Source organism: Streptacidiphilus carbonis, from assembly GCF_000787775.1.
Classification (GTDB): domain Bacteria; phylum Actinomycetota; class Actinomycetes; order Streptomycetales; family Streptomycetaceae; genus Streptacidiphilus; species Streptacidiphilus carbonis.
The window spans coordinates 1-53630 of sequence record NZ_BBPM01000052.1 but is presented as its reverse complement, the minus strand read 5'-3'; the positions used below and the strand labels follow the sequence as shown (position 1 = coordinate 53630).

Annotated in this window: 8 protein-coding genes and 1 pseudogene; all 9 read left to right on the top strand. The window is 73.8% G+C overall.

Translation table 11 applies throughout. From position 1 onward, the window contains the following. Window positions 1-241: 241 nt before the first annotated feature. A pseudogene (locus tag TR46_RS43795) lies at window positions 242-18388 on the top strand (type I polyketide synthase); the annotation flags it as partial. A gap of 41 nt (window positions 18389-18429) precedes the next feature. Further along, complete coding sequence (locus tag TR46_RS45165; RefSeq protein WP_201776461.1) at window positions 18430-23349, top strand: type I polyketide synthase; 4920 nt, start codon at window positions 18430-18432, stop codon at window positions 23347-23349. 40 nt (window positions 23350-23389) lie between these two features. Continuing rightward, window positions 23390-29962 carry a type I polyketide synthase gene (locus TR46_RS45160; RefSeq protein ID WP_052433192.1) on the top strand — a complete coding sequence of 2191 codons (6573 nt, stop codon included), beginning with the start codon at window positions 23390-23392 and terminating at the stop codon, window positions 29960-29962. Between the two features lie 28 nt (window positions 29963-29990). Next, entirely contained in the window at window positions 29991-30857 is an 867-nt protein-coding gene (locus TR46_RS29700; RefSeq protein WP_042407424.1) for a 3-hydroxyacyl-CoA dehydrogenase family protein, read from the top strand. Further along, window positions 30854-31144: a methoxymalonate biosynthesis protein gene (locus TR46_RS29695; RefSeq protein WP_042407422.1), complete on the top strand. Its 291-nt coding sequence runs from the start codon at window positions 30854-30856 to the stop codon at window positions 31142-31144. The genes TR46_RS29700 and TR46_RS29695 overlap by 4 nt, the downstream gene beginning before the upstream one ends. Further along, window positions 31137-32282: an acyl-CoA dehydrogenase family protein gene (locus TR46_RS29690; RefSeq protein WP_084719049.1), complete on the top strand. Its 1146-nt coding sequence runs from the start codon at window positions 31137-31139 to the stop codon at window positions 32280-32282. The genes TR46_RS29695 and TR46_RS29690 overlap by 8 nt, the downstream gene beginning before the upstream one ends. Before the next feature lie 71 nt (window positions 32283-32353). Continuing rightward, window positions 32354-33466, top strand: coding sequence for an HAD-IIIC family phosphatase (locus TR46_RS29685; RefSeq protein WP_042407416.1), 1113 nt, complete (start codon window positions 32354-32356; stop codon window positions 33464-33466). A gap of 48 nt (window positions 33467-33514) precedes the next feature. Beyond that, window positions 33515-49384 (top strand): type I polyketide synthase, encoded by a 15870-nt coding sequence (locus TR46_RS44650; protein ID WP_439654399.1) that lies wholly within the window; start codon window positions 33515-33517, stop codon window positions 49382-49384. Window positions 49385-49401: 17 nt separating this feature from the next. Beyond that, window positions 49402-53630: type I polyketide synthase (locus TR46_RS29675; protein ID WP_042407413.1), on the top strand; the 4229-nt coding region annotated here is incomplete at its 3' end.

The window sequence follows — 53630 nt, the reverse complement described above, 5'->3', positions numbered from 1 at the left end:
CCCGGTGGCCACCGGGACGCTGCGCCGCGACGACGGTGGGCCGGCCCGTTTGCTGGCCTCCCTGGCCGAGGTCCACGTGCACGGCGTTCCCGTCGACTGGCCGTCGGTTCTGCCGACGGGAGCCCGGGTCGACCTGCCCACCTACGCCTTCCAGCACCAGCGCTACTGGCCGTCGTCGCTTGCCGGAGGCGTGGGGAATCTGCGGTCGGCCGGCCTGAACTCGGTCGGGCATCCGCTACTCGGCGCCGCAGTGGAACTCGCCGACGGTGATGGGCTGGTGCTGACCGGGCAGCTGTCGCTGGCAGCGCAGCCCTGGCTGGGCGATCACCTGGTCGGTGGGACCGCGTACTTCCCCGGGACCGGCTACGTGGAACTGGCGGCCGTCGCCGGACACCTGGTCGGCTGCACCCGGATCGACGAACTGACCCTGAGTGCCCCGCTGTTGCTGCTCTCCGACGAGGAGGTGCAGATCCAGGTCACCGTGGGTGACCCGGACCAGGACGGTCTGCGCCAGGTGGAGATCTTCGCCCGGCCGGCGGACCTCGGGGGCGAATGGACCCGGCACGCGACCGGACGGGTCGGCGTGGTGACACCGGCCGATGCGGACGCCGACGACTTCGCAGTCTGGCCGCCGGCGGGCGCCGATCCGGTCCCGCTCGACGGCCTGTACGAAACGCTGGCGGCGGCCGGGCAGGGCATCGGCCCGACCTTTCAGGGAGTCGACGCGGTCTGGCGACGCGGCGACGACATCTTCGCGGAGGTGGCGCTGCCCGAGCAGGCGGCAGGCAGCGCGGCGGTCTTCGGGTTGCACCCGGCCGTTCTGGACGCCGCGCTGCAGGCGGTCCGGCTGACGCCGTCAGCCGAAGCGGGCCTGCGGATGCCCTACCTGTGGTCGGATGTGTCGCTGTACGCGGCGGGTGCGACGAGGCTGCGGGCCCGGCTGCGGCAGGACCCGAACGGCGCGGTTTCGCTGCTGGCGGTCGACGGTGCCGGGGCGCCGGTCGTCTCCGTCGGAGCGCTGGAACTGTGTCCGGTGGCGGCCGAGTCGGCACAGACGGCCGGAAACGCGCTGCGGGACGCGCTGTTCGGCGTGGAGTGGGTCCCGGTTCCGGTGTCGGCGGCACCAGTCGGGCGCTGGGGCGTGGTCGGCACCGACTCCCTGGGCCTGGCCGCAGGGCTGGCCGGGGCCGGGGTGGAACTCACCCTCTACCCGGACCTGGCATCGCTCACGGCGGCGGCCGAGTCCGGTGACCTCATGCCCGAAGCGGTGCTGGTCGGGATCGAGAGCGGGATGTCCGCCGACGGTGACCAGGCGTCGGCGGCCCGGCGGCTCACGGTCGAGGCACTGGAGGCGGCGCAGCACTGGCTGGCCTCGGAGCCGCTGCTCGACGGCCGTCTGGTCCTCGTCACCCGTGGGGCGGTCGCGGCGCTGCCGGGCGAGGACGTGGTCGACCTCGGGGCGGCGGCGGTCTGGGGGCTGCTGCGGTCGGCGCAGTCGGAGAATCCCGGCCGGTTCGTCCTGGTCGATCTGCCCGCAGGCGAGGACGCCGACGGGACATCGGAGCCGTCGGTCTCGGTCGGGGTGCTGGCCGGTGCGCTGGGCTCGGCGGAACCGGAACTGGCGATCCGGGAGCAGCGGGCTCACGGACGTCGCCTGGTCCGTGCGGCTGCCGTCCCGCCGTCGACCGAGCCCGACACAGCCGTGCGGATCCCCGGGACGGTGCTGATCACCGGCGGTACCGGAACCCTTGCAGGGCTGACGGCTCGTCATCTCGTGGCCTCCGGCCGGGCCCGGCAGCTGCTGCTGGTCAGCCGCTCCGGTCCGGCCGCGGCCGGGGCAGCCGTCCTGGCCGCCGAACTCGCCGAGACCGGCGCCGAGGTGCGGATCGCTGCGGCCGACGCCGCTGATCGCGACGCTATGGCCGGCCTGCTGGCCGGGCTCCCCGGGACGTGCCCGCTGACCGGCGTCGTCCACACCGCCGGGATCGTCGACGACGGCGTGATCGGATCGCTCACCCCCGAGCGCATCGAGGGGGTGATGCGGCCGAAGACCGATCCCGCCTGGATCCTGCATCAGTTGACCGAGGGTCAGGACCTGGACCTGTTCGTGCTGTTCTCCTCGGCCGCCGCCACCTTCGGTGGGCCCGGCCAGGGCAACTACACGGCCGGTAACGCCTTCCTGGACGGGCTGGCCGCCCACCGCCGGGCGCTCGGGCTGCCCGGCCTGTCACTGGCCTGGGGTTCGTGGGTCGCCGGGGCCGGAATCGGCCGGAACCTGAGCAAGGGCCTGCTGGCCCGCGCCACCGGCAGCGGCACCGCCGAATTGGGGGCCGAGGAGGGCCTGCTCCTGCTCGACCGGGCGTTGGGCCGGGAGGAGGCGCTGCTGGTCCCGTTCCGGCTGGACGTCGCGGCTCTGCGGACCGCGGCTGCCCGGGGCGGGGTGCTGCCGCCACTGTTGCAGGCACTGGCCGGACCGGTCCGTCCGGGCGTCGCGTCGGCCGCGAACACCGGCGGCGGGTCGAGTGCTCTGCATCAGCAACTGGCCCGGGTGTCGGCGGCCGACCGCGACCGCATGCTCACCCAGCTGGTCCGCACCCATGTCGCCGCCGTGCTGGGGCACGCCTCCCCGGACGTGATCGATCCGGACCGGCCCTTCGTCGAGCTCGGATTCGACTCGCTCACCGCAGTCGAACTGCGCAACCGCCTGAACGCGGCCACCGGCCTGCGGCTGGCCACCACCCTCGTCTTCGACTACCCCACCCCGGGCGCACTGGCCGGTCACCTCGGCGACCAGTTGGTCGGCGTCGGTGCGGCGGCCGCCTTGACCCCGGTGACCGCGGTGACCGGCGATCCGATCGCCATCGTCGGCATGGGCTGCCGGTTCCCCGGCGGCGTGGACACACCCGACGACCTGTGGCGGATGCTCAGCACCGGCGCGGACCAGATCTCCCGGTTCCCCGTCGACCGGGGCTGGGACACCGCCGCCATCTTCGACCCGGACCCGGAGAATCCCGGCACCTCCTACACCGACGAGGGCGGATTCGTGGACGGCGCGGGCGAGTTCGACCCGGCGTTCTTCCGGATCAGCCCGCGCGAGGCCATCGCCATGGACCCGCAGCAGCGGCTGCTGCTGGAGACCTCCTGGGAGGCGCTGGAACACGCCGGCATCGATCCGACCTCGCTTCGCGGCTCGATGACCGGCGTCTACGTCGGCGCCGCCGCGTCCGGGTACTCGGCCCTGGGCGTGACCGGCGACGGTGCCGAGGGGCACCTGCTCACCGGGAACGTCCCCAGCGTGATCTCGGGCCGGGTCTGCTACACCCTCGGGCTGGAGGGCCCGGCGGTGACGGTCGACACGGCCTGCTCCTCGTCCCTGGTCGCGCTGCACCTGGCCGCAGCCGCGCTGCGGACCGGGGAGTGCACGCTGGCGCTGGCCGGCGGTGTGATGATCATGGTCGACGCGGCCGAGTTCCTCAGCTTCGCCCAGCAGCGGGCCCTCGCCGCCGACGGCCGGTCCAAGGCGTTCTCCGCCGGCGCCGACGGGATGGGGCTCGGAGAGGGCTCCGGGATGGTGGTTCTGGAACGCCTCTCCGACGCCCGCCGGAACGGCCACCCGGTCCTGGCCGTGCTGGCCGGCAGCGCGATCAACCAGGACGGCGCCTCCAACGGGCTGACCGCGCCGAACGGTCCCTCGCAGCAGCGGGTGATCCGGGCGGCGCTGGCAAGCGCCGGACTCTCCGCCGCCGATGTGGACGCCGTCGAGGCGCACGGCACCGGTACGACGCTGGGCGACCCGATCGAGGCGCAGGCCCTGCTGGCCACCTACGGCCAGGACCGGCCCGAGGGTCGTCCGCTGTGGCTGGGTTCGGTGAAGTCCAACATCGGTCACGCCCAGCAGGCCGCCGGCGTGGCCGGGGTGATGAAGATGGTCCTCGCCCTGCAGCACAGCGAGCTGCCGGTCACCCTGCACGCCGCAGAGCCGTCCGCGCACATCGACTGGACCATGGGCGACGTCCGGCTGCTCACCGAGCCGGTGCCCTGGCCGGCGAACGGCCGACCGCGCCGGGCCGGCATCTCCTCCTTCGGCATCAGCGGCACCAACGCCCACCTGATCCTCCAGGACCCGCCGGTGGACACCGCCGTCCCGGCTGTGTCCCTCGCCCCGTCCTCGTCCCCGACGACGGCGTGGCCCGTCTCCGCGCAGACCCGGGACGGCCTGGCCGCGCAGGCCGAGCGCCTGATCGCGCGGGTCAGCGCCGACCCGGAGCTGGACCCGGCCGACGTCGGCTGGTCCCTGGCCGCCACCCGGACCACGTTCGAGCACCGCGCCGTCGTCCTCGGGGCGACCCGTGACGACCTGCTGAGCGGCCTGTCCGCGGTGGCGGCCGGCCAGCCGGCCGCCGGCCAGGTCACCGGCGTGGCCGCCGCTGCCGGTCCGACCGTCTTCGTCTTCCCCGGCCAGGGCTCGCAGTGGGCCGGCATGGGACGCGAACTCGCCCTCACCGACCCGGTCTTCGCCGCTCGACTGGCTGAGTGCGAGCAGGCGCTGCGTCCCTACGTCACCTGGTCCCTGACCGAGGTTCTGGACGGCGCGGAGGGCGCGCCCGGGCTGGACCGAGTCGACATCGTGCAGCCGGTGCTGTGGGCGGTGATGGTGTCCCTGGCCGCGGTCTGGCAGGCCGCCGGGGTGCGGCCGGACGCGGTGGTCGGCCACAGCCAGGGCGAGATCGCCGCCGCCGTGGTCGCCGGAATCCTCGGCCTGGACGACGCCGCGAAGGTGGTGGCACTGCGCAGCCAGGCGCTGACCGTGCTCTCCGGTCGCGGCGGCATGCTCTCGGTCGCCGAGCCCGTGGACCTGGTCGAGGCCCGGTTGGTCCAGTACGGCGACCGGATCGCGGTCGCGGCCGTCAACGGCCCGGAGGCGACCGTCGTCTCGGGCGACCACGATGCGCTGCGGGAGTTGCTGGCCGCCTGCGAGCGCGACGGTGTCCGGGCCCGGATGCTGCCGGTCGACTACGCCTCGCACGGCCCGCAGGTGGACGACATACGGGACGAGGTGCTGCGGCTGCTGGACGGGATCAGCCCGCAGCCGGCCACCCTGCCGATGATGTCCGCACTGACCGGCGAGCAGTTGGCCGGACCCGAGGCCGACGCGGAGTACTGGTACGCGAGTCTGCGCGGGTCCGTCCGCTTCGACCGCGCGATCAGGGAGCTGCGTCAGGGCGGGTACGGGGTCTTCATCGAGGTGTCGGCCCACCCGGTTCTCACCGCGGCCGTCGGCGCGACCTTGGAGGCCGCCGAAGCCGACGGCGGAGCCCGGCCCGGATCGACACCGGTCGTCGCCGGGACGCTGCGCCGTGACGACGGCGGCACCGACCGGATGCTGGCCTCGCTGGCCGAGGTCCACGTTCGCGGTGTCGCCGTCGACTGGCCCGCGGTGCTGGCCGGCGGGAACCGGGTCGACCTGCCCACCTATGCGTTCCAACACCAGCGGTTCTGGCCGCTGCCGCAGGCGGCGGGAGCAGGGGATCTGCGCGCGGCCGGACTGAGCTCGGTCGGCCATCCGCTGCTCGGCGCGGCGGTCGAACTGGCCGACGGCGACGGCCTGGTGATCACCGGACGGCTCTCGGCGCGGACCCAGCCGTGGCTGGCCGATCACGTTCTGGGCGGGACGGCGTTCTTCCCCGGAACGGGCTATGTGGAGCTGGCGGTGGTGGCCGGACACCTGGTCGGCTGCACCACGATCGACGAGCTGACCCTGGCCGCCCCGCTGATCCTGCTCCCGGACACGGAGATGCAGGTCCAGGTCACGGTGGGCGGCCCGGACCAGGACGGCCTGCGAGAGTTGGAGATCTTCGCCCGGTTGCAGGACGCCGGCACCGGGTGGATCCGGCATGCCGCCGGGCGGGTGGGCCCCACCGATCCGGCGGCAGCTCCGGATCCGGCCGATTTCGCGGTCTGGCCGCCGGAAGGCGCCACCCCGCTGGGAGTTGACGGTCTCTATGAATCGCTGGCGGCGGCCGGACAGGGTTTCGGCCCCGCGTTCCAGGGCCTGAACGCCGCCTGGCAGCGCGGCGGCGACGTCTTCGCCGAGGTGGCGCTGCCGGACCGGGCCGACACCGGTGCGGCGGCCTTCGGTCTGCACCCGGCCCTGCTCGACGCCGTACTACAGGCGGTCTGGCTGACGGCGTCGGCCGACGCGGGGCCGCGGATGCCGTTCGTCTGGTCGGATGTGTCGCTGTATGCGGCGGGTGCCACGAGGCTGCGAGCCCGGCTGCGGCAGGACGCGAGCGGGGCGGTGTCGCTGCTGGCGGTCGACGGCGCCGGGTCGGCCGTCGTCTCCGTCGGGTCGCTGGTGCTGCGGCCGGTGGCGGCTCACCCTTCGGGAGCCGAACAGGTGGTGCGGGACGCGCTGTTCGCTGTGGAGTGGGTACCGGTCCCGAGCGCGAAACCGACGGCTGCTGCCGGGCGTTGCGCCGTCGTCGGCAGCGACACCCTCGGCTTGGTCGAGGGTCTGACCGCTGCCGGAGCGGAGCCGGCTGCCTACCCGGACCTGCCCGCGCTGGCCGACACCGGTGATCCGGTACCCGAGGTGCTGCTGGTCGCTGTCGATACCGGCGAAGTCGGTGAGCGCGACGGCTTCAACCAGGGGCAGGCGGCCCGGCGGCTCACCAACGAGGTGCTGCTCCTGGTGCAGCAGTGGATGACGCTGGAGTCACTCGCCGACAGCCGGTTGGTGGTCGTCACCCGTGGAGCGGTCGCGGCGCGGGCAGGTGAAGGTGTGACCGACCTGGGGGCCGCGGCGGTCTGGGGTCTGCTGCGCTCCGCGCAGTCGGAGAACCCCGGCCGCCTGGTACTGGTCGACCTGCCCACCCACGAATCCCCGGACCCGATGGGTGTGCTGACCGGGGCGTTCGGCTCCGCGGAACCGGAGTTGGCCGTTCGGGACCAGCGTCTGCACGGACGTCGCCTGGTCCGCCCGGCCGATCCGACCGAAGGTGACGATGCAGCCGTCCGGGACCCCGGTGCGGTGCTGATCACCGGTGGCACCGGCACACTGGCCGGATTGACGGCCCGTCATCTTGTGGTCACCGGCCGGGCCCGGCTGCTGCTGCTGGTCAGCCGCTCGGGTCCGGCTGCCGACGGGGTCGCCGTCCTGGCCGCCGAACTCGCCGAAGCCGGCGCCGATGTGCGGATATCGGCGGCCGATGCCGCCGACCGCGACGCCGTCGGCGGACTGCTGGCGGGGCTCCCCGGGACATGCCCGCTGACCGGCGTCGTCCACACCGCGGGGATCGTCGACGACGGCGTGATCGGGTCGCTGACCCCGGGGCAGGTCGACGCGGTGATGCGACCCAAGACCGATGCGGCCTGGATCCTGCACGAGCTGACCAAGGGTCAAGAGCTGGACCTGTTCGTCATGTTCTCGTCCGCCGCGGCGACCTTCGGTGGCGGCGGCCAGGGCAACTATGCGGCCGGTAACGCCTTCCTGGACGGCTTGGCCGGCCACCGCAGGGCGCTGGGCCTGCCCGGCCTCTCGCTGGCCTGGGGAGCCTGGGTCGCCGGGGCCGGGATCGGCCGGAACCTGAGCCAGGGCCTGCTGGCCCGGGCCACCGGCAGCGGCACCGCCGAACTGGGCGCAGAAGAGGGCCTGGCCGTGTTCGACGCGGCCCTCGGCCGCGACGAGGCCCTGCTGGTTCCGTTCCGGCTGGACGTCGCCGGGCTCCGGGTGGCGGCCGCCCGCGGCGCAGCGCTGCCGCTGCTGCTGCACGGGCTGGCCGGTCCGATCCGTACCGGGGTCGCCTCGGCGGTCAACGCCGGTGCCGGGTCGGGAGCGTTGCGGCAGCAGCTGGCCCGGGTGCCGGTGGCCGAACGCGACCGGATGCTGGTCCAGTTGGTCCGCACCCATGTCGCGGCGGCGCTCGGGCACGCGTCGCCGGATCAGATCGAACCCGGCCGGGCCTTCAGCGATCTGGGCTTCGACTCACTCACCGCGGTCGACCTGCGCAACCGGCTGAACGAGGCCACTGGGCTGCGGCTGCCGGCCACCCTGGTCTTCGACTATCCGACGACAGCCGTCCTGGCCGGACACCTCGCGGCGGAGCTGCTCGGCGTGCTGGTCCAGGACGTGTCCGCGCCGGCGGTCAGCGCGGCGGAGGCGGGAGAGCCGATCGCCATCGTGGGGATGGGCTGCCGCTTCCCCGGCGGCATCCACGACCCCGAAGGACTGTGGGAGTTGCTCTCCGCAGGCCGCGACGCGATCACCCACCTGCCGGACGACCGCGGCTGGAACCTGGAGGCCCTCTACGACCCCGATCCGGACAAGGCCGGTACGTCCTACGCCCGTTCGGGCGGATTCGTGCACGACGCCGCCGAGTTCGACCCCGGCTTCTTCGGGATCAGCCCGCGCGAGGCCCGAGCCATGGACCCGCAGCAGCGACTGCTCCTGGAGATCTCCTGGGAGGTCCTGGAGCGGGCCGGAATCGACCCGGTCAGCCTGCGGGGATCGCAGACCGGGGTCTTCGCCGGCGGATCGTCCTGGGGCTACGGGGCGTCCGGTGGCGGTGGCTCCGAGGGGCACCTGATGACCGGGGCCTCGACCAGCGTGATCTCGGGACGGGTCTCCTACACCCTGGGCCTGGAGGGCCCGGCGGTCACTGTCGACACCGCCTGCTCCTCGGCGCTGGTCGCCCTGCACCTGGCTGCCTCCGCCCTGAGGTCGGGGGAGTGCTCGCTGGCCCTTGCGGGTGGCGTCACCGTCATGGCGACACCGGGGGCGCTGGTCGGCTTCTCCCGGCAGCGCGGCCTTGCCGAGGACGGGCGCTGCAAGGCGTTCTCGGCTTCGGCGGACGGCATGGGCATGGCCGAGGGCGCCGGGCTGATCCTGCTGGAGCGGCTGTCGGACGCCCGCCGCAACGGACACCCGGTGCTGGCGGTGGTCCGTGGCAGCGCGGTGAACCAGGACGGCGCGTCGAACGGGCTGACGGCGCCGAACGGTCCGTCCCAGCAACGGGTGATCCGGGCCGCGCTGGCCAACGCCGAATTGTCGGCCGCGGACATCGACGTGGTGGAGGCGCACGGAACCGGCACGACGCTGGGTGACCCGATCGAGGCACAGGCACTGCTGGCGACCTACGGTCAGAACCGGCCGCAGGATCGTCCTTTGTGGCTGGGCTCGGTGAAGTCCAACCTGGGCCACACCCAGAGCGCGGCTGGAGCGGCCGGCGTGATGAAGATGGTGCTGGCGCTCCAGCACCAGGAGCTGCCGCTCAGCCTGCACGCGGACCAGCCGGCGCAGAACATCGACTGGGAGGCCGGTGCCGTCGAGCTGCTGGCCGAGGCCAGGCCGTGGCCGGTGAACGGACGGGTGCGGCGCGCCGGGGTGTCCTCGTTCGGGATCAGCGGCACCAACGCCCACGTCATCATCGAGGAGGCCGCACCCCCGGCCGAGAGCCCCGAGCCGACCGCGCCGTCGGTGCTGTCGAGCGGTACGGCCTGGCTGGTGTCCGGGCGCACCGCTGCCGGTCTGGCCGAGCAGGCGGCCCGGCTGACCGACTTCCTGGGCACCGACGCGACCGCCAGGTCGGCCGATGGCGCGGAGATCGGGTGGTCGCTGGCCACCACCCGGTCGGTGTTCGAGCACCGGGCCGTCGTCCTGGGGCAGAGCCGGGAGGAACTGCTCTCCGGGCTGACAGCGGTCGCAAGCGGCCTGCCGACGGCCTCGGCCGTGACCGGGACGGTCCCGGCCGGTGGCGGCAACGGCCGGGTGGTCTTCGTCTTCCCGGGGCAGGGGTCGCAGTGGGTCGGCATGGGCCGGGAGCTGGCCGCGGCTTCGCCGGTGTTCGCGGCCCGGCTGGCCGAGTGCGAGCTGGCCCTGTCGGCCTTTGTGGACTGGTCCCTGGACGACGTGCTCAACGGCAGGGAGGGCGCGCCCGGCCTGGACCGGGTCGACGTGGTCCAGCCGGCCCTGTGGGCGGTGATGGTGTCGCTGGCGGCGGTGTGGCAGGCCGCCGGCGTGCACCCGGACGCCGTGCTTGGGCACTCCCAGGGTGAGATCGCCGCCGCCTGCGTGGCCGGGATCCTCAGCCTGGAGGACGCGGCCAGGATCGTGGCGCTGCGCAGCCGTGCGCTGACCGCGCTGTCCGGGCGCGGCGGCATGCTGTCGCTGGCCGAGTCCGCCGAGGCGGTCGCGGTCCGGCTGGGCCGTTGGGCCGGCCTGGTGGACATCGCCGCGGTCAACGGACCGGACGCCACCGTCGTCTCCGGCGTCCCGGAGGCCCTGGACCAACTCGCCGCCGAGTGCGAGGCGGCCGGGATCCGGGCTCGTCGGCTCCCGGTCGACTACGCCTCCCACGGCCCGCAGGTCGAGGAACTCCGCGAGGAGATCCTCGAGTTGCTGGCGCCGATCACTCCCCGGGCCGGGCGGGTGCCCATGGTGTCGGCCATGACCGGCGAGATCCTGGCGGGCACCGACGCCGACGCCGACTACTGGTACGCCAGCCTGCGCGCCCCGGTCCAGTTCGCTGACGCCGTCCGAGTGCTGGGCGACGCAGGGCACACGGTGTTCGTCGAGACCTCGGCGCATCCGGTGCTCACGACCGCGGTCCAGGCCACCCTGGACGACTCCGACTCCGACTCCGACCCCGACCAGCGGTCGCTGGTGGTCACCGGCACCCTGCGGCGGGAGGACGGTGGCCCGGACCGGGTCCTGGCCGCCCTCGCCGAAGTGCACGCGTACGGCGTCGTCGTCGACTGGGCCAAGGTCCTTCCGGCCGCGCGCCGGATCGCGCTGCCGACCTACGCCTTCCAACACGAGCGGTACTGGTACCGCCCGACCGGCTCCGGCGCCGGGGATGTGAGCTCGGCCGGGCTCGACCCGGTCGGCCACCCGCTGCTCGGCGCGGCGGTCGAACTCGCCGACGCCGAGGGGCTGGTCATCACCGGGCGGCTCAGCCTGGCCGAGCAGCCGTGGCTGGCCGAACCGGCGGCGGCCGCGACCGTCCTCACCGAACTCGCGGTGGTGGCCGGCTACCAGGTCGGCTGCCCCAGGATCGCCGAACTCGTCCCCGGGCCGCCGCTGGTGATCGCGGCCGGTGCGCCGCTGCAGGTCCAGGCCGCCGTGGGCGATCCGGACAGCGACGGGCAGCGGACGGTCGAGATCTACGCCCGACGCGCGCAGTCCGACGAACCCTGGACCCGCTATGCCCAGGGCCGACTCGCCCCGGACCGACCGGCCGACCCGGCCCTCGCCGCCGCCTTCGCGAGTTGGCCGCCGCCGGACTCGGTTCCGCTGATCGACAGTGATGGCGCCGCCGACGGCCCGCTCAGGTTCGCCTGGCGGGACGGCAACGACCTCCTCGCCGAAATCACCCTTCCCGACGGCTCCGGCTCGGCGACGTTCGGGCTGCACCCGGCGCTGTCGGCCGCACTCCTGGATGCCGTCGCCGTCGCCGGGGACGGCTGGCCGACCGCAGGTCCGGCCGAGACCATGCTCCCGTCCGGCTGGACCGGGATGACCCTGCACTCCGCCGGTGCCTCGACACTGCGCGCCCGGCTGAGCCGTTCCGCCGACGGACGGCTGTCGCTGGTCGCGGTCGACGCCACGGGCACGCCAGAACTGACGGTGGAGTCCCTGACGCTGCGTCCGGTCCCGTCCGAGAGGCTGCGGACCGGCGCCGACCGGCTGCGTGACGCGATGTTCGGCGTGGACTGGGTACCCGTGCCGGTTCCGGTGGCCGCCTCGGCCGGTCGCTGGGCCCTCATCGGTGCCGACCGGTTGGGCCTCGCCGGCTCACTGGCTGCGTCCGGGGTCGACGTGGAAGCGCACCCTGACCTCACCGCGCTGGTCGAGGCGCTCGAATCCGGCGATCCGGACCGACCGCGCCCGGAACTGGTGCTGGCCTGCATCGGTGACGAAGCTGTCGATGACGAGGGCATGGCTGAGGCCGCGCGCCGGACCACCGTCCAGGTGCTGGAGCTGGTCCAGCAGTGGCTGGCGCTGGACACCCTGGACGAGGCCCGGTTGGTCGTCGTCAGCCGCGGGGCGGTCGCCACCCGGCCCGGCGACGCGGTGACGGACCTTCCGGCCGCCGCTGCCTGGGGCCTGGTCCGCTCTGCGCAGTCCGAGCACCCGGACCGGCTGATCCTCGCCGACCTGCCGCCCGCCTCGACCGCTGCGGGCGACGAGACCGCTGCGTGCGAGGAGACCGCTGCGGCGATCGGTGTGCTCGCCGCCGCTCTCGGCTCGGGCGAACCCGAGCTGGCGATCCGGGCCGGCCGTGGTTACGGACGCAGGCTGGTCCGCCCGGCCGCTGCCCCCGCGCCGGCGAAGCCACGCGATCCGGCCGGGACCGTGCTGATCACCGGTGGCACCGGCACCCTGGCCGGTCTGGTCGCCCGGCACCTGGCGGTGACCGGCCGGGCCGGCCGACTCCTGCTGGCCAGCCGCAGCGGCCCGCTGGCCGTCGGCGCTGCGGGCGTGGCCGCCGGCCTCGCCGAAGCGGGAGCCGAGGTGCAGATCGTCGCCTGCGATGTCGTCGACCCGGTCGCCCTGGCCGGGCTGCTGGACCGGATCCCGGCGCGGACCCCTTTGACCGGGGTGGTGCACGCCGCCGGGGTGCTCGACGACGGCGTCATCAACTCGCTGACCGCCGACCGCATTGACGCCGTCATGCGGCCCAAGGCGGACGCCGCCTGGCACCTGCACCGGCTCACCGCCGGGCTCGACCTCGACTTCTTCGCCATGTTCTCCTCGGCCGCCGCGACCTTCGGCGCCGCCGGGCAGGGCAACTACGCGGCCGGGAACGCCTTCCTGGACGCTCTGGCCGCCCACCGCCGCGGCACCGGACTCACCGCGGTCTCGCTGGCCTGGGGCCTGTGGGCCGCCGCCAGCGGTCTCACCGGCCATCTCAGCGCCGGCGACCGCGAGCGGATGACCCGCGGCGGCGTCGGCGCGATGTCCGCCGAAGAAGGGCTGGCGCTGCTGGACCAGGCCCTGGGCCTGGACGACGCCCTGCTGGTCCCGGCCCGGCTCAATGTGGCCGCTCTGCGCACCCAGGTCGCGCAGGCCGGTACCAACGCCCTGGTCCCGGCCCTGCTGCGGACCCTGTCCGGCGGGTCCAACCGCGCGGTGGCGGCGAGCGGGACGGTGGGTCAGGCGCTCCGGGCGCAACTGGCCGGCCTGTCCCGAGCCGAGGCGGACCGCACGCTGGCCGACCTGATCCGCACCCATGCCGCGGCCGTGCTCGGACACGCCCCGGCCGAAATGATGGAGAGCGGACGGGCTTTCCGGGACGTCGGGTTCGACTCGCTGACCGCCGTCGAGCTGCGCAACCGGCTGGCCGCCGTCACCGGGCTGAAGCTGCCGGTGACCCTGGTGTTCGACTACCCGACGCCGACGGTGTTGGCCGCCCAGCTGCGCGTCCAGCTCCAGCAGCAGGGACGTTCGGGACAGCTTGAGGGAGTGGGACCCGAACTTCCGGCTGTGGTCGCGGCGGCACCGGACGAGGCGATTGCGATCGTGAGCATCGGCTGCCGGTTCCCCGGCGGCGCCGACAGCCCCGACCACTTCTGGGATCTGCTGCGGAACGGCACCGACGCCGTCGCCGGATTCCCGACCGACCGGGGCTGGGACACCGACGCCGTCTACGCGGCCGGTGCCGACGGAGCGGCCTCCTCGACCACCCGACTCGGCGGATTCCTCTACGACGCAGGCGAGTTCGACCCCGCGTTCTTCGGGATCAGCCCCCGCGAGGCACTCGCCATGGACCCGCAGCAGCGGCTGCTGCTGGAGGTCTCGTGGGAGGCGCTGGAACGCGCCGGGATCGACCCGGCGACCCTGCGGGGCAGCGCCACCGGAGTCTTCGCGGGCGGATACGGCGGGTCCTGGTACGGCATCGGCCGCGAGGGCTACGGGATCACCGGCAGCGCGGGCAGCGTGATCTCCGGCCGGGTGTCCTACGCCCTCGGGCTGGAGGGCCCGGCAGTGACCGTGGACACGGCCTGCTCCTCCTCCCTCGTCGCCATCCACCTGGCCTGCCAGGCGCTGCGGTCCGGCGAGTGCACGCTCGCACTGGCGGGCGGCGCGACGGTGATGGCGACGCCGGGGCTGTTCACCGAGTTCTCCCGGCAGGGCGGGCTCGCGTCCGACGGCCGTTGCAAGTCCTTCAGCGCCTCGGCGGACGGCACCGGCTGGGGCGAGGGCGCCGGGATCCTGCTGCTGGAACGAGTCTCAGACGCGCAGCGCAACGGCCACCGGATCCTGGCCGTGGTCCGCGGCAGCGCGGTGAACCAGGACGGCGCCTCCAACGGGCTCACCGCGCCCAACGGTCCCTCCCAGCAGCGGGTGATCCGGGCGGCCCTGGCCAACGCTCGGCTGCGGGCCGGCGATGTGGACGCGGTCGAGGCGCACGGCACCGGCACGGTGCTGGGGGACCCGATCGAGGCGCAGGCGCTGCTGGCCACCTACGGGCAGGGTCGGCCGGAGGGCCGACCGGTGCTGCTGGGATCGGTGAAGTCCAACATCGCTCACACCGGCGCCGCCGCAGGTGTGGCGGGTGTGATCAAGATGGTGCTGGCGCTGGAGAACGAGGTCCTGCCGCGCACCCTGCACGCGGACCAGGCGTCCCCGCACGTGGACTGGGCCGAGGGCGACGCCCGGCTGCTGACCGAACCGACGCCCTGGCCGGCGGGCGTGCGTCCGCGCCGCGCCGGAGTGTCCGCGTTCGGGATCAGCGGCACCAACGCCCACCTCATCGTCGAGGAGACACCGGGTGATCCGGCAGCCCCGGCGCAGCCCGGAAGCATCGCCGACCGGCCGGAAGTGCTGCGTGACGCCCCCCTGGCGTGGCTGCTCTCGGCCCGGACGGCAGACGCCCTCGCCGCGCAGGCGGGACGGCTGGCGGGTCGGGTCCGTGCCGGCGAGGGCCTGGACCCGGTCGATGTGGGCTGGTCGCTGGCCACCACCCGGTCCGTGTTCGAGCACCGCGCCGTGGTGCTGGGAGCCGGACCGGCTGAGCTGCTGTCAGGTGCGACGGCACTGGCTGCGGGCAGGTCGGCGGCCCATGTGCTCGCGGGCGCGGTCCCGACCGGCCGGGCGAGCCGGGTCGGCTTCCTGTTCGCCGGCCAGGGGGCCCAACGGGCCGGGATGGGACGCGAGTTGTACGCAGCGTCCCCGGTGTTCGCGGCCGCGTTCGACCGGGTCGTCGATGTGCTGGAGGCCGAGCTGGGGCTGGCCGTCCGGGACATCGTGCTCAGCGCCCCCGATGTGAGTGGTCTGAACGGCTCCTCGGGCTCGGGCGACCCCGTGAACGCGGCGCTGGCCGATCAGACGGTGTTCGCCCAGACCGGCCTGTTCGCGATGGAGGTCGGCCTGCTCGCCGTCCTCGCTGCGGCCGGGATCGTGCCGGATGCGGTGGCCGGCCATTCGGTGGGCGAGATCGCGGCGGCGCACGCGGCGGGAGTGCTGAGCCTTGAGGACGCCTGCGCGCTGGTGGCGGCCCGGGCCCGGCTGATGCAGGGGCTGCCGCTGGGCGGGGCGATGGCGGCGATCGAAGCGGGTGAGGCCGAGGTGCTGGCCGGCCTGGAGGACGTGGAGGGGGTGTCGCTGGCGGCGGTGAACGGGCCGACGTCCGTGGTCGTCTCGGGTGACGAGGCTGCCGTCGACGCGTTCGTGGAGATGTGGCGGGAGCGGGGACGCCGGGTGCGCCGGCTGCGGGTGAGCCATGCCTTCCACTCGGCCCGGATGGATCCGGTGCTGGACGAACTGGGAGCTGTGGCCGGTCGTCTGCAGCATCGAGCGCCGACGGTGTCATGGGTGGGATCCCTGACGGGCGCTCAGATCACGGCCCCGGACGCCGGATACTGGCCCGCCCAGGCCCGGCAGCCGGTCCGGTTCGCGGACGCGGTGCAGGTGATGGCCGATCAGGGCGTCTCGGTCTTCATCGAGATCGGCCCGGACGGAACCCTCTCCGCGATGGGATCGACAGCGCTCACCGCCGCCGACGACAGCGGGCAGGGCGACGACACGGAGTTCGTGCCGATGCTCCGTCCCAAGACGTCGGCCTCGACCTCGGTGCTGACCGCCCTCGGCCGCGCCCACATCCGGGGAGTCGACCTGGACTGGACCGCGGTCCTGCCCGTCGGGCAGCAGATCGAGCTGCCGACCTACGCCTTCGCCCGCAAGCACTTCTGGGCTGGGACGGCGGCGGCTCCGACCCCGACCGCGGCGGGTAGCGGCACGGCGGCGGAGGCGCAGTTCTGGGCCGCGGTCGAGCACGGCGATCTGGCCGCACTGGCGGGCGCACTGGATGTGGACGCGCAACGGCCGTTCAGCGAGGTGCTGCCGGTCCTGGCGTCCTGGCGGCAGCGCGACCGCGAGGAGTCGGCAGTCGCGGACTGGCGCTACCGGATCGCCTGGACGCCGGTCCCCGACCCGGAATCGGCCGCACCGACCGGCACCTGGCTGGTGGTCACCGGTCCGGCCGGCCTCGGCGTGGCCGAGGAGTGCGTACGGGCGCTGACCGCTGCGGGGGCGGAGACCGTCCTGGTCCCGGTCGCCGCCGGGGCGACCCGGGACGCCCTGGCGGCCCGGATCGGCGACGTGCAGACCGGGCCGGTGGCCGGGGTGCTGTCCCTGCTCGCCCTGGACGAGGCACCGCTGGCCGACTGCCCCGAGGTGTCGGCCGGTCTGGCCGGGACGGTGGGCCTGGTGCAGGCGCTGGGGGACGCCGACGTCGCCGCGCCGCTGTGGGTGCTGACCCGGGGCGCTGTCGCGGTCGGGAGTCAGGAACTGCTGACCCGACCGGTCCAGGCCCAGGCCTGGGGGCTGGGCCGGGTGGTGGGCCTGGAGCATCCGGACCGTTGGGGCGGGCTGATCGATCTGCCGCCGGTCCTGGACGACCGGGCCGCGGCTCGGCTGGCCGGGGTGCTGGCAGGGTGCGGCGAGGACCAGGTGGCCGTACGGGCGACGGGCGTTCTGGCCCGCCGGCTGGTACGGGCCCGCAGTCCGCTCGGGGTGGCGGGTTCGGCCGGCCTGTCCGGATCGCCCGTCGGAACGAACCTCACGCGGGGGAGCGTGCTGGTCACCGGCGGAACCGGGGCGATCGGCGGGCAGGTGGCCGACTGGCTGGGCGAGTCGGGCACGGCGCGGGTGGTGCTGTGGAGCCGCTCCGGTCCCGGAGCGCCCGGGGTCGCCCGGCGGGCGGCGCGGCTGGCCGAAGGCGGAACAGCGGTGGCGGTGCTGGCCGGTGACGTCGCACAACGGACCGACGTGGCCGGGCTGCTGAGCTGGATGGCCGCCGACGGCCCTGCCCTGACCGGGGTGATGCACACCGCGGGCGTGGTGGACGACGGAGTGCTGGAGGGCATGACTGCGACGCGGCTGGGCGGGGTGCTGGCGCCGAAGGCCGGTGGGGCGGTCCACCTCGACGAGTTGACGGCCGATCAGGACCTGTCGGCGTTCGTGCTGTTCTCGTCCGCGACCGCGACGTTCGGTGGCGGTGGGCAGGGCAACTACGCGGCGGCCAACGCGTTCCTGGACGCCCTGGCCGAGAACCGGCGCGGGCGCGGCCTGGTGGGCACCTCGGTGGCCTGGGGGGTGTGGGCCGGCGGCGGGATGGCCGAGGCCGACTCCACGGTCCGCGGCCGGGTGGGGCGCGGTCCGCTCCGGGCGATGGATCCCGAACTGGCGCTGCGGGTACTGGGGCAGGCTCTGCGGGCCGCCGACGGCGTGCTGAGTGTGATGGACGTGGACTGGGCCCTGGCGGCGTCGGCGATGGGCGATCTGAGGCAGGTTCCGCTGCTGCGGGAACTGCCCGACGTCCGCGAGCTGGTGCCGGCCGCCGGTGCCGGTCCAGAGCCGGTCGCGCTGGGAGAACTGATCACGCGACTGGCGGCCGAGACCCCGGCCGAGCAGGACCGGATCCTGACCGACCTGGTCCGGGCCGAGGTCGCGGCGGTGCTCGGGCACGAGTCCGCGGACAGCGTCGGCGCCGAACAAGCCTTTACGGACCTGGGCTTCGACTCGCTGACCGCGGTCGAGCTGCGCAACCGGCTGTCGATGGCCACCGCTCGGCGGCTGCCCGCCACGCTGATCTTCGACTATCCGACCCCGGCCGGGCTGGCCCGATACCTCAAGGCGGAGCTTCTCCCCACGCTCGGCGTCAGCGGCTCCGAGAACGGCGAGGAGGCCGAGCTCCGGAAGGTGCTGTCGTCGGTCCCGCTCAGCCTGTTGCGGAGTGCCGGGCTGCTCGACTCCCTTCTCGCGCTGGCCGGTGCCACGGACGGAGAGCCGGGGCCGGACGAGGAGGCCGTGGGCATCGAGGAGATGGACGTGGCCGACCTGATCAGGATCGCCCGCGACCGGGCCGGCTCCGAGGATCTCCGCTGATGGCCGCCGTCCGCGTCGAAACGACTGAACAGGAGCCCACGGTGGCATCGGATACGCAAGACCTGGTTGCGGCGCTGCGGGGATCGCTGGTCGACAACGAGCGCCTGCGGCGGCAGAACAGGCGCTTCATGGCGTCCCTGAACGAGCCGGTCGCGATCGTGGGGATGGGCTGCCGTTTCCCCGGAGGCGTCCGCAGCCCGGAGGACTTCTGGGACCTGCTGGTCTCGGGCACGGACGCGGTGACGGGCTTCCCGGGGGACCGGGGCTGGGACAGCGGCGTGCTCGGCGCCCTGGGCCTGGACGGCGCGACCTCGTCCGCCGCGCAGGGCGGCTTCATCCATGACGCCGCTGACTTCGACCCGGCCTTCTTCGGGATCAGCCCGCGTGAGGCACTGGCGATGGATCCGCAGCAGCGGCTGCTGCTGGAGACCTCCTGGGAGGCGCTGGAACGGGCCGGGATCGAGCCCCGTTCGCTGCACGGCAGCCGGACCGGGGTCTTCGCCGGCGGCAGCTACCTCGGCTACGGCACCGGCCTGGAGGGCAGCGGCTCGGAGGGATACCTGCTCACCGGGACCGCGGCCAGTGTGATCTCGGGCCGGGTGTCCTATGCGCTGGGCCTGGAGGGGCCGGCCGTCACCGTGGACACCGCGTGCTCGTCCTCGCTGGTGGCGCTGCATCTCGCGATCCAGTCACTGCGCTCCGGGGAGTGCACGCTGGCGCTGGCCGGCGGGGTGACCGTGATGGCGACGCCGGGATCGTTCGTCGGGTTCGCCCTGCAGCAGGGGCTGGCCTCCGACGGGCGGTGCAAGTCCTTCGGGGCCGGTGCGAACGGCACGGGCTGGGGCGAGGGAGCCGCCGTCCTGGTGGTGGAGCGGCTGTCCGAGGCGCGCCGGAACGGGCACCAAGTGATGGCCGTGGTTCGTGGCAGCGCGGTGAATCAGGACGGCGCCTCGAACGGGCTGTCGGCGCCCAACGGTCCCTCGCAGCAACGGGTGATCCGGGCCGCGCTGGACAGCGGCCGGCTGTCGCCGGCCGAGGTGGACGTGGTGGAGGCGCACGGGACCGGGACGACGCTGGGCGATCCGATCGAGGCGCAGGCGCTGCTGGCGACGTACGGTCAGGACCGGCCGGAGGGCTGGCCGTTGTGGCTGGGGTCGGTGAAGTCCAACATCGCGCACACCCAGGCCGCGGCGGGGGCAGCCGGGGTGGTGAAGATGGTGCTGGCGCTGCAGCACGGTCTGCTGCCGAAGTCCCTGCACGCCGAGGAGCCGTCCCCGCAGGTGGACTGGGACAGCGGCCAGGTCCGGCTGTTGGCCGAGGCAGTGCCGTGGCCGGCGACCGGCAGCCCGCGGCGGGCGGGGGTGTCGGCGTTCGGGATCAGCGGGACCAACGCCCACGTGATCATTGAAGAGGCACCCCCGATCGGGGCCGAGGGCGAGGCCGAACCCGTCGCGCCGTCGGACCGCTCGCCCCGGGTACTGGTGGGAGTCCCTGCGGCCTGGCTGCTGTCCGGGCACAGCGAGGCCGCTCTGGCGGCACAGGCCGCACGGCTGGCGGCCTCGGTCCAGGCGCGCGCTGGACTGGATCCGGTGGACCTGGCCTGGTCGCTGGCGACGACGCGGTCGGTGTTCGGACATCGGGCCGTCGTCCTGGGTTCCCACCTGGACGAACTGGTCCCGGGTGTCCGGGCGTTGGCCGCGGGCCAGCCGGCGGCAGGCGTGGTCGCCGGGGCGGCTCCGGCCGGCCGGCCCTGCCGGGTCGGGTTCCTCTTCGCCGGGCAGGGTGCCCAACGGGCGGGAATGGGACGTGAGTTGTATGCGGCGTCGCCGGTCTTCGCGGCGGCGTTCGACCAGGCGGCCGGTCTGCTGGAGGCCGAGCTGGGAGAGCCGATCCGGGACGTCGTCCTCGGCGCGAGCGACGCGGACGCGGACCGCGCGGATCAGACCCTGTTCGCCCAGACCGGTCTGTTCGCGGTGGAGGTCGGGCTGGTCGCGCTGCTGGCGGCGGCCGGGATCGTGCCGGATCTGGTGGCCGGTCACTCGGTCGGCGAGATCGCTGCCGCCCACGCGGCCGGGGTGCTGAGTCTGCAGGACGCCTGCCGACTGGTGGCGGTTCGGGCCCGGCTGATGCAGGGGCTGCCGGAGGGCGGGGCGATGGCCGCCATCGGGGCCGGCGAGGCCGAGTTGGCCGCCGTCCTGGAAGGGGTGCCGGAGGTTTCGCTCGCGGCGGTGAACGGCCCGGAGTCGGTGGTGGTCTCGGGTGAGGCCGCCGCCGTCGACGCGTTCGTGGAGATGTGGCGGGAGCGGGGACGACGGGTGCGCCGGCTGCGGGTGAGCCATGCCTTCCACTCGGCCCGGATGGATCCGGTACTGGACGAACTGGGCGGACTCGCAGAGCAGTTGGAGTACACGGTGCCGAAGGTGCCCTGGGTGGGGGCGTTGCACGGCGAACTGGTCGCGAAGCCGGAGGCCGGGTACTGGGCCGCTCAGGCCCGGCAGCCGGTCCGGTTCGCCGACGCCGTGACTGCCATGGCCGCGCGGGGGGTCTCGGTGTTCATCGAGATCGGTCCGGACGCGACGCTGTCGGCCCTGGGCGCGGCCGTGCTCGACCCGGGCGCGCGGTTCATCCCGATGCTGAACCCCGACCTCCCGGCGGCCGAGGCGGCGCTGACCGGGCTGGCCCGGGCGCACGTCCAGGGCGTGCGGGTGGACTGGTCGGCGGTCCTGACACCGGGGAACCGGACCGAACTGCCCACCTACGCGTTCCAGCACCAGCGGTTCTGGCCGCAGGGCGCGACGACGGCGACCGCCGGGCAGCGTCACACGGGCGGCGGGACGGAGGCGGAGGCGCAGTTCTGGGCGGCCGTCGAGCACGGCGATCTCACCGGTCTGGCCGGCGCCCTGGAGGTCGACGGGGAGCAGCCGTTCAGCGAGGTGCTGCCGGTGCTGGCGTCATGGCGGCGTCGGGACCGGGAGGAATCCGCGGTCGCGGACTGGCGGTACCGGGTCTCCTGGGTACCGGTCCGGGATCCGGAGCCGGCCGCGCTCACCGGAACCTGGCTGGTGCTGACCGGTATGGCCGGGCGGGACCAGGCCGGCGCCATGGTCCGGGTGATGACCGATCAGGGTGCCCGGCCCGTCGTGGTCCGGGTCGACGCCGCGGACGTCTCCCGCGAGGCGCTGGCGGCCCGGATCGCTGACGCCCTTTCCGATGGCCCGCCCGCAGGTGTGCTGTCCTTGCTGGCCCTGGAGGAGTCCCCGCTGCCCGGCTTCCCCGAGGTGTCGGTGGGGTTGGCCGGTTCGACCGGCCTGGTCCAGGCATTGGGCGACCTCGGTGTCGCGGCCCCGCTGTGGCTGCTGACCCGGGGCGCGGTGGCCGCGGGCGCCCAGGAGGTGCCGGCCGGTCCGGTTCAGGCGCAGGTGTGGGGTCTGGGACGAGTGGTGGGCCTGGAGCATCCGGACCGCTGGGGCGGGCTGGTGGACCTGCCGGCGGTCCTGGACGAGCGGGCCGCCACCCGGTTGGTCGGCGTGCTGGCCGGGCGCGCCGAGGACCAGGTGGCCGTCAGGCCCACCGGGATCCTGGGCCGGCGGCTGGTGCGCGCCCGCCGTCCGGCCGGTTCAAGCGAAACGGTCGTGGAGCAGCGGTTCTCCCGGGGAACGGTGCTGGTCACCGGGGGTACCGGAGCGATCGGCAGGAAGCTGGCCGACTGGCTCGCCGAGCGCGGCACCGCCCGGACGGTGCTGACCAGCCGCTCCGGACCCGCTGCCGCCGGTGTCGCCCGGCTGGTCGCGCGATCGGCCGAGGCGGGGACGGCGGTGGCGGTCCTGGCCGCCGATGTGGCCCGCCGGGGCGAGGTGGCCGGGCTGCTCGGCTGGATCGCCGCGCAGGGGCCGGCGCTGACCGGGGTCATGCACACCGCTGGGGTCCTGGACGACGGGGTGCTGGACCGGCTGACCCCGGAGCGGCTGACCGGGGTGCTGGCGCCCAAGGCCGCTGCGGCGGTCCATCTGGACGAACTGACGGCGGGTCTGGACCTGTCGGCGTTCGTGCTGTTCTCCTCGGCAGCGGCGACGCTGGGCGGCGGAGGGCAGGGCAACTACGCGGCGGCCAACGCCTTCCTGGACGCCCTGGCCGAGAACCGGCGCGGACGTGGCCTGGTCGCCACCGCACTGGCCTGGGGACCGTGGGCCGGCGGCGGCATGGCCGAGTCCGGCGCGGCGGTCAGGCAGCGGCTGGACGGCGGGCTGCTGCGGGCCATGGACCCCCTGCAAGCCCTGAAGGTGCTGGGACAGGCGATGGAGGAGGCCGAGACCGCGCTGACCGTGATGGACGTCGACTGGATCCAGATCTCCGCGGCGCTGGGCGATGTGCGGCAGGTCCCGCTGCTGCGGGAACTGTCCGACGTCCACGCGCTCGTCCCGGTCAACGGGCCGGTCCCGGAACCGCCGGGGGCCGGACAGGCGCTCGCCGAGTTGGCCGGGCTGCCCGCTGAGGAACAGGAGCGCAGGCTGCGCGCCCTGGTCCGGGGCCAGGTGGCCAGGGTGCTGGGCCACTCGGACGGCGACCAGGTCGGCGATCGGACACCGCTGCGGGAGCTGGGCTTCGACTCGCTCACCGCGGTGGAGTTCCGCAACGCGCTCGCCGCCGTCACCGGGCTGGCGCTGCCCACCACGTTGATCTACGACCATCCCACTGTCGCCGCGCTGGCCGCCCATCTGCGTGCCGCGCTGGCTCCACCGGCGGTCGACCGGTTCGTCCTGCTCGCGGAGTCCATCGACCGCATCGAGAACGACCTCAACCGACTGGCCGCCGGATCCAAAGAACGCGACCACCTGCTGGACCAGCTGCGCGGCGTCCTCTCCCGGGGCGCCGAGACCGGTACCCGGACCGCAGCCGCAGAGCTGGCCGACGCCGGCGCGGACGAACTCTACGACTTCATCGACACACAGCTGGGTCTGTGACCGGTGGCACCCGCCGGCGTCCGCGCCCGAGGAGGACTTCATGACCGACGACAAGATGCTCGGCTACCTGAAGAAGGTCACCGCCGAGCTTCAGGACACCCGGCAACGGCTCGACCACCTGCGCGCCGAGGCGCGCGAGCCGATCGCCGTCGTCGGCACGGCCTGCCGGTTCCCGGGCGGCGTGGACTCCTCGGCCGCGCTGTGGGAGCTGGTGGCCGGCGGGGTCGACGCGATGACCGACTTCCCCGCTGACCGGGGCTGGGACCTGGAGGGGTACTCCGCGTGGGGACCGCTGCCGGTGGGCGGCTTTCTGGACGACGCCGCCGGTTTCGACCCCGGCTTCTTCGGGATCTCGCCGCGCGAGGCCTTCGCGATGGACCCGCAGCAGCGGCTGGCGCTGGAGTGCTGCTACGAAGCGCTGGAGCACGCCGGCCTCGACGTCTCCCGGCTGCACGGTTCGGACACCGCCGTCTACCTGGGCACGAACGGCCAGGACTACCCGGTGCTGCTCGGCGCGGCGACCGACGCCGCCGACACCGAGGGCCATGCCGCCACCGGGAACATCGCCTCGGTGCTGTCCGGCCGGGTGTCCTACGTACTCGGCCTGGAGGGGCCGGCCGTGTCGGTGGACACCGCGTGCTCCTCATCGCTGGTCGCGCTGCACCTGGCGGCGCGTGCACTGCGCGCCGGCGAGTGCTCGCTCGCGCTGGTCGGCGGAGTCACCGTGATGTCCACCCCGGGCGCGTTCGTGGAGTTCCAGCGGCAGGGCGGACTCGCCTCCGACGGCCGCTGCAAGGCGTTCGCCGAGGAGGCGGACGGCACCGGCTGGGGCGAGGGCGCCGGAGTACTGGTGGTCGAACGGCTGTCGGACGCACAACGCCTCGGGCACCGGGTACTGGCCGTGGTGCGCGGCACCGCAGTGAACTCCGACGGCGCGTCCAACGGACTGACCGCGCCCAACGGCCCCTCCCAGCAGCGGGTGATCGCCCGGGCGCTGGCCGACGCCGGGCTGCGGGCTGCGGACGTCGACGTGGTGGAGGCGCACGGCACCGGCACCGCACTGGGCGACCCGATCGAGGCCCAGGCACTGCTGGCCGGCTACAGCGGCGACCGCGCCGAGCCGGTCCGCCTCGGTTCGGTCAAGTCGAACATCGGACACACCCAGGCCGCCGCCGGCGTGGCCGGTGTGCTCAAGATGATCGAGGCGCTGCGCCACGGCGAGATCCCGCGCACCCTGCACGCCGAGCGGCGCACCCCGCACGTGGACTGGTCGGCCGGTGCGGTGGAACTGGCCACCGAGCACCGGCCGTGGCCGGAGACCGGCCGGCCCCGCCGCGCCGCGGTGTCCGCGTTCGGGATCAGCGGGACCAACGCGCATGTGATCGTGGAGCAGGCGCCCGAGGCCGAGGCGGATCCGCTCCCGGCGCGACAGTCCGACCTGCCGGTGCCCTGGGTCGTGTCCGGTGCCGAGCCCGCCGCAGTCACCGAGAACCTGGCCCGGCTGTCCGGGGTGGACCGGGATCCCGTCGACGTCGGCTGGTCGCTGGCCACCACCCGGGCGCCGCTGGCCGAACGCGCCGTGGTGGTGGGCGGGTCGCGGGCGGAACTGCTCGGGGCCGCGCCGCTGCGCGGTCGGGCCGGCGGCGAGCGACGGGTCGCGGCGGTGTTCTCCGGCCAGGGGGCGCAACGCCCGGGGATGGGGCGTGCGCTGGCCGCCCGGTTCCCGGTGTTCGCGGCGGCCTTCGACGAGGTGCTCGCGGAATTCGGCCCGGAACTGCGGGAGGCCCTGGCCGACGAGCGGGTGCACCGGACCGAGTTCGCCCAGCCCGCGCTGTTCGCCTTCGAGGTGGCCCAGTACCGGCTGCTGGAGTCCTGGGGGGTCCGCCCGCAGATGCTGGCCGGCCACTCCGTCGGCGAGCTGACCGCCGCCTATCTGGCCGGGGTGTGGTCGCTGCAGGACGCCTGCCGGTCGGTGGCGGCGCGGGCCCGGTTGATGGGGGCGCTGCCCGAAGGCGGCGCGATGGTCGCCCTGGACGGCTCCGAGGCTGCGGTCCGGGCAGTTCTGAGCGAGGGCGTGTCGATCGCGGCGGTGAACGGCCCGGATGCGGTGGTGGTCTCCGGGGCCGAGGCCGAGGTGCTCGCGGTCGCCGACGCCTGGACCGGCAGGACCAGCCGGTTGCGGGTCAGCCGGGCGTTCCACTCGGCGCTGATGGAACCGATGCTGACGGAGTTCGGCGCGGTGGCGCGCCGACTGAGCTACGCCCGGCCGGTGCTGCCCGTGGTCTCGACGCTGACCGGACGGCTCGCCCGCACCGAGGAGTTGACCGATCCGGAGTACTGGGTGCGGCAGGTGCGGGAGGCGGTCCGGTTCGCCGACGGGGTGACCGCGTTGCTCGACGCCGGGATGGACGCGATCGCGGAGGTGGGGCCGGGAGCGGCGCTCTCCGGCGCGGTGACCGGGATCGCCGGCGACCGGACGGTCACCGTGGCACCGCTGGGCCGGGACGAGGACGAGGTACGCGCCGTGCTGGCCGGGGCCGCACGGCTGTGGGTGTCCGGGGTGGACGTCGACTGGGCGGAGACGTTCACCGGGCTCGAACCGCGGCGGGTGGAGCTGCCCTGCTACGCCTTCCAGCGCGAGCGGTACTGGCCGTCCGCCCCGACCGTGCGGGTGGGCGATGTGTCCGCGGCCGGGCTGGCCCGCGCCGACCATCCGCTGCTGGGTGCGGTGGTGGGCCTGGCGGACGGCGGGTGGGTGCTGTCCGGGCGGCTGGCCCGGGACACCCAGCCGTGGCTGTCCGACCATGCGGTGCTCGGCGCGGTGCTGTTCCCCGGCACCGGGTTCGTCGAACTGGCGCTGCGGGCCGGCGAACTGGTCGGCTGCGACGCGCTGGAGGAACTGACCCTGGCCGCCCCGCTGCTCCTGCCCGAGCGCGGCGGGATCCGCATCCAGGTCGAGGTCCGGGACCGGGAGGTGCGGATCCACTCCAGCCCCGAGGACGCCGGTCCGGACGAGTGGACTCAGCATGCCGTCGGCGTCCTCAGCGACACCGTGTCCTCCGCTGACACCGAGCCCGCCGCGACGGAGTGGGCCGCCGCATGGCCGCCGCCCGGCGCCGAGCCGATCGACGTCACCGGCTTCTACGAGGGCTTCGCCCTCGGCGGCTTCGACTACGGCCCGGCCTTCCGCGGCCTGGTCGCCGCCTGGCGCGGAGCGCCGGACCGCGGTGAGGTGTTCGTCGAGGCCGAGCTGCCCCAGGAGGCGGGCGCGGCCGAGGACTTCGGGATGCACCCGGCGCTGCTCGACGTGGTGCTGCAGAGCATCGGCCTGCTCGCCCAGGGCGGCAGCCGGGTGCCGTTCGCGTGGGAGGGCGTCCGGTTGGCGGCCACCGGCGCCCGGCGGATCCGCGCCCGGCTCCGCCTGGGCGAGGGCGGCCTGGACGGCGGGATCGGGCTGACCGTGGTGGACACCGCCGGGAACCCGGTGCTCACCGCCGTGCGGGTCACCGTCCGGGAGATCGACCGGGACCAGCTCGCCCCGGCGGCGGTCGGCCGCTCCGGTGCGCTGCTGGAGCTGGACTGGACCCCCCTGGAGCTGCCCGAGGCCGCCGAGGCGGTCGCGCGGGCAACCGGGGTGCTGCTCGGCGCGGACGCGTTCGGACTGACGGTGCCGGCGCCGCCGCCGGGTGGGACGCCCGCGTTCGCGGTGCTGACCGTGGCCGGCGGCGAGCCGGGGGAACAGCTGGCGCGGGTGCTGGGTGAGCTGCAGCGGTGGCTGGCCGACGCGTCGCTCGCCTCGACCCATTTGGTGGTGGTCACCCGGGACGCGGTGCTGCCGGACGACGGCGCCCGCGTCGGTGGTCCGGCCCCGGTGGACGTGGCCGGCGCCGCGGTGTGGGGCCTGGTGCGGACCCTCGCCTCGGAGCACCCGGGGCGGGTCACCCTGGTCGACTGCGACGAGGCGTCCCTGCCGGTGTGGCCGACGGCGGTGGCGGCCGGTGTGCCGCAGCTGGCGCTGCGCGGCGGCCGGTGCTGGACGCCGGCGCTGGCCCGGCTCTCCGCCGATTTCGTCGTCCCGGAGGGGGAGTGGCGGGCCTGCTACGGGGGCCCCGGATCGGTGCAGGACGTCCGGCTGCTGCCCGCCGAGCGGCCGGGGCCCCTGGCCGCCGGGCAGGTGCGCATCGAGGTCCGGGCCGCCGGGATGGACGTACGGGATGTGCGCGGCGCGCCGGACGCGGATCGGGACGAGCCCGCGCCGCTGGGGCGGGAAGGCGCCGGCGTGGTCACCGAGGTGGGTCCCGGAGTCGAAGGATTCGCGCTCGGGGAACGGGTGTTGGGAATGTTCCCGGCTGCGCTGGGCTCGTCGGCGGTGGCCGACGCGCGACTGCTGGCAGCTGTTCCGGAGGGCTGGTCGTTCACTGACGCGGCGTCAGTGCCGCTCGCGGTCCTGACCGCGGCGCAGTCGGCGCGGCACGCCGGGTCCGACGTGGTCGAAGCAGACCCGGAGCGGACCGGGGACATGCTCGGCGAGCTCATGGAGCTGTTCCGGTCGGGGGCGGTCGCCCCGGTGCCGGTGACGGTGTTCGAGGCCGGGCGGGTGCGGGACGCGTACCGCTTCCTGCGGGACGCCCCGCAGGCGGGCAGGGTGGTCCTGCGGCTGCCCCGGCCCGTCAGCGGCCGGGTGCTGATCACCGGGGGGACCGGTGGGCTGGGTTCGTTGGTGGCCCGGCACCTGGTGGCCGCGCACGGAGTGCGCGAGCTGGTGCTGCTGAGCCGCTCGGGTGCGGCGCCCGAGCTGCAGCGGCAGCTGGAGGAGGCCGGCGCCGTGGTGCGGATCGCGGCCTGTGACGTGACCGACCGGGAGGCGCTCGCCCGGGTCGTCGACGAGGCCGGCGAGTTGGGCGCGGTGATCCACACTGCCGGGGTGCTGGACGACTCGACCATCGAGGGGCTCACTCCGGAGCGCCTGGACCGGGTGCTCGCGCCGAAGCTGCACGGCGCCGAACTGCTGGACGAGCTGACCCGTGGTCAGGACCTGAGCCACTTCATCGTGTTCTCCTCCATCTCCGGCACAGTGGGCAGCGCCGGGCAGGGCAACTACGCCGCCGCCAACACCGCGCTGGACGCGCTGATCCAGCGGCGGCGTGCGGCCGGCCGGCCGGGCACCTCGCTGGCCTGGGGGCCGTGGAGCACCAGCTTCGGCATGACCAGTGGGCTCTCCGCGGCCGACATCAGCCGGATGCGCCGTGGCGGGGTGGTGCCGTTCACCGAGGACACCGGCAAGGCCGCGCTGGACGCCGCGCTACGGGACGGCGCGGCCCTGCTCGTCCCCTTGCTGACCGCCCCGCCGGGGTCCGCCGTCGATGTGCCGCCGATGCTGGCAGGCGTGGTGCGACCGGCCCGCCGCATCGCCGCCGGGGCCGTGTCCGGCGCCGCGCTGGCCGAGCGGCTGCGTGCGCTGCCGCCGGAGCGGCGCGCCGAGCTGGTGATCGACCATGTGCGCGCCGAGGTGGCCACCGTCCTCGGATTCGGTTCGGCCGAACGGGTGGACCCGCTGCGCTCGTTCAGCGAACTCGGGTTCGACTCGCTGACCGCCGTGGAACTGCGCAACCGGCTCGGCGCGGCTGGCGGGGTGCGCCTGGCGAGCACGGTGGTGTTCGACTACCCGACGGTCACCGCGCTGGCCGGGCACCTGCTCCGGAGGTTCGAGCCGGCCGGCGTCGACCGGCCCGACGAGTACCGCTACGTCCTCTCCTCCGAGCCCGGAACCGGCCGCGGGGACGACGCCGTCTCGGGGCTGCCGCTGGGCGTCCTGTACCGCCAGGCGGCCGTGGCGGGCCGGGCGGAGGAGGCCATGGCGCTGATCACCCGGCTCGCGACGTTCCGGCCGATGTTCTCGGACGCGGGGGACCTCGCCGGCCTCCCGCGACCGATGGCGGTCTCGCGGGGGCCGGCGCCGTCCGGGATGGTCTGCCTGCCCTCGTTCTTCGGCCGTTCCGGCCCCCAGGAGTACGGCCGGCTGGCAGGGCGGTTCCAGGGCATCCGACCGGTGTCGGTGCTCTCCGAGCCCGGATTCCGGCAAGGGGAGCCCCTCCCCGCGAGCCTGGCGGACCTCGTCCGGGTGCACGCCGACATCCTGGGCCGGTCCCAGGGGCAGGTCCCCCTCGTCCTGCTGGGGCATTCCAGCGGCGGACTGGTGGCCCACGCTCTCGCCCGGCACCTGGAGGACACCGGCCGGCCTCCGGCCGCTCTGGTCCTCCTCGACACCTTCCCGCCACCGAAGAAGGGACTCGCCGGCTTCCACTGGTCCGGCTTCCTCGACGTGGCTCTCGACCACAACTCCCATGACATCGACGACGACGCCTGGCTGACCGCGATGGCGCACTACTTCCTGTTCGACTGGCAGGAGATCGGCGAGTCGGCCGTCCCGACGCTGCAGCTCTGGGCCACCGACCCGATCCCGGGGGCGCTGGAACCCACCGCCCAGATGTCGTCCTGGGTCTTCTCCAGCCGCTCCACGGCCGCCGAGGTGCCCGGAGACCACTTCTCGATGCTGGGCGAGCACGTGGACACCACCGCGGCCGCGATCGACCAGTGGCTGACCGAGCTGTGAACCGCAACCGTCCTCAAGGAGTCGAAGCATGAGCACCGATCCGAGCGATCACCGCCTGGCCGTCGTGGGCGGCGGGGTGATGGGCACGAACATCGCCGCCCTGGCGATCGGCCACGGCGTCCCCGTCGTCCTGGTCGACGTCAGCGAGGAGCTGCTGGCCCAGGCGGAGGAGACGATCGCCTTCAAGCTGCGGCACGCCCAGCTGATGGGCAGACTGCCGGCCGACCGCACGCCCGCGAAGCTGCTCACCAGCCTGTCGACGGCGGACACGGCCGACGCCACGACCGTGATCGAGGCCGTCACCGAGATCGCGGACACCAAGGCCGAGGTGATCGGCGAGGTCTCCCGGATCGTCCGGCCCGGGACCCTGCTGATCTCCAACACCTCGTGCATCCCGATCGACGAGTTGGCGTCTGCGGCGGCCCGTGCCGAGGAACTGGTCGGCGTGCACTTCATGAACCCCGCCTACATGATCACCATGGTCGAGGTGATCCGCGGTCCGCGCACCAGCGACGCCACCATGACGGCCGTCAACCATCTGCTGGAGACCCTGGGCCGCACCGGCCTGGTGGTGAACGACGCCCCCGGATTTGTGATCAATCAGCTGCTTCACCCGCTGATCAACAGCGCGGCCAGGCTGGTCCAGGACGGCGTCGCCCCGGTCGAGGTGGTCGACGGCCTGCTGGAAGGCTGCCTCGGCCATGCGACCGGGCCGCTGCGGACGGCCGACCTGATCGGCCTGGACAACCTGGTCGACTCCCTCAACGTGCTCTACGAACGGACCGGCGACACCGCGTGCCGGCCCTGCGACCACCTGCTGGACCTGGTGGACGCGGGCAAGTTCGGCCGGAAGACCGGCGAAGGATTCTACGACTACCGAAAGTTGGCATCATGACCGACCGGACCACCGAGACGACTCCGCTGACGGCCGAGGCCGTCGAGAGCGCGCTGACCGGCTACCTCACCGAGAAGATCAAGACCGGGATCAAGGCCGACGACGACATCTTCGCCTCCGGCCTGGTCTCCTCGATGTTCGCCATGCAACTGGTCGTCCACCTGGAGTCGACCTACGACCTCGCGATCATCGGGCCCGAGCTGAAGCTCGACAACTTCCGAACGGCCCGGGCGATGGCGGCGCTGGTGCTGCGCCTGACCGAGGACGGCGTGGCCGCCGATGCCTGAGCCGGACCGAGTGCCGGACCCAGTGCCGCCGACGCGCGTGCTGGACGACGAGCGCTCCCTGATCGGTGAGCTCATCGGTGACCAGGCCGAGCAGTGGGACCTGGAAGGCGAGCTGCCGGTGGACCTGCTGCGCAAACTCGGCGCCCGGGGCCTGCTCTGCGCCGAGGTCCCCGCCCCGCTGGGGGGCCTCGGCCTGGACAGCGGGCAGAACGGCGAACTCACCGCCTACGTCGGCAGTCTGTGCAGCTCCACCCGCTCCATCATGACCTCGCACGGGATGGCCGCCTGGATGGTCTCCCGCTTCGGGGACCGGGCGCAACGGCGCGCCTGTCTGGGCGAACTGACCAGTGGTCAGCTGGCCGCCGTGGGCTTCAGCGAGCCCGGCGCCGGAAGCGACCTGGCCGCGATGCAGACCCGGATCCGGCGCGACGGTGACAGCGTGGTCGTCACCGGTGAGAAGAAGTGGGTGACCGGAGCCCGGTACGCCGACCACCTGTTGATCCTCGGCCGCCAGGGTGAGGAGGCCGGCGTGGTCGTCGTCCCCGCCTCGGCCCCCGGGGTGGAGCTGGTCCCGATCACCACGCCGGTGCTCGGCTGCCGCGCCGCCGGGCACTGGAACATCCGGCTGAACGACGTCCGGCTCCCGGCCGACCACCTGCTCGGCGGTGGCGGCCAGGACCTGTCGATGCTCTTCACCACCGCCCTCTCCTACGGCCGGATCTCGGTCGCCTGGGGCTGCACCGGGATCGTCCGGGCCTGCCTCAAGGCGGCCACCGAGCACGCCCGGCACCGCCAGCAGTTCGGCAAGCCGATCGGCGAGCACCAACTGGTGGCCCGTCACCTCGCCGAACTCCTGGTCGCGGAACAGGTCTCGACCCGCGTCTGCGAACACGCCAGTGCGGCCTGGCAGTCCTTCGCGCCCGAGATGGTGATGGCGACCGTGCTGGCCAAGCACGTCAGCGCCGGGCAGGCCGCGCACAGCGCCGCCGCCGCCGTCCAGGTCCTCGGCTCGGCCGGGGCGATGGACGGGCATGTGGTCGCCCGTGCTTACCGCGACGCCAAGCTGATGGAGATCATCGAGGGCAGCAACGAGATGTGCCAGCTCATCCTGGCCGAACACGCCCTGGCCAGCCGGTAGTTCCGACACGAGCAGCACCGACCCCGAACCGCGCCGACCCCGAGGATCCCGGTCCCGTACGGAGGCCCCGCATGTCCGAAACACCCGTTCTCGTCAAGTGCCTGGTCTGGGACCTCGACAACACCCTCTGGCAGGGCACCCTGCTGGAGGACCAGGACGTCCACCTGCCCGACGAGGTGCGCGCCGTCATCGTCGAGCTCGACTCCCGCGGCATCCTGCAGTCCGTGGCCAGCAAGAACGACCACGACCTGGCCTGGAAGCGGCTGGAGGAGCTCGGTGTCGCCGAGTACTTCCTGGTTCCGCAGATCGGCTGGGGCCGCAAGTCCGACGCGGTGGCCGCGATCGCCAAGGAGCTCCAGTTCGCGCTCACCACGATCGCCTTCGTCGACGACACGCCCACCGAGCGGGCCGAGGTGACCTACCACGCCCCTGAGGTCCGCTGCTACACCGAGCAGGACGTGCTCTCCCTGGTGGACCGGCCGGAGTTCAGCCCTGCTGTCGTCACCGTCGACGCCCGCCGCCGTCGGGAGATGTACCAGGCCAATGCCCGGCGCACGGTGGAGAAGGACTCCTTCAACGGCCCGGACGAGGACTTCCTGCGCTCCCTCGACCTGGTGATGGCGATCAAGCGCGCCGACGAGGAGGACCTGTTCCGGGTCGAGGAACTCACGCTGCGCACCAGCCAGATGAACGCAACGGGGGTGCACTACTCGGACCCTGTCCTGCGCGGTCTGCTGGCCGACCCCGGCCATGAGGTGCTGACCATCACCCTCTCCGACCGCTTCGGCCCGCACGGCGCGGTCGGCGTGCTGCTGATGGAACGCCACCCCGCTGTCTGGCACCTCAAGCTGCTCGCGACCTCCTGCCGGGTGGTCACCTTCGGCGCCGGGACGGTGCTGCTGAACTGGCTGGTCGACCAGGCCGCGCAGGGCGGTGTCCACCTGGCCGCCGACTTCCGGCCGACCGACCGCAACCGAATGATGGAGATCGCCTACCGCTTCGCCGGCTTCGCCCAGGACCCCTGCGACTGCCTCGACGGGATCGAGAGCTTCACCGACGGCGGCGACATCCAGTGCCTGCACCTGGTCACCGCGCGCCGCGAGGGCCCGACCACCATGCGGCTGGTCTCCCCGGATCTCACCCACCCGGATCTCACCCACCCGGATCTCACGCCCCCGCTCTGACTCACCCGATCTGACCGCGGCGACCTCGAACCAGTACGGCCAGGGAATGTGGAGCACACCATGAGCGAGTCCGATCACCAGCCCCTTGCCGTCGTCGGCATGAGCTGCCGCTACCCCGGCGGAGTCCGGTCGCCGGAGGATCTGTGGCAGCTGGCCGTCACCGGGCGCGAGGTCATCTCGTCCTTCCCCGGCGACCGCGGCTGGAGCCTCGAATCCCTGCACCACGAGGACCCCGGCCATCCCGCGACGAGCTATGTCGACCGGGGCGGGTTCCTGGACGACGTGGCCGGCTTCGACTCGGACTTCTTCGGCATCTCGCCACGTGAGGCGCTGGCGATGGACCCGCAGCAGCGGCTGCTCCTGGAGGTCGCCTGGGAGGCCCTGGAACGGTCCGGCCTCGACCCGCTGAGCCTGCGCGGGAGCCGCACCGGTGTCTTCGTCGGCGGTGAGCCGCGCGAGTACGGCCCGCGCCTGTACGAGGCCCCGGACGGCATCGAGGCGCACCTGCTCACGGGCACCACCACCAGCGTGATGTCCGGGCGGATCGCCTACTCCCTCGGGCTGCAGGGCCCGGCGCTGACCGTCGACACCTCCGCCTCCAGCTCGCTGGTCGCTCTGCACCTGGCCGCCCAGGCCCTGCGCCACGGCGAGTGCTCGCTGGCGCTGGCAGGCGGGGTGTCGGTGATGGCCACCCCGGGCAACTTCGTCGCCTTCAGCCGACTGCGGGGCCTGGCCCCGGACGGCCGCTGCAAGCCCTTCTCCGCCGACGCCGACGGCACAGTGTGGTCCGAGGGCGTCGGCCTGCTCGTCCTGGAACGGCTGCCCGACGCCCTGCGCAACGGCCACCGGGTGCTGGCACTGGTACGCGGCACGGCGATCAACTCCGACGGCGCCAGCGACGGCCTCACCGCGCCCAACGGCCTGGCCCAGGCCGACGTCGTCGCGCAGGCGCTGGCAGCCGCCGGACTGACCCCTGACGACGTCGACGCCGTCGAGGCCCACGGCACCGGCACCCCGCTCGGGGACCGGACCGAGGTCCGCGCGCTGGCCGCGAGCTACGGCCAGGAGCGTTCCGCCGAACGCCCGCTGCTGATCGGATCGTTGAAGGCCAACATCGGCCACACCCAGGCCGCGGCGGGGGTGGCCGGTGTCATCAAGACGGTGATGGCGCTGCGGCACGGTGTGCTGCCGGCGTCGCTCAACATCGGTGAGCCGAATCCGCATGTCGACTGGGCCGCTTCCGGGCTGGAACTGCTCACCGAAGCCAGGCCGTGGCCGGACTCCGGCCGGGCCCGCCGGGCCGGGGTGTCGTCCTTCGGGATCAGCGGCTCCAATGCCCACGCCGTCCTGGAGGAGGCTCCGGCCGGTCCCGGCACCGGCGACGCAGCTGCCGACGTCCATGAGGGGGGCCCGACGGCGTGGCTGGTGTCGGGGCGCTCGGCCACAGCCCTGAGCAGCCAGGCAGAACGCCTGGCCGAGTTCGTCGCGACCGGCCCCGCACCTGCCGATCCGGCAGCCGTCGCCTGGTCGTTGGCCACCACCCGGACCGGGTTCGACCACCGGGCGGTGATCATCGGCGGCGGCCCCGGGGAGTTGACGGCGGGTCTGGACGCGCTGGCCGCCGGCCGCCCGTCTGCGGCAGTGGTCAGCGGCGTCGCCGAACCCGCCGGCGAGCACGGACACCGGGTGGTGTTCGTCTTCCCCGGCCAGGGATCGCAGTGGCTGGGGATGGGCCGTGACCTGGCCGCGGCCTCACCGGTGTTCGCCGCCCGGCTGGCCGAGTGCGAGCGGGCGCTGTCGCCGTACGTGGACTGGAGCCTGTCCGATGTCCTGGCCGGTGCCGAGGGCGCACCCGGTCTGGACCGTGACGATGTCGTCCAGCCGGCCCTGTTCGCCGTGATGGTCTCGCTGGCCGCCGTCTGGCAGGCCGCGGGTGTGGCCCCCGATGCGGTGGTCGGCCACAGCCAGGGTGAGCTGGCGGCGGCCTGCGTGGCCGGGATCCTCTCGCTGGAGGACGCGGCGAAGGCGACGATCGGGCGCAGCAGGATCGTCGGGACGCTGGCCGGGCGAGGCGGGATGCTGTCGATCGCCGAGTCGGCCGAGGCGGTCACGGCCCGTCTGGCGCCGTACCCCGGTCAAGCTACGGTCGGCGTCGTCAACAGCCCCGAGGCGACCGTCGTCACCGGCGACGTCGGGGTGCTGGGCCGGATCGCCGCCGACTGCGAGCGGGACGGTGTCCGCACCCGGGTCCTTCCGGTCAACTACGCCTCGCACAGCCCCCGGATCGACGACGTTCGGGACGAACTCCTGGCCGCCCTGGGCGACATCACCCCCGGCCCGGGGACGACGGCGATGTTCTCGACGGTCACCGGAGAGCTCCTGGACGGCGCGACGGCCGGGGCCGAGTACTGGTTCGAGAATCTGCGCCGGCCCGTGCAGTTCTCGCAGGCCGTCCGGAGCCTGGACCGGGCCGGGTACGACGTGTTCGTCGAGGTCTCCCCGCATCCGGTGCTGGCCGGAGCGGTCAGCGCCACGCTCGACCAGATCCGGCGCGAGGCGGAGGCCGGCTCCCACGGCGTCCTGCCGCGCCCGGCGCCGGTCGTCATCGGGACGCTGCGCCGCGACGCCGGCGGTCAGCAGCGGATCCTCGCCTCGTTGGCCGAGCTCCACGTCCGCGGCGTCCGGATCGACTGGCCGTCGGTGCTGCCGAAGGCACGCCGGATCGACCTGCCCACCTACGCTTTCCAGCACCAACGCTTCTGGCTCGAGGCCGGCACCACCCCCCGGAGCGTCCCCGGGCCAGTGCCGTCGCAGCAGTCGGCCGTGGCCGAAAACGGCGGCCTGCGGGACCGGATTGCCGGTAGCCCGGCCGGCGAACAGGTCCGGGTCCTGCTGGAGCTGATCCAGGCCCACGCCGCCGCCGTGCTCGGACAGCCCACGCCCGAGGCGGTCCACCCGGGCCGCACCTTCAAGGAGACCGGGTTCGACTCGCTGGCCGGCGTGGAACTGCGCGCCCGGCTGAACGCGGCCACCGGCCTGCAGCTGCCCACCACGCTGATCTTCGACTACCCCACCCCGGCCGCCCTGACCGGATTCGTCCGGGCCCAACTGCTCGGCAGCACCGATGAGCCGGCCGCCCCGGCCGTTGCCGCTCCGACTGACGAGCCGATCGCCGTCGTGGCCATGGGCTGCCGGCTCCCTGGCGGCGTCCACGACCCGGACGGCCTGTGGGAGCTGCTCGACGCAGGCGGGGACGCGATCGGGAACGCCCCCGCCGACCGCGGCTGGGACCTGCGCGGCCTGGACGACCTGGACGACCCCGATGCCGACCCGGCCCGGACCGGTGCGGCGCTGCGCGGCGGGTACCTGTCCGACGCCGCCGACTTCGACCCGGCCTTCTTCGGTATCTCGCCGCGCGAGGCACTGGCGATGGACCCCCAGCAGCGGTTGCTGCTGGAGACCTCCTGGGAAGCCCTGGAACGCGCCGGGATCGACATCGAGCACCTGCGTGGGTCGGCCACCGGCGTCTTCGTCGGCGCGGCCTCCTCCGGCTACGGCCACAGCGGCCCCCGGGAACTGGAGGGGCATCTGCAGACGGGCCGGGCCACCAGCGTGCTGTCCGGCCGGATCGCCTACACCTTCGGGTTCGAAGGGCCGGCGGTGAGCGTCGACACCGCCTGCTCGTCCTCCCTGGTGGCTCTGCATCTGGCCGTGCAGTCGCTGCGCAACGGGGAGTGCGCGCTGGCCCTCGCCGGCGGGGTGACCGTGCACGCCACCGCGGACTGGCTGACCTGGTTCACCCGGCAGCAGGGGCTGGCCGCGGACGGCCGGTGCAAGGCCTTTGCGGCCGACGCCGACGGGATGGGCATGGCCGAGGGAGCCGGCGTCGTCCTCCTGGAACGGCTCTCCGACGCCCGCCGGAACGGGCACCGGGTGATGGCTGTTGTGGCTGGCAGCGCGGTGAACCAGGACGGCGCCTCCAACGGCCTGACGGCCCCCAACGGACCGTCCCAGCAACGCGTCATCCGAGCCGCCCTGGCGGGCGCCGGACTCAGTGCAAACGACGTCGACGCGGTCGAGGCGCACGGGACCGGGACCATGCTCGGCGACCCGATCGAGGCCCAGGCCCTGCTGGCCACCTACGGGCAGGGCCGGGACCCGGAACGGCCGCTGTGGCTGGGCACGGTGAAGTCCAACATCGGCCACACCCAGTGGGCGGCCGGAGCCGCCGGGATCATCAAGACGGTGCTGGCCCTGCAACACGCCAGGCTGCCAAGGACCCTGCACGCCGACACGCCGTCCCCGCACGTTGACTGGTCGTCAGGAGCCGTGCGACTCCTGACCGAGCCGGAGGACTGGCCGGACCGGGGACGACCGCGGCGGGCCGGGGTGTCGGCGTTCGGAATCAGCGGCACCAATGCCCACGTCATCCTGGAGCAGGCTCCCGATGGTGACCTCGCAGAGGCCATCCCCAAGAGGAATCTTCCGGCAATTCCTTGGCTGCTGACGGCACGTGATGAGACGGGAACGGCGGCGCAGGCGCAGCGCCTGCGGGAGTTTCTGCTGGCCCGGCCGGAGTTGGACGCGATCGATGTCGGCTGGTCGCTGGCGGCGTCCAGGACCGGTCTGCCCGAGCGGACCGTCGTGGTCGGTGCGAACCGCGACGAACTGCTGGCCGGCTTGGCGGCAGTGCCTGCGGGCGAGCTGTCGGGGTCGGTGGGTGAGCTCGGGTTCGTGTTCACCGGTCAAGGTGCGCAGCGAGTGGGGATGGGGCGGCAGCTCCATGCGGCCTATCCGGTGTTCGCTGCCGCGTTCGACGAGGTGTGTGCCGGGCTGGAGGAGTACCTGGACCAGTCCGTGGCAGCGGTCGTCGACGGTGCGGGTCGCCTGGACGACACGGTATGGGCGCAGGCCGGGTTGTTCGCGGTCGAGGTGGCTCTGTTCCGCCTGCTGGAGTCGTGGGGCGTGGCCCCGTCGGTGGTGGCGGGGCATTCGATCGGTGAGTTGGCCGCCGCGCATGTCGCCGGTGTCTGGTCCTTGGCCGATGCGTGTGCGGTGGTGGCGGCCCGGGGTCGGCTGATGCAGGCACTGCCGGCCGGTGGGGCGATGCTGTCGGTGCGGGCGGTTGAGGACGAGGTCCTTCGGGTCCTGGCCGGGTTCAAGGGTGTGGGCGTCGCGGCGGTGAACGGCCCGGACGCGACCGTGGTCTCGGGGCCGGAGGCGGCGGTCTCCGCGGTGGAGCGGGAGTTCTCGGCGCGCGGGGTGCGGGTGCGGCGGTTGCGGGTGTCGCATGCGTTCCATTCGTCGTCGATGGACCCGATGCTGGCCGACTTCGCCGCGGTGACGGCATCGGTGTCCTACGCCCGGCCGCGGATCCCGATCGTGTCGACGCTGACCGGACAGCCCGTCACGGATGAACTGCTGGATCCGGCGTACTGGGTACGCCAGGTCCGCGAGCCGGTCCGCTTCGCCGACGCGGTCACGGCGCTGCGCGACCACGGCGTGCGGACGTTCCTGGAGATCGGCCCGGACGCTGTGCTCACCGCCCTGACGGCGAACGACGACACCGGCGAAGCCTGGATCCCGGTACTGCGCCGCGACCGCGACGAGGCACACACCCTGGTCTCGGCGGTGGGCCGACTCGGTGCCCGCGGCGGCACCGTGGACTGGCCGCGCTTCTACGCCGGTACCGGCGCCCGGCGGGTGGAACTGCCCACCTACGCCTTCAACCGCCGACGGTACTGGCTGGACGCCGCCACCGGCACGACGGATCCGACCGGTCTCGGCCAGTCCGGGTCCGACCATCCGCTGCTCGGCGCCAGCATGACCATGGCCACCGGCGGTCTGATGCTGACCGGCCGGCTGTCATTGCGGTCCCAGCCGTGGCTGGGCGACCACGTGGTCGCGGGCCGGATCGTCGTGCCCGGCACCGCCCTGGTCGAGATGGCAGTCCGGGCAGGGGACGAGACCGGCCGTCGGACCCGGCTCGTCGAACTGGTCGTCGAGAGGCCGCTGGTCCTGCCTGCCGACCGCGGCACCCGGATCCAGGTCACCCTGGAGGAGGCCGACGAGACCGGGCGCAGCGCCGTCAGCATCTACTCCCAGCCCGAAGAACCCGTCGGCCCGACCGGTCCGGCCCCGTGGACCCGGCACGCCACCGGCGTACTGGCCGCAGCCGACGACCACTCACCGGGCAGTGACGAACCGGCATCCGACCTGGCCCAGTGGCCGCCCGCCGGGGCGATCGAACAGGACCTCCACGACCTGTATCCGGCGCTGGCCCGCTCCGGTCTCGACTACGGACCGACGTTCCGCGCGGTCCGCAGGGCGTGGCGGCGCGGCGGCGAGGCCTTCGCCGAGGTAGCCCTCGACGAGGGAACGGCCGTGTCCGGGTTCGCCGTCCACCCGGCCCTCCTGGACGCCGCCCTGCACCTGGCCGCCCTGCCTGCGGACGACGAGACCAGTACCGGCCCGCTGCTCCCGTTCGCCTGGACCGACGTCGCCGTCCACGCCACCGACGCCGACACGGTCCGGGTCCGGCTGGCCCCGGCCGAGGAGGGTGCCCTGTCAGTCACGCTGGCCGACGCGGCCGGTCGACCCGTCGCGTCGGTGCGGTCCCTGGTCCTGCGGTCACTTCCGGCCGCCGGGCTCGCCGACGCCACCACGTCGAAGGCGGAGTCGCTGTTCGAGGTCGCCTGGGTCCCGGTCCGCCTGGACGCCGGCTCCGACAGGAACACCCGCTGGGCCCTGCTGGCCGCCGCGGACCAGGACGACGGCGGCCTCCAGCAGGAGCTGCCCGGCGCTGCCCGCTACGCCGATGTGGCCGAACTGCTGGCGGCGGTGGCGGCGGGTGGCGAGGTCCCCGAGGCGGTTGTGCTGCCGGCCATCGCTCACACGCCGGCGGATGCCGACGCGGCCACTGCGGCCCGCGCGGTTGCCACCGCCGTGCTCGGCCCGGTCCAGGACTGGCTGGCCGCCGAAAACCTCTCCGAGGTCCGGCTGCTGGTCGTCACCCGTCGGGCCGTGGAGGCCGGTACTGGCGCGGTGCCGGACCCGGGTTCGGCCACCATCCAGGGTCTGCTCCGGGTGGCGACGGCGGAGAATCCGGGGCGCTTCGTCCTGGCCGACATCGACAACGTGGCCGGGGCCCGACCGCTGCTGGCTGCTGGGGTGGGCCTCGGCGAGCCGGAATTCGCTGTCCGCCAGGCAGAGCTACGGCTGCCTCGGCTCGGCCGCCCGACGAACGCGCTGTCGGTGCCCGCGAACGCGGATGCCTGGTTCCTCGACTTCACCGAGCGCGGAACCATCGAGAACCTGGTGCTGACCCCGGCCGACGAGCAACCGCCGGTCGGGCCCGGCCAGGTGCGGGTGGGGCTGCGGGCCGCCGGAGTGAACTTCCGCGATGTTCTGAACGTCCTGGGCAGGTACCCGGGCGAGGCCGGTCGGCTGGGTCTTGAGGGCGCTGGAATCGTGCTGGAGACCGGTCCCGGTGTGAGCGATCTGCGGCCCGGGGACAAGGTCATGGGCCTGTTCCCGGCCGCTTTCGGGCCGACGGCGGTCGCCGACGCGCGGTTGCTGGCCCCGGTCCCTGCGGACTGGACGCTGACCCAGGCGGCGGCCGCACCCGTGGTCTTCCTCACCGCCTACCACGCCCTGGTGGATCTGGCGGGGCTGGCCAAGGGCGAGACCGTCCTGATCCACTCCGCCGCCGGCGGCGTCGGCATCGCCGCCGTCCAGCTGGCCCGGCACCTGGGTGCCGAGGTGTTCGGCACCGCCAGCCCCTCGAAGTGGCAGATGCTGCGGGAACTCGGCCTGCGGGAAGCCCAGTTGGCCTCCTCGCGGACGCTGGACTTCGAGGACGCCTTCCGGGCCGCGACCGGCGGCGCCGGGGTCGATGTGGTGCTGGACTCCCTGGCCGGGCCCTTCGTCGACGCCTCGGCCCGGCTGGCGGCCGGCCCTGGGAGCAGGTTCATCGAGATGGGCAAGACCGACGTACGCGACCCCGAGCGGATCGCCGCCGACCACGACGGTCTGACCTACCGGGCCTTTGATCTGTTCGACACCGCCCCGGACCGGATCGCGGAGATGTTCGCCGCCCTGTCGGAGCTCTTCGCCCAGGGAGCGCTGCAGCCGTTGCCGGTGACCTGCTGGGACGTCCGCCGGGCGCCGGAGGCGTTCCGGTACCTGAGCCAGGCCCGCAACATCGGCAAGGTTGTGCTGACCGTCCCCGCTCCCGCCGACCCGACCGGGACGGTGCTGGTCACCGGCGCGTCGGGGGCGCTCGGCGTACTGGTCGCCCGGCATCTGGCCGACCGTCGGCGGACCAAGTCGCTGGTACTCCTCTCCCGGCGCGGACCGCAGGCCCCCGGCACGGCCGTGCTGGCCGCCGACCTGGCCGGTCAGGGAGTCGCAGTACAGGTCCGCTCCGGTGACGTCGCCGACCGGGGCCAACTGGCTGCGATCCTCGCGGGGGTGCCCGGATCGGCGCCGCTGCGCGGCGTAGTGCATGCTGCCGGGCTGCTGGACGACGGCGTGGTCGGTTCGCTGACCCCGGCCAGGGTCGAGGCGGTACTGCGACCCAAGGTGGACGGCGCCTGGCAACTGCACGAGCTGACCCGGGGTCTGGACCTGGACCTGTTCGTGCTCTTCTCCTCGATCGCCGGGATCTGGGGCAATCCGGGCCAGAGCAACTACGCGGCAGCGAACACCTTCCTGGACGCCCTGGCCGCCCACCGCCGGGCCCAGGGCCTGGCCGCGGTCTCCCTGGCCTGGGGCCCCTGGCGGCAGCAGGAGGGGATGACCGCGGCGCTCGGCCAGGCCGACTGGCAGCGGCTCAGCCGCTCCGGCTCGCTGCCGTTCACCGCCGACGAAGGCCTGGCGCTGCTGGATGCCGCCGACACGACCGGAAGGTCGATGCTGGTCCCGGTCCGCCTCGACCTCCGCGCCCTGGAGGCGGCCGGAGAGGTTGCTCCGCTCCTGTCGGCGGTGGTCCGCAGCGCATCCCGGCGCAAAGCCGGAACGGTCGGGCGCACGAGCGGCAACGCCCTGGCAGGGCAACTGCTGGCGATGCCGGAGACCGAGCAGGATGCGGCAGTCCTGGAGCTGATCCATACTCAGACGGCGCTCGTCCTGGGGCTGCCGGGATCCGAATCGATCAATACCAGGGACACCTTCAAGGACCTGGGCGTCGACTCGTTGACCGCACTGGAGCTGCGCAACCGGGTCAACAGTGTCACCGGGCTGCGGCTGCCGGCCACGCTGGTCTTCGACTACCCCACCCCGACCACGCTGGCCGGGCACATCCGGACCGAGCTGCTCGGACGCGCCGCCAGGACTGCCGGGCCGAAGACCGTCTCCCGCGTCGCCACCGCCGAGGACGAACTGGTGATCGTCGGCATGGGCTGCCGGTTCCCCGGCGGGGTGGGTTCCGCCGCAGAGTTCTGGCAGTTGCTGGCGGACGGCACCGACGCGGTGGCCGGCTTTCCGCAGGACCGTGGTCCGCAGTGGACCGACGTGGTCGATCGCGATCCGGCCGCCACCGGGAAGTGCTACGCCTCCGAGGGCGCCTTCCTCTACGGGGCGGGCGAGTTCGACGCCCAGTTCTTCGGCATCTCGCCGCGTGAGGCGCTGGCGATGGACCCGCAGCAGCGGCTGCTGCTGGAGACGTCCTGGGAGGCGCTGGAGGACGCCGGGATCGACCCGGTCTCCTTGCACGGCAGCGACACCGGCGTGTTCGCGGGGCTGATCTACCACGACTACGGGGTCGGCGGCGGGACATCAGGGGAGGTCGAGGGCTACCTCAGCACCGGCACCTCCGGGGGAGTGGCCTCGGGCCGGGTGGCCTATGCGCTCGGGCTGGAAGGGCCGGCGGTGACGGTCGACACGGCCTGTTCGTCGTCGCTGGTGGCGGTGCATCTGGCGGGGCAGGCGCTGCGGTCCGGGGAGTGCACACTGGCCCTGGTCGGCGGCGTGACCGTGATGGCGACGCCGGGCACCTTTGTGGAGTTCTCCCGGCAGGGCGGGCTGGCTGCGGACGGGCGGTGCAAGGCCTACGCCGAGGCGGCAGACGGCACCGGCTGGGGCGAGGGAGTCGGTGTCCTGGTCCTGGAGAAGCTGTCCGATGCCCGCCGCAACGGTCACCGCGTCCAGGCCGTGGTCCGGGGCAGCGCGATGAACCAGGACGGTGCTTCGAATGGCCTGACCGCCCCCAACGGACCTTCGCAGCAACGGGTGATCCGGGCCGCCCTGGCCAACGCCGGTCTGCGGCCCGGAGACATCGACGTCGTCGAGGGCCATGGCACCGGCACCCGGCTGGGCGACCCGATCGAGGCGCAGGCGCTGCTGGCCACCTACGGCCAGGACCGGGACGCCGAGAAGCCGGTGCTGTTGGGGTCGGTGAAGTCGAACATCGGTCACACCCAGGCGGCGGCCGGGGTGGCCGGGATCATCAAGATGGTCCAGGCGATGACCCACGGCGTGGTCCCGGCGACCCTGCACGTGGACGCACCGTCCTCGCATGTGGACTGGGGGACGGGCGCGGTGAAGCTGGTCACCGGGCCGACGCCGTGGCCGGAGACCGGTCGCCCGCGCCGGGCCGGTGTGTCGTCCTTCGGCTTCTCCGGGACCAACGCGCATGTCGTCCTCGAACAGGCCATGGAGGAGCCGACCAGCGATCGCACGGCCGCCCGCAGTGCTGTGCCCGCCGTTCCCTGGCTGGTCTCGGCCCGCAGCCGGACCGGTCTGGCCGCCCAGGCCGCCCAATTGGCCGCGTTCGCCGCGACCCGCTCGGACCGGCCCGGCGACGCCGTCGACATCGGGTGGTCGCTGGCGACCACCCGGCCGGGGCTGCCGCACCGGGCCGTGGTCGTCGGCAGCAGCCCGGACGAGCTTCGGGCCGCGCTGACCGGCCTCGCCGCGTCACTCGCGGCCGGGACGGAGCCCGAGTCGGACGCGCCGGCCACGGCGACCGGGACCACCGGCAGCGTCGGGCGCATCGGGTTCGTCTTCACCGGCCAGGGCGCTCAGCGCGTCGGCATGGGCCAGGGCCTGTACGCGGCCTACCCGGTGTTCGCCGACGCCTTCGACGCCGTCGTCGCCGGTCTGGAGGAGCACCTGGACCAGCCGGACCACTCGCTCAGGGACGTCATCCGGGGCGACGCCGGGCTCACGGGTCTTCTCGACCAGACAGTGTGGGCCCAGGCCGGGCTGTTCGCCGTCGAGGTGGCACTGTTCCGGCTGCTGGAGTCCTGGGGTGCGACCCCGGCGTTCCTGGCCGGGCACTCGATCGGGGAACTCGCCGCCGCCCATGTGGCCGGCGTCTGGTCGCTGCCCGACGCGTGCGCGGTGGTGGCCGCCAGGGGCCGGCTGATGCAGGCGCTACCGTCCGGCGGCGCGATGCTCGCCGTCGCAGCCACCGAGGAGGACGTGCTGACCGTCCTGGCGGGGTTTCCGGGCGTCGGAATCGCAGCCGTGAACGGCCCGGAGGCGGTTGTCGTTTCGGGACCGGAGACTGAAGTCGAGGCGCTCGCTGAGGAGTTGACAGCCATGGGTTTGCGGGTGCGACGGCTGCGGGTGTCGCATGCGTTCCACTCGTCGCTGATGCAGCCGATGCTGGCCGACTTCGCCGCGGCGACCCGGTCCGTCTCCTTCGCGGCACCGCGGATCCCGTTGGTGTCCACGCTCACCGGCGCACCGGTGAGCAGTGAGGTCCTCGACCCGGAGTACTGGGTGCGGCAGGTGCGCGAGCCGGTCCGGTTCGCCGACGCCGTCGCAGCCCTGCGGAAGGGCGGAGTCAGGACCTTCGTCGAGATCGGCCCGGACGGCGTCCTGTCCGCGCTCGGCGCCGGTGCGGCGGACGAATCCGCCGGAGCCGACGCCGAGGTGTGGGTCCCGGCACTGCGCCGGGGCCGGGACGAGGCCCTGAGCGTGGTCTCCGCCGTCGCCCAGGTCCACGTCCGCGGCGGCGCTGTCGACTGGACCGGGCTCTACACCGACAGCGGGGCCGAACGGATCGCCCTGCCGACCTACGCGTTCACCCGGCAGACCTACTGGCTCACCCCGGGAACCTCCCGGATCGACGCCGCGGGACGGGGATTCGAGCCCACGGACCACCCGTTGCTGGGCGCGGCCCTCGAACTGTCCACCGGTGGCGGTCTGGTGATGACCGGACGGCTGTCGCTGGGCTCCCAGCCCTGGCTGGCCGACCATGTGGTGGCCGGTCAGGTCCTGGTGCCGGGAGCGGCACTGGTCGCGATGGCCGTTCGGGCCGCTGACCAGGCCGGATGCGCGAGCGTCCGCGAACTGGTCATCCAGTCACCGTTGGTGATCCCCGGCCAGGAAGCGGTCCGGGTCCAGGTCACGGTGGCGGTGCCCGGGCCGGACGGCGATCGGGAGATCACCGTCCACTCCCGCCGCGAGGATGAAGCAGGACCCTGGACGCAGCACGCCGCAGGCCTGCTCGCCGCCGGACCGGAGCAACCCGCGCCCGAGGCCGCCGCCATGAGCGAATGGCCGCCGCCGGACGCGCTTCCGGAAGGCCTGGACGGCCTCTACCCGGCCCTGGCCGGTGCCGGGCTGGCCTACGGGCCGGTCTTCCGGGGAGTGCGCGCGGCGTGGCGCCGCGGCGACGAGATCTTCGCCGAGGTTGAGCTCGATACTGCTCTGTCGGTGGCCGGCTTCGGCCTGCACCCGGTGCTGCTCGACACCGCTCTGCACCTGATGGGGACGGCGCACCCGGCCGACGACCAGGCGGGCCCGATGCTCCCGTTCGCCTGGACCGACGTCCAGGTGCACTCCACCGGAGCGACCACGGCCCGGGTACGGCTGGCCCCCGCCGACTCGGGCGAGGGCATGTCGGTGACCCTGGCTGACGGGACCGGCGCGGCCATAGCCACGGTCGGATCGCTGGTGCTGCGCGCCCTTCCGGCTGAAGTCGCCACCGGCAGTGCACGGTTGGCGCAGGAGGCACTGTTCGAACTGGACTGGGTGCCGGCCCGGGCCGCGGACCCCGCAGCGCACACCGACACCGACGGCTGGGTGGTCCTCGGCAGTGCACTGGAACTGCCCGGAGTGGCCCGGTACGCCGACATCGAGGCCCTGAAGGCGGACCGCACCGTCACTCCGCACACCGTGATCGTGCCCTGCGGCCTCGACGGCACCGTGGACGCCGACGTGTCCACGGCCGTCCGGGCAACTACAGCTGACGCCCTCGCGGTGGTGCAGTCGTGGCTGGCTGCGGGTGAACTGGCCGACTCCTGCCTGGTGCTGGTGACCCGTCAGGCCGTCGACGCCGGAGCGACGGCCGTCGACGTCGGCGGGGCCGGCGTGTGGGGGCTGGGCCGAGTGGCCGCCGCCGAGAACCCGGACCGGATCGTACTGGTCGACCTCGACCTGGAGGCGGACGCGGTGCGGGCGCTGACCGCGGCGCTCGCCGCGAGCGAGCCCCAGGTCGCGGTCCGGGCCGGTCAGGTCCTGGTCCCACGGCTCACCCGGGCGACCAGCGGCCTGACGGTCCCCGCCGACCCGGCGGCAGGCTGGCGCCTGGAGTGCACCGGCCGGGGCACGCTGGAGAACCTGGCCCTGGTTCCGGCCGACGGCGGTACCCGCCCGCTGGGCACCGGCGAGGTCCGGGTCGGACTCCGGGCGGCCGGGGTCAACTTCCGTGACGTGCTGAACGTCCTCGGCATGTATCCGGGCGATGCGGGCCTGCTGGGCCTCGAAGGTGCGGGCGTCGTACTGGAGGTGGGCGCCGGGGTCACCGGCCTCCGCCCGGGCGACCGGGTGATGGGCCTGTTCTCCGGCGCCTTCGGCCCGGTCGCGGTCACCGATGCCCGGCTACTGGCGCCGGTCCCGGCCGGCTGGTCGATGGCCGAGGCGGCCGCGGCGCCAGTCGTGTACCTGACTGCCTGGTACGCGCTGGTGGTGCTGGCCGGACTCCGCCGGGACGAGAAGGTGCTGATCCACGCTGCCGCCGGCGGCGTCGGCATCGCCGCCGTGCAGGTGGCCCGCCACCTCGGTGCGGACGTGTTCGGCACGGCCGGCCCGTCGAAGTGGCCGGCGCTGCGCGGGCTGGGGCTGAGCGAGTCCCGGGTGGCGTCGTCCCGGACGGTGGACTTCGAGGACGCCTTCCGCGCGGCGACCGGCGGCACTGGGATCGACGTGGTGCTGGACTCCCTGGCCGGCGAGTTCGTGGACGCCTCGCTGCGGTTGGCCGCCGGGGCGGGCGGACGGTTCGTGGAGATGGGCAAGACGGACATCCGCGACCCGGAGCGGGTCGCCGCCGAGTACAAGGGGTTGTCGTACCGGGCCTTTGATCTGCTGGACTGTGACCCGGCGCTGATCGCGGAGATGTTCGCGGCCCTGTCGGACCTGTTCGTGCAGGGGATCCTGCGGCCGCTGCCGCTGGCCTCGTGGGATGTCCGCCGGGCGCCGGAGGCGTTCCGGTACCTGAGCCAGGCCCGCAACGTCGGCAAGGTCGTGCTCACGATCCCGGCGCCGTCCCGGGGCGGGACCGTGCTGGTGACGGGCGCGTCGGGGGCACTGGGCGGTCTGGTGGCCCGTCGGCTGGCCGCAGCCGGGAACGCCGAATCCCTGCTACTGCTCTCCAGGCGTGGGCCGGCCGCCCCCGGCACGGCCCGGCTGGCGGCCGATCTCGCCGCGTCGGGTGTCGGCGTCCGTACCGTCACCGGCGACGCCGCCGACCGGGCCGGCCTCGGCGCGCTGCTCGCGGGCATCGGTGCGTCAATGCCGTTGCGGGGCGTGGTCCATGCCGCCGGGGTCCTGGACGACGCCGTCATCGGTTCGCTGACCCCGGCCATGGTCGAGTCGGTGCTGCGCCCGAAGGTGGAGGGAGCCTGGAACCTGCACCAGCTGACGGAGGGTCTGGATCTGGACCTTTTCGCCCTGTTCTCCTCCGTCGCCGGGATCTGGGGAAATCCCGGGCAGGCCAACTACGCCGCGGCCAACACGGTGCTCGACGCCCTGGCGGCGGCGCGCCGGCGCGTTGGACTGGCAGCCACCTCGCTGGCCTGGGGACCCTGGGAACTCGACCCGGCAACCACCGGCACGACCGGCGGCATGGCCGGAACCCTGTCGGACGCCGACCGTCGCCGTCTGGCCCGTCAGGGCTTCGCGCCGCTGACCGCAGCCGACGGTCTGGGCCTGCTGGACCTCGTGACCGGTTCGGAGGCCGCGGGCGGCAGCACCCCGGGCGCGGGACGGGCCCTGCTGGTCCCGGCCCGCCTCGACCCGGCTGCTCTGCGGAACAACGTCGGCGCCGGGCTGTCACCGCTGGTCGCCGGTCTGATCGCGAGGACTCCGTCCGGCCCGACCCGGCGGGCGGCGGGTTCAGTAGCCAGTACGAGCGCAGCAGACAGCCGGAACGACGTCGCCGCGCGACTGACCGCCCTGGAACCGAACGACCGTGAGGCGGCGATCCGCGAACTGGTCGTCGAGCAGGCGGCCCTGGTCCTCGGGCTGCCCGGTGCCGAAGCCGTGGACGTCAGCACTTCCTTCCGCGAGCTCGGGTTCGACTCGCTGACGGCGGTCGAGCTGCGCAACCGGCTCGGGACGGCGACCGGGCTGCGCCTCGGTGCCGCCGTCGTCTTCGACCACCCCACCCCCGACGCGCTCACCGAGCACATCGGCCGGCAACTGGGCGGATCCACCGCCGAGGAGAACAGCGTGCTCCAGGTCTTCTCCGGGCTGGAGAAGGTCGAATCCGCCCTTGCCCGGATCCTCCAGGACGACGCCGCCCGGCACCGGGTGGCGTCGCGGGTCCAGGAACTGCTCTCCGCGCTGCGTACGGCCGAAACCGCCGAAGGCACTGACAGCGCGGGGGAGGTCTCGGTCGCCGATCGGATCGAGGCGGCCGGTGACGACGACATCTTCGATTTCATCGACAAAGAGCTTGGCATCTAGAGCAAAAGGGCGTTGCCATGACGAACGAACAGAAGCTCCGCGACTATCTCAAGCGGGTCACCACCGATCTCCACCAGACTCGCGAACGCCTGCGCAAGCTGGAGGACGAGCGGCTGGAGCCGATGGCCGTCGTCGGAATGGCCTGCCGTTTCCCCGGCGGGGTGGCGTCCCCGGACGATTTCTGGACCCTGCTGACTTCGGAGACCGATGCGGTCTCACCGTTCCCGCAGGACCGGGGGCCGGAATGGGGAAGTGTCTTCGACCGTGATCCGGCGGCGGTGGGCAAGAGCTATGCGCGGGAGGGTGCCTTCCTCGGCGACGCCGCCGATTTTGACGCGCAGTTCTTCGGCATCTCGCCGCGTGAGGCGCTGGCGATGGATCCGCAGCAGCGGCTGCTGCTGGAGACCTCGTGGGAGGCCCTGGAGGACGCCGGGATTGACCCGGCGTCCTTGCACGGTACGGCCACCGGAGTGTTCTCGGGGCTCATTTACCACGACTATGCGGCCGGTGGAGTGGGCGACCTCGAAGGCTATGTCAGTACCGGGATCTCGGGCGGCGTCGCCTCCGGCCGGGTCGCCTACACGCTCGGACTGGAGGGTCCGGCGGTCACGGTGGACACCGCGTGCTCGTCGTCGTTGGTGGCGATGCACCTGGCCGCGGCCGCGTTGCGGTCGGGGGAGTGCACGCTCGCACTGGCCGGCGGGGTCACCGTCATGGCCCGTCCGGGCACCTTCGTGGAGTTCTCCCGGCAGGGCGGGCTGGCTGCGGACGGGCGGTGCAAGGCCTATGCCGAGGCGGCAGACGGCACCGGCTGGGGCGAGGGAGTCGGTGTCCTGGTCCTGGAGAAGCTGTCCGATGCCCGCCGCAACGGTCACCGCATCCTGGCGGTGGTGCGCGGCAGCGCGGTGAACCAGGACGGCGCCTCCAACGGGCTGACCGCCCCCAACGGCCCCTCCCAGCAGCGGGTGATCCAGTCGGCGCTGGCCGGCGCCGGGCTGTCGGCCGGCGAGGTCGACGTCGTCGAGGGCCACGGCACCGGCACCCGCCTGGGCGACCCGATCGAGGCCGAGGCCCTGCTCGCCACCTACGGCCAGGACCGGGACGCCGAGAAGCCGGTGCTGCTGGGGTCGGTGAAGTCGAACATCGGTCACACCCAGGCGGCGGCCGGGGTGGCCGGTGTGATCAAGATGGTGCAGGCGATGGAGCACGGCATCGTCCCGGCGACGCTGCACGTGGACGCACCGAGCTCGCACGTCGACTGGGCGTCAGGTGCCGTCGAGCTGGTGACCCAGGCGACGGCATGGCCGCAGACCGGTCGTCCGCGCCGGGCCGCGGTCTCGTCCTTCGGTTTCTCCGGCACCAACGCCCACGTCATCCTGGAGCAGGCCCCCGCCGAGGAGCCTGCGCCCGCGGACGCTCCGTCGGCCGACGACGGTTCGGTTCGACGACTGCCGGTGGTGCCGTGGCTGATCTCGGCGCGGAGTCCGGCCGGGCTGGCCGCGCAGGCACAGCGGCTGGGGGAGTTCGTCCGGTCCCGCCCCGAGCTGGAACCGGCCGATCTGGGCTGGTCGCTGGCTACGCTGCGCTCGCACCTGCCGCACCGGGTCGTCGTCGTCGGTGCCGAGCGCGACGAACTCCTGTCCGGTACGGACGCCCTCGCGGGGGCGCCGGGTGAGTTCGCGACCGGTTCGGCCGGGAGTCTCGGCCAGATCGGGGTCGTCTTCACCGGCCAGGGTTCGCAGCGGCTGGGGATGGGGCAGCGCCTGTATGCCGAATACCCGGTGTTCGCGAAAGCGTTCGACGCTGTCTGTGCGGGCCTGGACGAACACCTGGGCGACCCGGACCGGACGCTGGCCGACGTCATCCGGGACGACGCCGAGCTGCTGGACCGGACGATGTGGACGCAGGCCGCCCTGTTCGCGGTCGAGGTCGCGCTGTTCCGGCTGCTCGAGTCGTGGGGTGTCCGTCCGGACGCGGTGGCCGGGCACTCCATCGGCGAGCTGGCCGCCGCACATGTGGCCGGTGTGTGGTCGCTGGCGGATGCGTGTGCCGTGGTCGCCGCGCGGGGCCGCCTCATGCAGGCCCTTCCGGCCGGTGGGGCGATGCTCGCGGTCGAGGCCAGGGAGGACGAGGTCCGGGCTCTGCTGGCCGACCACCACGGGGTCGGGATCGCCGCGGTGAACGGCCCGACCGCGGTGGTGGTCTCCGGACCGGCCGAGGCGGTCGCGGCGCTGCGGAAGCAGTTCGAGGACCAGCAGGTGCGGGTCCGGAACCTGCGGGTGTCGCACGCCTTCCACTCGTCGCTGATGGAACCGATGCTGGCCGAATTCGCACAGGTCACGGCATCTGTCTCGTATCAGCGTCCGACTGTCACCCTGGTGTCCACGGTCACCGGGCTGCCGGTGACGGACGAGGTCACCGATCCCGGGTACTGGGTACGGCAGGTCCGCGAACCGGTCCGCTTCGCCCACGCCGTCACCTCCCTGCGCGACGAAGGCGTGCAGATCTTCCTGGAGATCGGCCCGGACGGCGTGCTCTCCGCGCTCGGCGCGGCGGACGAGGTCTGGGTGCCGACACTGCGCCGCGACCGGGACGAGGCCGCCACCGTGGTGTCCGCGGTGGGACAGCTGCACACCCGCGGCGCGACGGTGGACTGGGCACAGTTCTATGCCGGCAGCGGCGCGCGGCGGGTGGATCTGCCGACCTATGCCTTTGACCGGCAGCGATTCTGGGCCACTCCCGCGGCTGGAAGTACCGATGCGGCCGCCCTGGGCCAGTCGGTGGCGGGCCATCCGCTCCTGGGCGCCACCGTCAGCCTCGCGGCCAGCGGCGGCCTGATGCTGACCGGTCGGCTCGGCCTGAGTTCGCAGCCCTGGCTGGCCGACCACGTGGTCGCCGGGCGAGTGATCGTCCCGGGGACGGCGCTGGTCGAGATGGCGATCCGGGCCGGGGACGAGATCGGCGCGGCCCGGCTGGCCGAACTGGTCATAGAGGCACCGCTGGTACTGCCCTCCGCTGCGTCGGGCGTCCGCGTCCAGGTCGTCCTCGACGCACTGGAGGCCGGCCGCAGCGAGGTCGCGATCTACTCCCAGGCCGAGGGGGACGACGTCGCCGGTGCTTGGACGCGGCACGCCGTCGGCGTCCTCGAACCGGCCGAACGAGAGCCGGCCGACACCGAGGCCGGCGGCACCTCCTGGCCGCCCGCCGACGCGGTGGAAATCCCGCTGGACGACTTCTATCCCGCGCTGGCCGACACCGGGCTGGCCTACGGCCCGGTGTTCCAGGGCGTGCGCGCCCTGTGGCGGCGTGGCGAAGAACTGTTCGCCGAGGTAGCTCTGGATGCCGGAGTGGACGTCGCCGGGTTCGGACTGCACCCGGCCCTGCTGGACGCCGCCCTGCACGGCATCGGTGTCGGCCGCCCGGAGCCGGTACCGCTGCTGCCGTTCTCCTGGACCGATGTGGTGATCAACGCCACCGGCGCCTCCGCAGCGCGGGTGCGGATAGCGCCCGCTGCGAGCGGCGACAGCGTCACGGTGACCCTGGCCGACGCGTCCGGCCCACTGATCGCCTCGGTGGGATCGCTCTCTCTGCAGGCTCTTCCGGCGGCGGACCTGACCTCGGACGCGGGAGTGGTCCGCGAGGCCCTGTTCGGACTGGACTGGGTGCCGGCCGCCCCGGCTGTCCAGGCCGCGGACGGCCCGGAGAAGCCGTGGGCCGTGATCGGCGCAGGTCTGACGAGCCTGCCCGGCGCCGTCCCCTATGCCGACCTGGCCGCGCTGCTGACGGCCATCGACAACGGCGCCCCGGTCCCCGACACCGCGGTCGTCTGCTTCGGCGCCGCCGGGACCGCCGATGCGGTGCCGGAGGCTGCCCGGACCCTCGCTGTCGATGCCCTGGGCGCCCTCCAGGAGTGGCTGAGCCGCCCGAACCTCACCGACGCCCGTCTCCTGGTGGTCACCGAACGTGCCGTGGATGTCGGCCCAGGGGTGGAACTGCGCTCGTCGTCGGTGACCGGCCTGGTACGGGCTGCCGCTGCGGAGAACCCCGGCAGGCTCGCCCTGGTCGATGTCGACGACGTGAGCGCTGATCCGGCCGCCCTGGGCTCGCTGCTGCGGGCAGGCGTGGCCCTGGGCGAACCCGAGTTCGCCATCCGCCAGGGGCGAGTGCTGCTACCTCGACTGGCGCGGCCAGGCGGGGGCCTGGCCCTTCCTGACGGGATGACAGATGACGGAGGATGGCGGCTGGA

Bases quoted from the DNA above. Each gene is read 5' to 3' on its own strand.
- TR46_RS29690 (WP_084719049.1), top strand. From the start codon at position 31,137: ATGCCTGAGCCGGACCGAGTGCCGGACCCAGTGCCGCCGACGCGCGTG.
- TR46_RS29700 (WP_042407424.1), top strand. From the start codon at position 29,991: ATGAGCACCGATCCGAGCGATCACCGCCTGGCCGTCGTGGGCGGCGGG.
- TR46_RS45160 (WP_052433192.1), top strand. From the start codon at position 23,390: ATGACCGACGACAAGATGCTCGGCTACCTGAAGAAGGTCACCGCCGAG.
- TR46_RS29695 (WP_042407422.1), top strand. From the start codon at position 30,854: ATGACCGACCGGACCACCGAGACGACTCCGCTGACGGCCGAGGCCGTC.
- TR46_RS29685 (WP_042407416.1), top strand. From the start codon at position 32,354: ATGTCCGAAACACCCGTTCTCGTCAAGTGCCTGGTCTGGGACCTCGAC.